Source organism: Actinomycetota bacterium, assembly GCA_004297305.1.
GTDB lineage: Bacteria > Actinomycetota > Actinomycetes > S36-B12 > FW305-bin1 > FW305-bin1.
Genome location: SCTR01000011.1, coordinates 115,343 through 169,502, shown reverse-complemented (window position 1 = coordinate 169,502; position 54,160 = coordinate 115,343). Strand labels below are relative to the sequence as shown.

At 69.4% G+C, this 54,160-nt stretch carries 44 protein-coding genes, 1 tRNA gene and 3 pseudogenes (1 of these 48 only partly in view); 30 read left to right on the top strand and 18 right to left on the bottom strand.

All coding sequences use genetic code 11. The annotated features are described in order from the left end of the window. Window positions 1-519, top strand: a 519-nt coding sequence (locus EPO13_12210; GenBank protein TAK68303.1) for a UDP-glucose/GDP-mannose dehydrogenase family protein, incomplete at its 5' end; no start/stop codon positions are given. A 660-nt stretch (window positions 520-1,179) separates the two neighbouring features. Here EPO13_12210 and EPO13_12205 read toward each other — a convergent pair. The 3 genes and pseudogenes from EPO13_12205 to EPO13_12195 form a co-directional block, all read right to left on the bottom strand. Then, window positions 1,180-1,320 (bottom strand): annotated as a pseudogene (locus EPO13_12205) (low molecular weight phosphatase family protein). A gap of 56 nt (window positions 1,321-1,376) precedes the next feature. Continuing rightward, entirely contained in the window at window positions 1,377-2,759 is a 1,383-nt protein-coding gene (locus EPO13_12200) for a hypothetical protein (protein ID TAK68302.1), read from the bottom strand. Beyond that, window positions 2,756-4,216: a DUF2252 domain-containing protein gene (locus EPO13_12195; protein TAK68301.1), complete on the bottom strand. Its 1,461-nt coding sequence runs from the start codon at window positions 4,214-4,216 to the stop codon at window positions 2,756-2,758. Before EPO13_12195 ends, EPO13_12200 begins: the two co-directional genes overlap by 4 nt. A 128-nt stretch (window positions 4,217-4,344) precedes the next feature. Between EPO13_12195 and EPO13_12190 the strand changes: the two genes are divergently transcribed. The 10 genes from EPO13_12190 (at window position 4,345) to EPO13_12145 (ending at window position 19,379) form a co-directional block, all read left to right on the top strand. After that, window positions 4,345-4,779: a DUF1269 domain-containing protein gene (locus EPO13_12190; protein ID TAK68300.1), complete on the top strand. Its 435-nt coding sequence runs from the start codon at window positions 4,345-4,347 to the stop codon at window positions 4,777-4,779. Window positions 4,780-4,852: 73 nt separating this feature from the next. Next, on the top strand, window positions 4,853-5,164 hold the full coding sequence (locus EPO13_12185) for an SHOCT domain-containing protein (protein TAK68299.1): 312 nt from the start codon (window positions 4,853-4,855) through the stop codon (window positions 5,162-5,164). Between the two features lie 330 nt (window positions 5,165-5,494). Then, window positions 5,495-7,561 carry a hypothetical protein gene (locus tag EPO13_12180; GenBank protein TAK68298.1) on the top strand — a complete coding sequence of 689 codons (2,067 nt, stop codon included), beginning with the start codon at window positions 5,495-5,497 and terminating at the stop codon, window positions 7,559-7,561. 650 nt (window positions 7,562-8,211) lie between these two features. After that, on the top strand, window positions 8,212-10,176 hold the full coding sequence (locus tag EPO13_12175; GenBank protein TAK68297.1) for an SAM-dependent DNA methyltransferase: 1,965 nt from the start codon (window positions 8,212-8,214) through the stop codon (window positions 10,174-10,176). Next, window positions 10,173-11,519 (top strand): restriction endonuclease subunit S, encoded by a 1,347-nt coding sequence (locus tag EPO13_12170; protein ID TAK68296.1) that lies wholly within the window; start codon window positions 10,173-10,175, stop codon window positions 11,517-11,519. The genes EPO13_12175 and EPO13_12170 overlap by 4 nt, the downstream gene beginning before the upstream one ends. A gap of 1 nt (window position 11,520) precedes the next feature. Beyond that, window positions 11,521-14,652 (top strand): type I restriction endonuclease subunit R, encoded by a 3,132-nt coding sequence (locus EPO13_12165; GenBank protein TAK68295.1) that lies wholly within the window; start codon window positions 11,521-11,523, stop codon window positions 14,650-14,652. A 138-nt stretch (window positions 14,653-14,790) separates the two neighbouring features. Further along, a complete protein-coding gene (locus EPO13_12160) occupies window positions 14,791-15,867 on the top strand; it encodes a nucleotidyltransferase (protein ID TAK68294.1) in 1,077 nt (358 codons plus the stop codon). Between the two features lie 7 nt (window positions 15,868-15,874). Next, window positions 15,875-17,440, top strand: coding sequence for a ThiF family adenylyltransferase (locus tag EPO13_12155; GenBank protein TAK68293.1), 1,566 nt, complete (start codon window positions 15,875-15,877; stop codon window positions 17,438-17,440). Next, on the top strand, window positions 17,437-17,943 hold the full coding sequence (locus EPO13_12150; GenBank protein TAK68292.1) for a hypothetical protein: 507 nt from the start codon (window positions 17,437-17,439) through the stop codon (window positions 17,941-17,943). Before EPO13_12155 ends, EPO13_12150 begins: the two co-directional genes overlap by 4 nt. After that, window positions 17,940-19,379 (top strand): SAVED domain-containing protein, encoded by a 1,440-nt coding sequence (locus EPO13_12145; GenBank protein ID TAK68291.1) that lies wholly within the window; start codon window positions 17,940-17,942, stop codon window positions 19,377-19,379. The genes EPO13_12150 and EPO13_12145 overlap by 4 nt, the downstream gene beginning before the upstream one ends. A gap of 256 nt (window positions 19,380-19,635) precedes the next feature. On the opposite strand, the gene EPO13_12140 is transcribed toward EPO13_12145, so the two are convergent. Continuing rightward, window positions 19,636-20,538, bottom strand: a complete 903-nt coding sequence (locus EPO13_12140) for an Fpg/Nei family DNA glycosylase (protein TAK68290.1) — start codon at window positions 20,536-20,538, stop codon at window positions 19,636-19,638. Between the two features lie 119 nt (window positions 20,539-20,657). Between EPO13_12140 and EPO13_12135 the strand changes: the two genes are divergently transcribed. The 6 genes from EPO13_12135 to EPO13_12110 all read left to right on the top strand — a co-directional run bounded on the left by EPO13_12135 (window position 20,658) and on the right by EPO13_12110 (window position 27,705). Beyond that, window positions 20,658-21,041 carry an antibiotic biosynthesis monooxygenase gene (locus tag EPO13_12135; protein TAK68289.1) on the top strand — a complete coding sequence of 128 codons (384 nt, stop codon included), beginning with the start codon at window positions 20,658-20,660 and terminating at the stop codon, window positions 21,039-21,041. A 164-nt stretch (window positions 21,042-21,205) separates the two neighbouring features. Further along, the gene (locus EPO13_12130) at window positions 21,206-22,465 is read left to right on the top strand and encodes a ScyD/ScyE family protein (protein TAK68288.1); all 1,260 of its coding nucleotides are present in this window, start codon (window positions 21,206-21,208) and stop codon (window positions 22,463-22,465) included. Between the two features lie 160 nt (window positions 22,466-22,625). Further along, a complete protein-coding gene (locus tag EPO13_12125; GenBank protein ID TAK68287.1) occupies window positions 22,626-23,183 on the top strand; it encodes a MarR family transcriptional regulator in 558 nt (185 codons plus the stop codon). Then, window positions 23,180-23,992 carry an ATP-binding cassette domain-containing protein gene (locus EPO13_12120; protein ID TAK68286.1) on the top strand — a complete coding sequence of 271 codons (813 nt, stop codon included), beginning with the start codon at window positions 23,180-23,182 and terminating at the stop codon, window positions 23,990-23,992. The genes EPO13_12125 and EPO13_12120 overlap by 4 nt, the downstream gene beginning before the upstream one ends. After that, a complete protein-coding gene (locus tag EPO13_12115) occupies window positions 23,949-24,821 on the top strand; it encodes a multidrug ABC transporter permease (protein ID TAK68285.1) in 873 nt (290 codons plus the stop codon). The genes EPO13_12120 and EPO13_12115 overlap by 44 nt, the downstream gene beginning before the upstream one ends. Before the next feature lie 178 nt (window positions 24,822-24,999). Then, window positions 25,000-27,705, top strand: a complete 2,706-nt coding sequence (locus tag EPO13_12110) for a pyruvate, phosphate dikinase (GenBank protein ID TAK68284.1) — start codon at window positions 25,000-25,002, stop codon at window positions 27,703-27,705. A 72-nt stretch (window positions 27,706-27,777) separates the two neighbouring features. On the opposite strand, the gene EPO13_12105 is transcribed toward EPO13_12110, so the two are convergent. Further along, the gene (locus EPO13_12105) at window positions 27,778-29,085 is read right to left on the bottom strand and encodes a GGDEF domain-containing protein (GenBank protein TAK68283.1); all 1,308 of its coding nucleotides are present in this window, start codon (window positions 29,083-29,085) and stop codon (window positions 27,778-27,780) included. Window positions 29,086-29,301: 216 nt separating this feature from the next. Between EPO13_12105 and EPO13_12100 the strand changes: the two genes are divergently transcribed. The 5 genes from EPO13_12100 to EPO13_12080 all read left to right on the top strand — a co-directional run bounded on the left by EPO13_12100 (window position 29,302) and on the right by EPO13_12080 (window position 34,239). Continuing rightward, a tRNA-Ser gene (locus tag EPO13_12100) sits at window positions 29,302-29,386 on the top strand. A 214-nt stretch (window positions 29,387-29,600) separates the two neighbouring features. Beyond that, entirely contained in the window at window positions 29,601-30,782 is a 1,182-nt protein-coding gene (locus EPO13_12095; GenBank protein ID TAK68282.1) for an ATP-binding protein, read from the top strand. Between the two features lie 1,234 nt (window positions 30,783-32,016). Further along, the gene (locus EPO13_12090; protein TAK68281.1) at window positions 32,017-32,391 is read left to right on the top strand and encodes a hypothetical protein; all 375 of its coding nucleotides are present in this window, start codon (window positions 32,017-32,019) and stop codon (window positions 32,389-32,391) included. Window positions 32,392-32,521: 130 nt separating this feature from the next. Then, window positions 32,522-33,112: a sigma-70 family RNA polymerase sigma factor gene (locus EPO13_12085; protein ID TAK68280.1), complete on the top strand. Its 591-nt coding sequence runs from the start codon at window positions 32,522-32,524 to the stop codon at window positions 33,110-33,112. After that, entirely contained in the window at window positions 33,109-34,239 is a 1,131-nt protein-coding gene (locus EPO13_12080; GenBank protein TAK68279.1) for a hypothetical protein, read from the top strand. The genes EPO13_12085 and EPO13_12080 overlap by 4 nt, the downstream gene beginning before the upstream one ends. Window positions 34,240-34,343: 104 nt before the next feature. On the opposite strand, the gene EPO13_12075 is transcribed toward EPO13_12080, so the two are convergent. From EPO13_12075 to EPO13_12065, 3 genes and pseudogenes are all read right to left on the bottom strand, one after another. After that, entirely contained in the window at window positions 34,344-35,909 is a 1,566-nt protein-coding gene (locus tag EPO13_12075) for an MFS transporter (GenBank protein TAK68278.1), read from the bottom strand. Between the two features lie 59 nt (window positions 35,910-35,968). Then, window positions 35,969-36,439 carry a glyoxalase gene (locus EPO13_12070; protein ID TAK68315.1) on the bottom strand — a complete coding sequence of 157 codons (471 nt, stop codon included), beginning with the start codon at window positions 36,437-36,439 and terminating at the stop codon, window positions 35,969-35,971. Between the two features lie 30 nt (window positions 36,440-36,469). Next, window positions 36,470-36,787, bottom strand: a pseudogene (locus tag EPO13_12065) (LuxR family transcriptional regulator). A 206-nt stretch (window positions 36,788-36,993) separates the two neighbouring features. On the opposite strand from EPO13_12065, the gene EPO13_12060 reads away from it, so the two are divergent. Then, entirely contained in the window at window positions 36,994-37,305 is a 312-nt protein-coding gene (locus tag EPO13_12060) for a hypothetical protein (protein ID TAK68314.1), read from the top strand. A gap of 144 nt (window positions 37,306-37,449) precedes the next feature. On the opposite strand, the gene EPO13_12055 is transcribed toward EPO13_12060, so the two are convergent. From EPO13_12055 to EPO13_12040, 4 genes are all read right to left on the bottom strand, one after another. After that, window positions 37,450-38,880 carry a PepSY domain-containing protein gene (locus tag EPO13_12055; protein ID TAK68277.1) on the bottom strand — a complete coding sequence of 477 codons (1,431 nt, stop codon included), beginning with the start codon at window positions 38,878-38,880 and terminating at the stop codon, window positions 37,450-37,452. 189 nt (window positions 38,881-39,069) lie between these two features. Then, window positions 39,070-39,861: a hypothetical protein gene (locus EPO13_12050; GenBank protein TAK68276.1), complete on the bottom strand. Its 792-nt coding sequence runs from the start codon at window positions 39,859-39,861 to the stop codon at window positions 39,070-39,072. A gap of 17 nt (window positions 39,862-39,878) precedes the next feature. After that, complete coding sequence (locus tag EPO13_12045; protein TAK68275.1) at window positions 39,879-40,436, bottom strand: cysteine hydrolase; 558 nt, start codon at window positions 40,434-40,436, stop codon at window positions 39,879-39,881. 68 nt (window positions 40,437-40,504) lie between these two features. Beyond that, the gene (locus tag EPO13_12040) at window positions 40,505-41,113 is read right to left on the bottom strand and encodes a TetR/AcrR family transcriptional regulator (protein TAK68274.1); all 609 of its coding nucleotides are present in this window, start codon (window positions 41,111-41,113) and stop codon (window positions 40,505-40,507) included. A 91-nt stretch (window positions 41,114-41,204) separates the two neighbouring features. Here EPO13_12040 and EPO13_12035 point away from each other — a divergent pair, with 91 nt between their 5' ends. From EPO13_12035 to EPO13_12025, 3 genes are all read left to right on the top strand, one after another. Next, window positions 41,205-42,767, top strand: coding sequence for a DHA2 family efflux MFS transporter permease subunit (locus tag EPO13_12035; GenBank protein TAK68273.1), 1,563 nt, complete (start codon window positions 41,205-41,207; stop codon window positions 42,765-42,767). A gap of 200 nt (window positions 42,768-42,967) precedes the next feature. Beyond that, a complete protein-coding gene (locus EPO13_12030) occupies window positions 42,968-43,675 on the top strand; it encodes a response regulator transcription factor (protein ID TAK68272.1) in 708 nt (235 codons plus the stop codon). Between the two features lies 1 nt (window position 43,676). Continuing rightward, the gene (locus EPO13_12025; protein ID TAK68271.1) at window positions 43,677-45,107 is read left to right on the top strand and encodes a HAMP domain-containing histidine kinase; all 1,431 of its coding nucleotides are present in this window, start codon (window positions 43,677-43,679) and stop codon (window positions 45,105-45,107) included. On the opposite strand, the gene EPO13_12020 is transcribed toward EPO13_12025, so the two are convergent. Next, on the bottom strand, window positions 45,043-45,744 hold the full coding sequence (locus EPO13_12020) for a transcriptional regulator (protein ID TAK68270.1): 702 nt from the start codon (window positions 45,742-45,744) through the stop codon (window positions 45,043-45,045). The two genes, EPO13_12025 and EPO13_12020, sit on opposite strands and share 65 nt — an antisense overlap. A 158-nt stretch (window positions 45,745-45,902) precedes the next feature. Between EPO13_12020 and EPO13_12015 the strand changes: the two genes are divergently transcribed. Continuing rightward, a complete protein-coding gene (locus EPO13_12015; GenBank protein ID TAK68269.1) occupies window positions 45,903-46,763 on the top strand; it encodes a class I SAM-dependent methyltransferase in 861 nt (286 codons plus the stop codon). Between the two features lie 43 nt (window positions 46,764-46,806). Here EPO13_12015 and EPO13_12010 read toward each other — a convergent pair whose 3' ends face one another. The 3 genes from EPO13_12010 to EPO13_12000 all read right to left on the bottom strand — a co-directional run bounded on the left by EPO13_12010 (window position 46,807) and on the right by EPO13_12000 (window position 50,680). Further along, window positions 46,807-49,188, bottom strand: coding sequence for a flippase-like domain-containing protein (locus tag EPO13_12010; GenBank protein ID TAK68268.1), 2,382 nt, complete (start codon window positions 49,186-49,188; stop codon window positions 46,807-46,809). A gap of 88 nt (window positions 49,189-49,276) precedes the next feature. Continuing rightward, window positions 49,277-49,864 carry a hypothetical protein gene (locus EPO13_12005; protein ID TAK68267.1) on the bottom strand — a complete coding sequence of 196 codons (588 nt, stop codon included), beginning with the start codon at window positions 49,862-49,864 and terminating at the stop codon, window positions 49,277-49,279. A 150-nt stretch (window positions 49,865-50,014) separates the two neighbouring features. After that, window positions 50,015-50,680 carry a DUF2461 domain-containing protein gene (locus EPO13_12000; GenBank protein ID TAK68266.1) on the bottom strand — a complete coding sequence of 222 codons (666 nt, stop codon included), beginning with the start codon at window positions 50,678-50,680 and terminating at the stop codon, window positions 50,015-50,017. A gap of 266 nt (window positions 50,681-50,946) precedes the next feature. On the opposite strand from EPO13_12000, the gene EPO13_11995 reads away from it, so the two are divergent. Then, window positions 50,947-51,243, top strand: a complete 297-nt coding sequence (locus EPO13_11995) for a hypothetical protein (GenBank protein ID TAK68265.1) — start codon at window positions 50,947-50,949, stop codon at window positions 51,241-51,243. Here the strand turns inward: EPO13_11995 and EPO13_11990 are convergent. Then, window positions 51,240-52,619: a chloride channel protein gene (locus tag EPO13_11990; protein ID TAK68264.1), complete on the bottom strand. Its 1,380-nt coding sequence runs from the start codon at window positions 52,617-52,619 to the stop codon at window positions 51,240-51,242. The genes EPO13_11995 and EPO13_11990 overlap by 4 nt on opposite strands. Here EPO13_11990 and EPO13_11985 point away from each other — a divergent pair. After that, window positions 52,536-52,733 (top strand): annotated as a pseudogene (locus EPO13_11985) (hypothetical protein). The gene EPO13_11990 and the pseudogene EPO13_11985 overlap by 84 nt on opposite strands. Window positions 52,734-52,813: 80 nt before the next feature. Here EPO13_11985 and EPO13_11980 read toward each other — a convergent pair. Continuing rightward, window positions 52,814-53,872, bottom strand: coding sequence for a hypothetical protein (locus EPO13_11980; protein TAK68263.1), 1,059 nt, complete (start codon window positions 53,870-53,872; stop codon window positions 52,814-52,816). 64 nt (window positions 53,873-53,936) lie between these two features. Between EPO13_11980 and glsA the strand changes: the two genes are divergently transcribed. Further along, window positions 53,937-54,160, top strand: partial view of a glutaminase A gene (gene glsA / locus EPO13_11975; protein ID TAK68262.1) — the 5' end (the start) only. Its footprint extends 1,201 nt past the window's final position; 224 of the gene's 1,425 nt are visible here — the first part of the coding sequence; it begins with the start codon at window positions 53,937-53,939; the stop codon falls past the right edge of the window.

The following is a 54,160-nucleotide window of genomic DNA, read 5'->3' as shown; positions in this document are numbered from 1 at the left end:
CCCAAAGACATCCGCGCGTTCATGGCCCGCGCCGGCGAACTCGGCGTCGCCCAAGCCCTCACCTTCCTGCGCGAAGTCGACGAGATCAACATGCGGCGGCGCACCCGCACCGTCGAGCTGGCCCGCGACCTGCTCGGCGGGTCCCTGCTCGGCGCCCGCATCGCCTGCCTCGGCGCAGCGTTCAAACCCGACAGCGACGACGTGCGCGACTCCCCCGCCCTCAACGTCGCCGCCGCCCTGCAACTGCACGGCGCCACCGTCACCGTCCACGACCCCCACGCCATGCCCAACGCCGCCCGCCTGTTCCCCACCCTCACCTACAGCCCCACCACCGAAGCCGCCCTCACCGACGCCGACCTGGTCATCCTGCTCACCGAATGGCGCGACTACCGCGACCTGGACCCCACCACCACCGCCACCTGGGTCACCCACCCCCGCATCCTCGACGCCCGCAACGCCCTAGACCCCCACACCTGGCGCACCGCAGGCTGGACCTACAAAGGCATCGGCCGCCCCTAACCCCCACCCCCACAACACCTCCCCCGGACGACCGCGGTTCGGGAACACCACCCCGACGCGGGATCGGGAAACAACCCGACTGGGTCGAGTTGGAGCGGTCGACCCAGCGCCGGCAACGCCGAACCGAATGGGCCGCAGCTACGTGGGTCAGACCCAGGCGAGGATGGCGACGGCCTGCACGACGCGGCGCACACTGTCGTCGATCCGGTCGATCGCGTCGCTGTGGCGGTCGGTGCCGACCACGTGCGGGTCGGGGATGTCGTCGGCGTCCAGGGCGGCCACGCCGCGTTGCCAGCCGGCGACCGGCGCGACCAGGCCGCGGGCGGCGTCGAGTTCCTGGACGAACCATTCGAGGCGGTCCGCCAACTCGGTCCGCGGCGGCAGCGGGGGCGCCCCGTCCGGGACCTTTCCGGACCGCAGCGTCGCGCCCACCGTGCCGGCCAGCGACGCCGCCTGCCGCAAGGTGAACAGCCGTGCCCGCACGTCGGGGGCGCGTTCGATCAGCCAAGCCCGGTGACCCCGGTCTGCGGTCAGGATCATGTCGGCGGACCGGGCGAGGTCCGGCGAGATCGGTTGGCTGCGGTGCTCGTCGTAGGACACCGGGTCGGGTCCGAGCTCGGCGACGAGCTTGCGGGCGACATCGCACGCCGGTTGGTCCGCCACGGCGGCGATACCGGCCGACCGCACCCTGGCGGCACCCGGCGCCACCCGGTCGAGGCCCGCGCCGAGCAGCGCAGCCGTGGCCGGTGAGCGGCAGATGTTCGCCGTACAGACGACCAGGATGCGGAACGGCCGCCCCAGAGGTGGCAGGGAACCCGCGCCGGTCACGGCGCCGATGCTAGGGCCAGCCGCACCGCTCAGCTCCCAGCGTTGCCGGGCGGAACTGCTGGGGGGCCCGCGGCGGCGGGACCGGTCGCGACCGGATCGGCTGCCATCGGCTCCGGGCCGGCCGCGCTGCGGGCGGCACCGGCCAGTACCTGGATCACCGCGAGGACGACCAGCACGGCAACCAAGGTCCACAGCACCTTCGCCACGGTGATCGTGCCGCCGAGCAGCAGCACGAGCACCCCGAGCACGACCACGACGACGGCGGCCGCCGTACGCCGCCGCGCCAGCCAGGCACCGGCGGTGCTCAGCGGTCCTTCGGGCAGCGCAGCGCCGCCACCGGCGAGGGCGCGGCCGATCCACCGGCGTACGGCGATGCCGCCGCGGGTGCCGCCGGCCAGCCAGCCGACGACCGCCAGGATCACGCCCAGCACCGCCAGCACCGCGACGTTGCTGTGCAGGTAGGAGAACAACGTCTCCCAGAACACGGTCGACGCCGGCCCGAACACGGTGCCCTGCAGGGCGTTGCCGAACTGGCTCTCGCCTGCCGAGAGCGCTATCGCGAGGACTGCCGCGGCGACCACCAGGACGACGCCGACGGTGAGCACCATGCGCGCCCGGCGCCGCGCCAGCAGGCACGCCCCGGCGAACAGCAGGACGACGATGGGCAACAGCCAGAACGAGATTGGCTTGGCGAACGTCCAGATCGTGCGTGCCTGCGCCAGCGCCGGTGCGTCGAGCAGGACGACCTGCCGGTCCACCTGCGGGATCGGGACGCGATCCAGAATCGTCAGGCCGGCATCGACGAGCCGCTTCTTCACCTCGTCGATGACCGTCCCGATGTCGAGGACGACCTGATCGCCCTGCAGTTGCACGGCGCCGTTGGTCTCGCCTTCCAGGGCGTCGATAAGAGCTTGTTGGGCAACGGCATTCACCCGCAGCCACAGTTGCTGGAACTGCGGCGATGCCACGACGCGGTGCGCGGTCTGCGACACCAGGTTGTCGACTGCGGTGGACAGCAGCGGGACCAGGGCCTGCAGTCGTGGCCGGTCCGCGATCACCCCGCCGAAGGTGTCCTGGACCAGGGCCTGGACGTCGACCCGCTCCTGGAACGCCTTCACCACCGCATCGGCGACGACCTCCTGCACTTCGGGTTGGGCGGCAAGGGGGCCGACGGTGTCGAGGTAGCGCTGGGCGTCGGTGATCGTGCGTTGACCCCAGAAACCCACGACGGCCGGCACGGTGAGTACGGCGGCCAGCACGAGGCACACTCCGGCGGCGATGCTGCGCCACAGCGCAACCCGGCGACCGTTGTTCCCGGTGCGCAATGCCTCGTTCTCCTGCCGCAGCCGCTCGACCTCACGTGCCAGCTCGTCAGGCTCTTGCGGTCCGCTGGGAACCGTCGCGTCGCTCACAGGCCCGTCACCGCCTCGACCCGGCCGGAGTCCACGGCTGCCCGCAGCGCCGCGTGGTCCCGTTCGTTCTGATCGGCGTACGTGGTGGCGAACTCGCAGAGTGCATCGACGAGCACCGGCTTGGCGCCCAGATACGCCGCGATGGCGACCCGGTCCCCGGTACGGGCGTGGGCTCGGGCCAGCGTCCAGCCGCACAATCGGGTGTAGGCCTGCATCCGGTCGGCCGACATCGTCTCCACGACAACGGATCCCTTCCAGTCACGCAGCTGCCGGACGTAGAAGTCGCGGGGCCTGCCGTCCATGCCCGTGGTGTGGACCCAGCCGAGGAAGATGTCACTGGCCGCCTGCATCAGCCGCTGCCCGGTCACCACCCGTTCGCCGTGGTTGGCGTACTGACTGGGCTGCAGTTCGGCCTCCAGCACCGATGCGGAGGCTTCCTTGGCCTGCAAGAAGAGCGGGTCGCGGTCGTCTGCTCCCTGCAGCAGCAGGATCCAGGCCCGGGTGCCGACGCTGCCCACCCCGACGACTTTCCGTGCGACGTGTACGAGGTCGTAGCCGGACAGCAACCAGCGACGATCGGCCTGCAGCGTCGCGCCGTACTGTTCGACCAGGGCCGCCAGCTGGTCGTAGATGGTCTGGGCCTCACCGGAGGGGACCAGGTCCTCGATCGGCACGATCAGCGGTGGTACGGCGTGGATCCGCGGCCGGCCGTCGACGGTGCCGGCTAGTTTCGCGTAGGCCTGCGCACTGTCGCGGGTCCGGGCCCGGGCCAGGGCCTTGTTCAGGCGGGCGTCGGCCTGCAGATGGGCACCGACGCCGGACAGGATCGAGTCGACGTCCAGAGAGGCGTACCAGACCGCCAGGTGCGGCTGGACGGCGAACTGCTGCATCGCGCTGCGGTACTCCTGCACCGTCCCGGCGACGATCATGCGGCGCTGCTTGGGGGAGTAGCCGTTCTCCCGGGAGGCGATCTCGGCGCTGGCGACGAGCCGCTTCAGGTCCCACTCGAACGGCCCCGGCAGCGTCTCGTCGAAGTCGTTGAGGTCGAACACGAGGCGTCGTTCCGGCGAGCCGAACACACCGAAGTTCGACAGGTGGGCGTCTCCGCACAACTGCACGGTCAGGCCGGTCGTGGGGCTGGTGCTGGCCAGGTCCGCGGTCATGATCGCCGCGGCGCCCCGGTAGAACGCGAACGGTGAGGCGAGCATGCGGCCGTAGCGGATCGGCACGAGTTCCGGGACCCGTTCCACCGCCTGACCTTCCAGCACGGCGATCGGGTCGGCGCGGTCGGCCGGGGCGACCCAGGCCCCGTGCGACTGGCGGGGCGATCGCTTCCGGGCGGCACGCCCAGTGGCGGCGCGCTCCGCGATCGTCGGATTGGACGGCTTGATCGTCGGCGTCTCGTTCGCTGGGTTCGCCACGGTCGCATCACATCGTTTCGATCGGCGCGGGACCATCCCCCGGTCGGGGTGAAGCCGGGCGCGGTGCAGGCTTTCCTCCGATACGGATGATGCGCCGCGCGCCGCGCGGATGCGAGGTTCTTGCGCACGCTGGCGTCGGGTCGGCGCCGCGGAGAGGAGCACCCATGTCCGATGACCTCGAAGTCGGCCCGGTCGACTACCTGGTGGTCGAATTCCCCGGCGACCGGCGTACCGGTGAGGCGTTCCCGATCCTGGTGGACCTCGTCGACCGGGGCATCATCCGCATCCTCGATCTGGTCTTCGTCAAGAAGGACGTCGACGGCACGGTCAGTGTGGTCGCGCTCAGCGACCTCGACGGGGACGGTGAACTCGACCTCGCGGTCTTCGAAGGTGCGTCGTCCGGCCTGCTCGACGACGGCGACATCAACGACGCCGGCACGGTCATCGAGCCTGGCAGTTCGGCCGGGATCGTCGTGTACGAGAACACCTGGGCCGCACCGTTCGTCGGTGCACTGCGCCGATCCGGAGCAGAGTTGGTCGCCAGCGGCCGCATCCCCGCTGCCGCCCTGCTCGCGTCACTCGACGCCGCCGAAGCCTGAGGGCGCCGACGTCCTGCCGCCGAAGCCCTGACAGGGGCCGACGCCCGACCCCGCTGTCCCGAAAGGAATCACGATGCCCGGTCTGCTCCGCGGAGTCGCCCGCACCGCCGTCGTCGCCGGAACCGCTTCGGCGGTTGCCGGCCGCGTGAATCGCCGCCAGCAGCAGCGCTGGGCTGCGCAGGACGACCAAGCCGCCCAGCAGGAGTACGCCCAACAGCAGTACGCCGCACCGGCGCCGCAGTACGCACCACCCCCGGCTGCGCCGGCTCCGGCCGCGGGCCGGGACCCGATCGACGCGCTGAAGGAACTCGCGGCGCTGCACTCGCAGGGCGTCCTGACCGATGCGGAGTTCGCGACGGAGAAGGCGAAGATCCTCGGCTCCTGACGAGCCGTCGCAGGTCGTTTCCCCTCCGGCGGTAGCGCCGGAGACTTTCCGGTACGGGAAGGTCATGCCTTCCTGCCACGTCGTCGTCCGTCATGGCACCATCCCTGCGGGATCTCACGCGCCTGTCCCAGCGCACGACGACGGGATAGCTGGGTGGTTGAGCGCGGAGCCGAGCGGACTGAGCCGGCCGCGACCGGACGGCCGCGTCAGCTCCATCCCCGAGTTCGCCTGGCGGGGCGGCCGCCGGACGACCCGCGGCTGACCGCGCCCCCGCTGCGACAGGGCTTGGTCAGTCGCGACGCGGTGTGCTCCCGGCTCGAGTCGGCCCGCGTGCCGATCGTCAGCGTCGTGGCCGCGCCCGGCTACGGGAAGTCGACGGCGGTGGCCCAATGGGTCGCACGCTTGGACCGCCCGCACGCCTGGGTCACCTTGGTCGCCGACGACGACGATCCGGCGACGCTGTTGTCCTGGGTGGCAGCCGCACTGGCCGGCGAGGCCGCGACGGGTGCGCCCGGCCGGCTCTCGCCGCGCCGGGTGGCCCGGACATTGCGGCAGCTGGATCCGGTGGTGCTCGTCCTCGACGATGCCCACGTCCTGCACGACACGGCCACCCTTGGCGTGCTGGACGTGCTGATCGCCGGGCTGGGTCCGGCGTCCCAGCTGGTACTCGTCGGTCGCAGCGAGGTGCCGTCGCTCGGCCGGCTGCGGCTCCAGCACGGGGTCGCCGACGTCCTGGCCGACGATCTCGCGCTCACCGAGGCCGAGGGCCAGGCCGTGCTGTCGTACGCCGGGGTGACCGCCGGTCCGCAGGACGTGCGAACCCTGCTGGAGCGCACCGAGGGTTGGCCGGCGGCCTTCTATCTGGCGGCGACCGCGGCCCGCCGGGGTGGCGGGTTCTTCGACGCGACCGCCGTCAACGGCGACAACCGGGTGCTGGCGTCGTACCTGCACGCCGAGGTGATGGCGACTTTCGACACGGAACTGGTCGCGTTCCTGCGCCGGTCGTCGGTGCTGCGCCGGATGTCCGGTCCGCTGTGCGACGCGGTCCTGCAGCGATCCGGTTCGGGTGACCTGCTGGAACGGTTGTGTACGGCGAACCTCCTGGTGCTGCCGATGGACGCCGACCGGCAGTGGTACCGGTACCACCCCCTGCTGCGCGGCCTGCTGCTGGCCGAGCTCGAACGGGACGATCCGGCTGCCCTGCCGCAGCTGCGAGCCCGGGCCGCGCGCTGGACCCACGAGCACGGCGATCCGCTGGTCGCGCTCGACTATGCCTGGGAGGCAGGCGAAGACGACGTCGCTGCGGCCCTGGTGCTGGCCCTGGGGCAGCCGCTGTGGGCGGCCGGGAAGGCGGTCACCGCGCAGCGCTGGTTCGACCGGCTGGCCAGTCGCGGTGTGGTCGAACGGCGCCCCGAACTCGCCGCGATGTGGGCGTACCTGCTGACCTTGAACGGCCGCGCGGCCGAGGCCGACCGGTGGGCCGACCGCGCGCTGGCGGCCACCTCCGACCGCGTGCTGCCGGACGGGTCGACGCTGGCGGCGTGGCAGGCGCTGGTCCGGTCGCTGCTGTGCCGGGACGGTCCGGCGGCGATGCTCGACGACGCGCAGGAGGCGCTGCGAAGGCTGGGCGGCACCAGTCCGCTGCAGGCCACCGCGCTCCTGCAAGGCGGCATCGCCGCGCTGCTGGCGGGTGCCGATCAGCAGGCGGCCGAGGCGTTTGCCGACGCCGCGGAGCTCGGCGCCGAGCGGAACGCGGTGGTGGCGCGGCAGGTGGCGATCGCCGAACTGGGCCTATTGGCCGTCGAAGGCCGGGACTGGCCGGCCGCGCGGCAGCATCGCGACCTGGCGGTCGCGCTGACCCGGGAGGGTCGCCTCGAGGCCTACCCGACCTCGGCGTCGGTGCACGCCCTGGACGCGCGGGTCGCCCGCCACGACGGAGACGTCGAGGCGTACCGCGCCGCGGTCGGGGTGCTGGCCGAGCTGCGCCCCCAGTTGACCCACTCGCTGCCGCACTTGTCGGTGCAGGTCCGGCTCGTGGTAGCCGAGGGGATGATCGCTGCCGGAGAACGGATTCCGGCGGCGGTCCTGCTGGACGAGGCCGACGCGGTGCTGCGGCGACGGCCGGACGTCGGCGTCCTCGCCGAGCGGGCGACGGCACTGCGCGTGCAGCTCGCCGACGGCCTGCAGAATCCCGCGCTGACGATGCTGACGGCCGCCGAGGTGCGGCTGCTGCCGTTGTTGCCCACGCACCTGTCGTTCCGCGCGATCGGCGAGCGGCTGTACCTGTCGCCGCACACGATCAAGTCGCAGGCGCTGTCGACGTACCGCAAGCTCGGGGTGTCCTCCCGCTCGGAGGCCGTCGCCCGGGCACGGGAACTGGGCCTGCTGGACCACTAGCGCCGTACGGCGGGCAGCCGTACGGCGTACGCCGTATGCCGGGCAGCCGACGCCGGCCAGCCGTAGCCCCGGGCAGCGCGGCGCTGTGACCTTTCAGTTTGAGTGGACAAAGCGGCTCGCTGTTTGAGCGTGGCATTTCACGTCGAGGCCAGCCCGTTTTTCACTCTGGGTGGACACGCTTGCTGCTGGGTTGCAGTTTGCGTGGACACGACTGATGGATGCGTTTCAGTCTAGGTGGACATGGGTGCGCTCGGCTGCCTGGACGTGAAAGGATCCCGGCCGGAGCGGGCCGGGGTCGTCGGCTCTTTGTCAGACGCGTGTGTCGATGATGGTGGCGTAGCGCTGCGCGAGGGAGGCGACGGTTTCGTGTACGACGGGCGCGGACCGGCGGAAGAGGTCGCTGATGTGCTTGGTGTGACCGTCGGTGCAGAGTCGGCCGTTGACGACGGTCTGGATCATCGGTCCATGCCCTCCGCCTTCGCTCGAACCTCTGACGCCGCGTCGGCCGCTGCCTAGAGTGAAGGCTGTTGACAGTGTGTATGCGCCGCGTCGACCGGCTGACGCCGCTGCCCCCTGCTCGGGTCAAAGGCGTCTGCTGCCGATAACGACATACGGCACTACTTGAACGCAGCAGAAGCGGAGCAGTCTGAATGAGCAACCTCGGTAACTTCGTCTGGTCCATCGCCGACCAGTTGCGAGGCGTCTACCGTCCCAACCAGTACGGCAACGTCATCCTCCCCATGACGATCCTCCGTCGCCTGGACTGCATCCTCGAACCCACCCGCGAACAGGTCCGAGCCCTCGCCGAGACCGAGACGCGGCCCGAGATCCTCGACATCAAGGCCCGCCGCGAGTTCGGGCTCAACTTCTACAACACGTCCGCCTACGACCTGGCGAAGTTGAAGAAGGACCCCGACGGCCTCCGCGACAACCTCATCGACTATCTGAGCAAGTTCTCCGCCAACATCGACGTCTTCGAACGGTTCGGGTTCGAGAACGAGATCGCCAAACTCGACGAGAAGAACCGGCTCTACATCGTCGTCTCCCAGTTCGCCGACGTCGACCTCCACCCCGACGTCGTGTCCAACGCCGAGATGGGTGACCTGTTCGAGGAACTCATCCGCAAGTTCGCCGAAGCATCCAATGAGACCGCCGGTGAGCACTTCACTCCCCGCGACGCCATCCGCTTCGCCGTCGACCTCGTCTTCGCCGAGGACGGCGACGCCCTCACCGAGAAGGGCGTCGTCCGCACCGTCTACGACCCCACGGTAGGCACCGGCGGGTTCCTCTCCGTCGCCGACGAGCACCTCAAGAGCCGTAACCCCGATGCCCGTCTGACCCTGTTCGGCCAAGAGATCAACGACCAGTCCTACGCCATCTGCAAGAGCGACATGATCGCCAAGGGTCAGGACCCCGCCAACATCAAGTTGGGCGACACCCTCGCCGAGGACCTGTTCGCCGGGCGCGCCTTCGACTACTGCCTCTCCAACCCGCCCTACGGCGTCGACTGGAAGGCATCCCAAGAAGACGTCCTCACTGACGTCGAACGCGGCAAGGAGCACACCCGCTTCCCTGGCGGCACCCCGCCCATCTCCGACGGACAGATGCTGTTCCTTCAACACCTCGCCACCAAGATGCGCCCCATCGGCGACGGCGGCGGCCGAGCAGCCATCGTCCTCAACGGCTCACCGCTGTTCTCCGGTGGAGCCGAGTCCGGGCCAAGCGAAATCCGCCGCTGGCTCATCGAGAACGACATGGTCGAAGCCATCGTCGCCCTCCCGACCAACATGTTCTACAACACCGGCATCGCCACCTACATCTGGCTGCTCGACAACACCAAGCAGCCCGAGCGTGTCGGCAAGATCCAGTTGATCGACGCCTCAGAGATGTACGTCAAGATGCGCAAGAGCCTCGGCTCCAAGAACCGCGAACTCCCCGACTCAGCCCGCGAAGCAGTCATGCGTCTCTACGACAACCTCGCAGACAACGACCAGTCCAAGGTCCTCACCAACGACCAATTCGGCTACTGGACCATCACCGTCGAGCGCCCGCTCCGGCTCAACTTCACCTGCGCCCCTGAGCGCATCGAACGAGCACTCGCCGCCAAGCCCCTCAAGACACTCGACCAGGACACGCTCCGCGAGTGCCTCGAAGCCTTCCACACGGGGACCTATATCAACCGCGAAGCCTTCCTCAAGGACCTCAATCCGCACCTCCGCGACCACGGCATCACACTTTCGACGCCACAGCGCAAGGCGCTCTGGCAGGCGCTCGGCGAACACGACGACGAAGCAGACATCTGCTACGACAGGCACGGCGACCCCGAGCCCGACACCAACCTCCGCGACACCGAGAACGTGCCATTCACCTACGGCGGCAACACGCTCGGCGCAGACGGGCGCGACCAAGCCATCCAGGCGTACTTCGAGAACGAGATCCAGCCCCACGTGCCTGACGCTTGGCTCGACCTGACTAGGACCAAGGTCGGCTACGAGATCCCCTTCACGCGGCTCTTCTATCGGTACCAGCCGCCACGCGCTCTCGAAGAAATCGACGCCGACCTCGAAGCCCGCATTGCTCGCGTCCTCAACATGCTGCGGGAAGTCGAAGCATGACGGCTCTACCTGGCTACAAGGATTACGGCGAGGGAGTGAAGTGGGCTCCGTGTCTCCCATCGCACTGGTCCGCTGCTGCACTCAAGTGGCTTGCCCGGATCTATGCCGGAGGGACCCCTGACAGGAGCAACCCCGATTACTGGCAGGGTGGGACAGTCCCGTGGCTGAACTCCGGCTCAGTGAATGACGGCGTGATTACACAGCCGTCGGAACTCATCACCGAGGAGGCTCTCGCCAACAGCAGTGCACGTTGGGTACCAAGCGGCTCCGTAGTGATCGCCCTCGCCGGGCAAGGCAAGACCAAGGGCACCCCCGCGCGTCTGGAAATTCCGTCCACGACGAATCAGTCAATGGCAGCGATTGTGCCGGGCCAAGGAATCGACCACCGCTTCATCTACTACTGGCTCGCTTCCAACTACCAGTCGATTCGCAACCTGGCGGGCGGAGACCTGCGAGATGGATTGAATCTGCAGCACATCGGGTCGATAGAGATGCCGCTGCCCCCGCCAGACGAGCAGCGGGCCATCGCCGACTATCTGGACCGCGAGACTGCCAAGATCGGCACGCTGATCTCAGAGCAGGAGGGACTTGTGCAGGTCCTGCAGGAGCGCCGCATAGCCGTCATCTCCCGAGCGGTCACAACGGGTCTGGATCGAGCAGCACGTCTAGTCGACTCGGGGGCGGACTGGCTAGGGGCCGTTCCTGAGCACTGGGACGTAAAGCGCCTCAAGTTTTCGGTCGCCTCGACCCAGGTCGGTGTGTGGGGAGCCGAGCCGGTGGGAGATGACGACGACGTGCTGTGCGTGAGGGTGGCCGACTTCGATCGACCTCGGTTGCGTGTGTCCGATGAGATTCCGACAGTGCGCTCCGTGAAAGCGTCGGACCGACTTCCTCGCCTCCTTCACCCGAATGACTTGCTGCTGGAAAAGTCTGGTGGCACCGCGATCAACCCGGTGGGCTTCGTCGGGGTCTTTGAGGGCACAGCCCGTCCTGCGGTGTCGTCAAACTTCCTGACTCGGTTGCGTGTCGCTCGTGGACAGCACCCGAGATATTGGCTGTATGCCCACGCAGCGAGTTACTCGACCCGGCTCACGGCACGCTCGGTGAACCAGACGACCGGCATTCAGAACCTCGACCAAGCGGCGTACTTCGACGAACTTTTCCCGTTCCCGCCGTTCGAGGAGCAGCGCGCGATCGCCGATTACCTCGATGACCAGACGAAGAAGATCGACGCTCTGATCGCCGAGGCCGAGGGGATTGTGGCTGTGGCGAAGGAGCGCCGGTCTGCCTTGATCACTGCTGCGGTGACGGGCCAGATCGATGTGCGTGGAGAGGTGGCCTGACGTGGCGCAGGAGCACGAGAAGGCGTTCGAGGACGAACTGTGTGCCTACCTGGCGGCCCACGGTTGGCTGTACTCGGCTACCGACGCTGGGTACGACAAGGACCGCGCGCTGTTCCCCGAGGACGTGTTCGGGTGGCTGGCGGACACGCAGCCGGACGAGTTGGCGAAGGTCCTCAAGCCCGGTGCGAGTGCGGCGGACGAGAAGAAGGCGCGTGAGCAGTTCCTGGACCGGCTGGTGAAGACGCTCGACGCCCCACTCGACGCGGGTGGCGGCACGCTCAACGTGCTCCGCAAGGGGTTCAAGAAGACCCCGGCGAAGTTCCAGATGTGCGAGTTCAAGCCCGCCACCACGCTCAACGAGGCCACGCTGGAGCGATACGGCAAGGTCCGCCTCCGTGTGATGCGGCAGGTCCACTACTCGCGCCAGAAGCCCAGCGACGCCATTGACCTGGTGTTCTTCATCAACGGGCTGCCGGTCGCGACGGTCGAGTTGAAGACCGACACGATGCAGACCGTCGAGGACGCCACGATCCAGTACCGCAAGGACCGGCTCCCGAAGGGCGAGCCGCTGCTGCAGTACGGTTCACGTGCGCTGGTCCACTTCGCTATGAGCAACGACGAGGTCTATATGACCACCAAGTTGGCGGGCGACGGCACGTTCTTCCTGCCGTTCAACATGGGCAACGACGGCGGAGCCGGTAACTCGGTCAACCCCGGCGGCTCCGCGACGTCCTACATGTGGGAGCGCGTCTGGGACCGAGACGCCTGGCTCCACATCGTCGGCAAGTTCCTCCACATCGAGCACCGCGACGACATCGACCCCATCACCGGTGCGAAGACCAAGAAGATGACGCTCCTGTTCCCGCGCTTCCACCAGTGGGAACTCGTCACCAACCTGCTCGACACCGTCAAGGCGGAGGGTGCAGGTCAGCGCTACCTCGGCCAACACTCTGCCGGGTCAGGAAAGACCAACAGCATTTCCTGGCTCGCCCACGGCCTCTCGACGCTGCACGACGAGAACAACGAGAAGGTGTTCGACTCGGTCATCGTCGTCACCGACCGCAACGTCCTCGATGACCAGTTGCAGCAGGCCATCAAGCAGATCGAAGGCACCGCCGGGACCGTCGCCCGCATCAACATCGACGAGGCCCGCAAGGTCGGCCAGACCTCCAAGTCCGGCCTCCTCGCTCAGCAACTCCTGAACGGCAAGTTGATCGTCATCGTGACGATGCAGACCTTCCCGTTCGCGATGGCCGAGATCGCCGCCAACAAGGGCCTCGCGGGCAAGAAGTTCGCCATCATCGCCGACGAGGCCCACTCGTCCCAGACCGGTCGCACTTCCCAGCAGTTGCGAAAGGTGCTGACCGCCGAGGAGCAGGCAGAGGTCGAGGACGGTGGAGAGGTCGCGGTCGAGGACATCCTCGCCGCCGAGATGGAGGAACGAGCCGAGTCGAAGAACCTGTCCTTCTTCGCGTTCACTGCCACGCCCAAGCCGAAGACACTGGGGTTGTTCGGCCGCAAGGACTCCAACGGTGTCCCGCGACCGTTCCACACCTACACGATGCGTCAGGCCATCGAAGAGGGCTTCATCCTCGACGTCCTCAAGAACTACACCACCTACGACACCGCCTTCCGCATCGCCGAGAAGGTCAAGGCCCAAGCCAAGGACGGCAAGGCCAAGTTGTCCGAAGTCAAGATGGTCGACGAGGCCGAAGCGACCAAGGGCCTCATGCGCTGGGTGTCGCTCCACCCGACGAACATCGCGCAGAAGGTGCAGATCATCGTCGAGCACTACCGCGCCAACGTGCGGCACCTCCTCGACGGTCACGCCAAGGCCATGGTTGTTACCGAGTCCCGCGAAGCGGCCGTCCGGTACAAGGAAGCCATCGACGCCTACATCAAGAAGCGCGGCTACAACGACGTCGCCACCCTCGTCGCGTTCTCCGGCTCCATCGACGTACCAGGCGTCGCGTTCCCCGGCGTCACCCCGCCCTACACCGAAAGCACCCTCAATCCGGACCTGCGGGGCCGCTCACTGCCGAGGGCGTTCGCGACTGACCAGTTCCAGATCATGCTTGTCGCCAACAAGTTCCAGACCGGGTTCGATCAGCCGCTGCTGTGCGCCACGTACGTCGACAAGATCCTCCGAGGCGTCTCCACCGTGCAGACCCTCTCGCGGCTCAACCGCACCTATCCGGCAGGCGGCAAGGACACGACCTTCGTCCTCGACTTCCGCAACGACCCCGAGCAGATCCTGGCTGACTTCAAGCAGTATTACGAGACCGCCACCATCGAAGGCGAGACCGACCCCGACCTGGTTCACGACCTCCAAGCCAAGTTGGACGCCGCAGGGATCTACACCCCCGGCGAGGTCGACGCTTTCGCCAACGCGTACGTCGGAGGCAAGGGCAACAGCGCCCTCCAAGCCCCGCTCAAGGCAGCCAAGGACCGGTTCAACAACCGCTACAACGCCGCCGTCGAAGCAGGCGACAAGCCGACCATCGAAGACCTCGACCTGTTCCGCAAGGACGTCGGCTCCTTCATCCGGCTCTACGACTACCTCTCCCAGATCGTGAACTACCAAGACACCGACCTGGAGAAGCGGTCCCTCTACCTGCGGTTCCTCGCCCGCCAGTTGACCAAGCAGCAGCGCAACCAGGAGATCGACTTCTCCACCGTCGAACTCACCCACATCAAGCAGAGCCGCACCAGCGAACAGGCCCTCAACCTCAAGGACGGACAGGCCGACCCGCTCAAGCCCGTGTCCGCAGCCGGGACCGGCGCGAAGCACGACCCCCGAATGGTCCACTTCGAGGAGATCCTCAACAAGGTCAATGACCTGTTCGCAGGCGAAGACTTCACCCCTGCCGAGCAGCGCTCCTGGGTCGAAGGCGTCGTCACCGTCCTCATGGACGACGACACCATCCAGAACCAGGCCGCCACCAACTCCAAGAAGCAGTTCATGGAGTCGCCCGACCTCTCCGACGCCGTCGTCGAAGCCGTCCTCGGCAACCAGACCAGTCACAACAAGATGGCCGACATCTTCTTCACCGACGACAAGGTCAAAATCGCCCTCGTCCACCTCCTCGGCCAACTCGTGCACGAGAACCTCCACGCCGAGGCAACCGCCTGACGCGTACCTAGGGCGGAAGACCGCATCACGGCCAGTCGGTACCGGCAGCCGGGCCTGCGCTCGTCGTCCCGGAACTGTCGGTGCCGAGGCGTACGGTCGGCGGCACCGGGAGCGAGGACAGAACAAGGGATGGGAACCATGGAGACACTCGGCAACGAGTTCGCGCAGGCGGTCCGCAACGTCACGATCAGCGGCGACAAGGAGAAGCGGGCAATCGCGGCGCACACAGAAGTCCGCGAGTTGCTGGAAGCCGATGAGGAACTCTGCGGTTGGGGAATCGACACCATCCTCATCGGTTCCTACGCGCGCCAGACCGCCAGGTACCCCGGCAAGGACGTCGATGTCTTCCTCCGGTTCAAGAACCTCACGGTCCGTCACAGCCCCGAGAAGGTCTACAACGCTGTCGAGCGCGTCCTCGTCGCCAAGTACGGACTCAAAGACGACGGCTCCGGAGGACGCGTCACGCGGCAGGCCCGGTCACTCAAGATCGTCTTCCCGGACCCCGACGACCAGTTCGATGTGTCCTTCTCCATTGACGCCGTTCCGGCCGTCTCTTGGGGCGAGCACTGGGGCATTCCGAACCGCGACCGAGACCTCTGGAACAACGACGAGAAGCGGTGGATCAAGACCAACCCCGTCAAGTTTGCCAACGACACGAAGGCTCTCTCCATCGCGACCTGGAGTCCCACCGTCGGTGGCGTCAACGCCTACCGCCCGGTTGTGAGGCTCCTTCGCCAGATCCGACACGTCCACTTCGGCAAGGAGCGGCCCGGCGGGCTGTTCACCGAGGTCGCCGCCTACTACGTCTGGGGCGACCGGCTCGTCACTGGATCCACCTGGGCAGAACTGCTGATCTCCACGATGGAGCACGTCGCCAAGCGGTTCGAGGACTGCGCCGACAACGGTCTCCCCGACCCGGTGCTCGGCACCCCGATGAAGCCTGCCCTCGACTCGTGGCAGTGGACCACGGCCGCCCAAGGCCTGAACAGGCTCGCCGATCAGGCACGCGAAGCCCTCGACTCCGAGCGATGCCGCGCCGCCAAGATGTGGCGCGAGATCCTCGGCACCAACGAGCGCGGCCGCGTCCTTCCGCTTCCCGAGGGCTGCGACGCGAACGGGTTCCCCGTCGGAGCGGTGACAGCCGTGAGCGCGGTCGGAAGCAACGATCCTCGCGGGTTCGCGGCCCTTCCCTGGCCCGCACGTCGTCACAGGTAATCCTCCGTTGGAGACCTACGACGACGCCGCCTTCGAGCAGTTCTGCGCTGCACTGGTCAACACAGGCTTCTCGCCGGTACCGAGCACCGGGCAGGCCATGTGGACCGGCCCCATCCGGGACAGTCTGAAGCCACTCACTGACGCCACTCGCATGCAGGTCTGGTTCCCCCAGGGCTGGCCGCTCCGGTACGCGCACATCACTGTCGACAGGCTCAAGACCGAACACGCCGCCGACGGCACCATCTGCCTGTGGGCCGACGACGACCCTGCCCAGGTTGCAGCACAAGACCCAGACGTCCTGTGGGCACGGCTCGACGAATGGGCTGAGGTAGCGCAGCGAGGCTTCCGGCTCGAAGACCGGGCTCTCGACGCCTACCTCCTGTTCGAGGAACGCAACAACTACCAGGCAGAACTTCCCTTCGGCGACCTCATCCGGGCCGGAAGCAATGGATACCGCGCACCCCTCAACGGGACCAAACAAGGCAGACGAGCGATTATGCTCAAACCGGCCGCTCTGCCTGAGCAGAAGCCCAACGAGGAGCACCTGCGCGGCGTGGTCTACCTGCGGCGCGACATCGGCAGCCCACCGCGCAACCTCGACGACATCAAGGCCGCGCTCACCAGGAAGCAGAAGGCCGACCTCGAACGGGGGCTCGACGAGAGAGCGCCCACCGCCCTCGCCGAGCCAAGCGGCGGCTACGACTTCATCGTCCTCGCGTGGCCTCGCCACGACCGCGAACACGACGCCGTAGTTGTCGGATTCGAAGGCCAAGGCGACTCGCTCAAAGCATCAGCCATGTCGGCCACACCCAACGAGGCGACCGCCAGGAAGCGCCGCGCAGGACCTGACGTCGAACTCCTCGCCGACAAGACGGTCCTGCTAGCCGGTGCTGGCTCCGTCGGCGGCCACGTCGCCGTCACACTGGCCGCCTCCGGGGTCACGAAAATCCGGCTCCACGACGACGACTACCTCAAGACCGGCAACCTCGTCCGCCACGTCAGCAACCAGTACCTCGTCGGTTATCCAAAGACCCTCGCCCTGTCGATGACGATCGACGACCACGCCCCCTGGACGGACGTCGACAGCCACGGTGCGCTGCCCCACGACCCAGCGGGCCTCACTGCCGCGATCGAAGGCGTCGACCTCGTCATCGACTGCACCGGCATCTACTCCATGTCCGCCGCCCTCGCCGACGTGTGCCACCGCACCGGAACCCCACTCATCACCGGCGCGATCTTCCACCAAGGCGCAATCGCGCGCGTCCAACGCCAAGCAGACGGCGACACCCCCATCGCCGTCCGACCCACCGACGCGAACTACTACCACCTCCCACCGGACGACCCAACCGAGCCCAACAGCGGTTTCCTCGAACTCGGATGCACCGCGCCAATCAACAACGCGCCGCCCACGGCCGTCCTCGGCACCGCCGCAGACATCGCACATGCCGCAATCGACTACCTCACCGGGCGTGACCAGCGACCCGACGAGCGCATCCTCGTATTTCGAGCACGGGAATCTCCCTTCGACCGCACCGGCACGCTCGACCCGCCTGCGCACGGTGGCGTCGCATGAATCGACGCACCCCCACGCCACTGCTCGTCATCTCCGAATCGGCCAAGGCGGCGATGTTCGCAGCAGCCGCCCGTGCTCACCCCAACGAGACCGGCGGCATCCTCGTCGGCGTCCACCTCGACAACCAACCCTGGGTCACTCGCGCCATCGAGATTGCAAGCCCAGATCGAGGACGGCACCACTACAAGATCCCTGCCGGAGCAACGCAGCCCGCTGTCCACGCAGCACGCCGAGAAGACCCGCGCCTCGGCTACCTCGGCGACTGGCACACCCACCCCGCCGACGTCGGCCCAAGCACCACCGACCTCGCAACCCTCGCCGTCTTCTCCATCAAGCACCCCCGCACGCCCAACCCCACCCTCGTCGTCGTGCGCAACACCGATGACGGCTACACGCTGGACACGAGGCGAATCGTCACCGTCAGGCCACGCACCTGCGAGGTACGACTCGCAGGTGACCTGACGCGCCCACAAGCGGGCAATCACACCGAGGAGCCTCAGTGACGAGCAACCAACTGCCGAGCGCAAGCGGCGTCCGAATCGCAGGCGACAACTACCAATGGCTCCACGCCTGGCGATGCTGCATGGAAGCGCTCCACGACGACCTCACCGGAAACAACTCGAACGCCATCATCGCCGTCGGCGTCGAAGAACCCGGAGTCGGAAACGGCGACGACGTCGTCCTCCACCGAGCCCAACCGCCACACACCTACATGCAGGTCAAATACGCCGTCGACCACCGCACGGCCATCAACCTCGACTACCTCGACCAGAGCGGCGTCCTCCGCAAGATGGTCAAGACCTACGCCGACCTGACAAACGCCGGGACGCCAGCGCAAATGCGGCTCGTCACCAACCGAACCATCGACCCCAACGACCTCCTAGTCACGGACCGAGACGCCCGCGACGGACGCCTCCTGCCACGCGCAGCACAGGGCGGACCCAAGTCCGACCGAGGGAAGGCACGAGCCGAATGGGCCGAGAAGGCTGACACCGACGAGGCAGGACTCCTCACTTTCCTCGCCAACTTCCACCTCGACGTCGCCTACGACATTGACCGCCTCCGACGCGAAACCAGCCTCCTCATGACCGCCAACGGCCTCCGATCTGACGATGCCGCCCTAACTCTCGGCGCAGGTTGGATCGAAAGGCAGGTGATCGCAGGCCATCGTCGGATCACGCTCGACGTCATCAAGAACGCGGTCGCCTCACTGGAACTCCAGGCAGGGTCCCCCTGGACAACCGTCTCAGTCGCGACCATCAAGCACGACGAACTCGCCGACCAAGCAGCCGTCAGCATCGACTGGGTCGACCGCATCGACGGCACCACCGACTGGACTCGCGTCGCCCCGTTGCCGCCACACACGTGGGACGACCTCGCCGCCGACATTCGGACCATCACAGGACAACTCAATGGGGACAAGCGCATCCTCATCACCGGCCACCTGCGGCAGGCCACTGGCTTCTTCGTCGGCACAGAACTGCGCCGGGTCCTCGGCTACGAAGTCGGAATCCGCCAAGGCGAACAACTCTGGACCGGCGAAACCCCAACGACAAGCGACGCCATCACCGTCACCGAGCACCACGCCGAAAGCGGCCCCGACACCGCAATTATCGTCAACGTGGCCGCCGACGCCGCCGACGTAGCCGCCGACTGGATCCGCTCAGCGGCACTACCCGTCAACAAGATCCTCACCGTCCAACCCAGCGCAGACACAGGCGCCAAAGCCATACCCACGCCGTCATACGCCAACAGCGTCGCAACCGCGATCCGAGACCTCGCCCGACGACACGTCAAGGGCGACATCCACCTGTTCCTCATCGGACCCCTTGGCCTCGCGGTGCTTCTCGGACACCACTGGAACCGCGTGACCACCACCCACGTGTACGAGCACCTCGGCGGAACGGAATACACGGCGGCCTTCGCCGTCGACGCCTAGAGCAGCCCTCGAACGCCGAAGCGGCCCGTGCGCCTGACACCCGCGCGCTACCCAGTCGCAGGCGTCGACCACAAACGCCGTCAACGCCAGGGTCGAGGAGCCGCCGACGCTTCATCTGTCGGGCGCTAAGTCGTGTCCACGCAGAGTGAAACAGCGCCTCGACTCGTGTCCACGCAAAGTGAAACGGCCACCCGCAAGCGCGAAGTGGCCGTCTGAAGTGAAAAGTGGTCAATCAATCTGAAACTTCACAGGCGCGTTACTTCAGCAGCCGCGACAACCGGCGGTCGGCCAACGGCTTGCCGCCGGTCTGGCAGGTCGGGCAGTACTGCAGCGACGAGTCGGCGAAGGACACCTCGCGAACGGTGTCGCCGCACACCGGGCACGGCAGCCCGGCCCGGCCGTGCACCCGCATGCCGGAGCGCTTCTCCTGTTTCAGCATCCCGGCGCCCTGCCCGACGGAGCGGGACACCGCGTCGCGCAGCGTGGCCTGGACCGCGTCGTACAACGCGGTGACTTCCGGGCCGGTGAGACTGCCGGCGGCCTTGTACGGCGACAGTTTCGCCACGTGCAGGATCTCGTCGCTGTAGGCGTTGCCGACCCCGGCGATGATGCCCTGATCGCGCAGCACTCCCTTGAGCTGCTTGCCTTTTCCGGCGGCCAGGATTGCCGCGAAGACGGCCTCGGTGAACTCCGGGGTGAGCGGATCGGGACCGAGTCGCGCGATGCCGGCGACGTCGAGCGGATTCCGTACGACATACACAGCCAGCCGCTTCTGGGTACCGGCCTCGGTCAGATCGAAACCCCCGCTCAGTTCGCCGTCGACGGTGGCGAACCCGAGCCGCAACGCCAACGGCCCCTTGCCCGGCTTCACTGCGCCCGGTGGCAGCGACTCACGCCAGTGCAGCCAGCCGCCGCGAGCCAGGTGCGTCACGAGACGAAGCGATCCGTCGGGTCCGCCCGGATCGGCGGCAGTGTCGAGGCACAGGAACTTGCCGTAGCGGCGTACGTCGACCAGCAACCGGCCTTCGAGCGCCTGGACGGGCGGGTCGAACGTCTTCAGCGCGCTGATGGCCGCGAGCTCCACTCGGACGATGCGCTGCCCGACGGCTCGCTCGTGCAGGAACGTGGCGAGCGCCTCGACCTCCGGTAGTTCCGGCACGCGCGCCAGGCTAGTCCTGCGTGGGCGGAGCCAGTGGTCGGAGACGCCTGGAAACCGGCCACGGGGAGAACCGGCTGCCGCTGAGGGGTGTCTGAGCGGCCCTGAGGGATGATGGCCGCATGGACGAGGCCGTCGCGGATCGCCCGGTGACCCAGTTGCTGCCGGGCCGCATCGGGATGCTGGTGCGGTTGTCGGCGCACCCCGGCGGTCGTACGGCGTTGCTCGACGCGTTGAACCGCTACGTCGACCACCTCGACGAGGAGCCGGGCACCGAACTGTTCGCGGTCGCGCTGGACCCCGACGACGCGGACGTCGTGTGGTTGCAGGAGTGGTTCCACGACGAGGACGCGCAACGGGCGCACACCGCCTCCGGCCCGTTCCAGCGGCTGGTGCACGACATGCAGGATCTGCTGCTGAGCCCACCGGGCCTGCTGCGCGTGGACCCGCTGCGGGTGAGCCTGCAGCCGGCGCTGCTGCGAGACGAGATCGGCCTGGGGCCCTGATCCGGCGACGTCGGATCTGACGAGGCGGGAAGTCACCGGTCAGCCGTGTTCCGCTGAGCGGACGGCTCGCCGCAGTCCGGTGGTCGGCCTCACCCGGTCGGTCTAGCGTCCGGCGCATCGGGCGAGGCAACGGAGCCTCGCCGCCGAGGGGTGAGGTGTCGCCGATGTCAGAACATCGTGCACGATCGCACCACCGGGCGCGGACACGCACGCTCGCAGGCGGAGCAGCAACCGCCGCCCTGCTCGTCGCCGCGGCGCTGGTCGCGCCGGCCGCGAGCGCCACAGCTGATCATCAGCACAGCAAGGGCGGTACGCCGAAGGGCCCGCTCGTCGTCGCCCGTGGCCTGGACAACCCCCGCCAGCTCAGCGCCGGCCCGGGCGGGACGTTGCTCGTCGCCGAGGCCGGGCACGGCGGGACCGCCTGCACCGGAACCGGAGAGCAGACCCAATGCACCGGGGACACCGCGGTGATCTCGGCGATCACCAACCCGCGGTGGCCGGGGTCGAAGGTCGTGGACCTCATCACGGGGTTGCCGTCGGGCGCGGGGCCTGACGGCACGTTCGCCGGTGGCACCAGCGGTGTCTCGTACGGCCCGGCGACCCGGTGGGGCAAGGAGCGACTGTCGGTCGTGACCAATGGCGCCGCGCCCGACTCCACCGGTCCGGTGCCCAGCACCGTCCCGATGGGTTCGTTGCTGACCTACGGGCGCAACCATTCCGGGGCGATCACCTTGAAGTGGTCGGTGGATCTGTTGCCGTACGAGATCGCCCACAACCCCGACGGCCAGGTGCAGTTGGGTCCTGACGGCCAGCCGCTGGACTCGCTGTCGAACCCGTACGCCGCCCTCACGCTGCCCAAGTGGACGCTGGTGGCCGACGCTGGCGCCAACGACATCCTGGCGGTGTCCCGTGACGGCAAGACGGTCCGCACGCTGACGACGTTGCCGGTCATCACTGCCGGTGCGTGCGCCACCGTCCCGAACAACACCGCCGACGGCTCGCCCGGCTGTGACCCTGTGCCGACCGGGATCACGCTCGGTCCGGACGGTTTCGTCTACGTCAGCGGTCTCGGGTCGGAGGTCCCCGGCGCCGGCCGGGTCTGGAAGATCGACCCGCGTACCGGGGCGATCGTGAAGACCTACGACGGTCTGACCTCCGCCAGCGGCGTTGCGGTGACCAAGGACGGCTCGGTCTGGGTGAGTGAGCTGCTCGTCGGCTCCGACGACCCGACGAAGTCCCCGGCGCAGTGGGGTCAGGTCACGCAGATCAAGCGCGACGGCACTCGCGTCGTGCACGCGGTCCCGCAGCCGGCCGGGATGGCCGTGGTCAAGGGTCACCTGTACGTCTCGGCGTACAGCCTGTTCCCGGCGACCGGCGGGCTGGGCGACCCCGCCCTGTCCGGGCAGGTGTGGCGACTGACGTAGTCCGTCGTACCAGCGCACTCAGGTGATTGCGCCCGTACGCCACTGAAAGGCGAGCCTCGCCCTGGGAGTCGACGGCGTCTGCCGCGCCGGCTTCCGGGGCGAGGCTTCGTCATGTCCGGGCCGTGGCATATCTGTCTCTGACAGAGATAAACTGGCCGACATGAGTTCGCCTGTCGAGGTTGCTTCCCCAGTCGGCACTGCCGACGTCGCCTCTCCCGCCGGTACGTTCACGCCGACCGATCCGCCGGTGGCGGTCGGCCGCGAGGCGGTCGAGGGCGTGGCGCGCGCGCTGATCGCCCAGCTGAACGCGACCACCCGAACCGTGCGCCGCGCCACGCGAGGCAACCTGGTCGGCCTGGTCCCGCTGGCCGCGTCCCAGGCCGAACTGCTCCGGCTCGTCGTCGACCGGCCGGGCATCCGCATCGGGGAGGCCGCCGACGCCTTGGTGCTGGCCCCCAACACGGTGAGCACCGTGGCCAAGGAGCTGCTCGCACTGGGCCTGGTGTCCCGGGAGCGTGACGCCGCGGACCGCCGGGTCGCCCGGCTCCACCCGACCAGCGCGGCGCTGGACCGCGTCGGCCGCTGGCAGGACGCCCGAGCCACCGTCGTCGCCGCGGCGCTGCGGCGACTGGGCGCCGCCGACGTCGAGGCGCTGCTGCAGGCCGCTCCGGCGCTGGCGCGGCTCGCCGACGCGGTCGAGGCCGGTGATGCGGCATGACACCGGTGGCGGTGCGCTGCCGGGACCTCAGCTACCGGTACGGCGACCACTTGGCCGTCGACGGCGTCGACCTCGAGGTCACCGCCGGTGAGGTGCTCGGACTGCTCGGACCCAATGGCGCGGGCAAGACGACCACGTTGCGGATGCTCACCGCGCAGTTGCCGCCGTACCGGGGCACCGCGGAGGTGTTCGGGCACGACGTGGCGCGCGACAGCCTCGCCGTACGCCGCGCCCTGGGCTATGTGCCACAACAGCTCTCGGCGGACTCCGGTCTCACCGGCCGGGAGAACGTCGCGTTGTTCGCCCGGCTGTTCGACGTACCCCGGCGGCAACGGCGGGCGGCGGTCGACGACGCCATCGAGGCGATGGGCCTCGCCGACGCCGCCGACCGGATGGCAGCGACGTACTCCGGCGGCATGGTGCGCCGGCTCGAACTGGCCCAGGCGTTGGTCAACCGGCCGCGGCTGCTGGTGCTCGACGAGCCGACCATCGGGCTGGACCCGCTGGCCCGGGCGGGGGTGTGGGCGCGCGTCGAGGAACTGCGGTCCGCCACCGGCATGACGGTGCTGCTGACCACGCACTACATGGAGGAGGCCGACCAGATGTGTGACCGGGTGGCGCTGATGCACTGGGGCAAGGTGACCACCGTGGGACGCCCGGCTGACCTGAAGGCCGCGCAGGGCGCCGGTGCGTCCCTCGAGGACGTGTACGTCGCCCTGGCCCACCAGCAGGCCGGGACCACCGCTGAGGAAGGGGGCCGGTTCCGTGACGTCAACTCCGCACGCCGTACCGCCAGCCGGCTCGGCTGAGGAGCCGTCCGCCGCACTGCACCCGGCGCAGCAGCCGGTCGTGGCGCTCGGCGACGGCCCGCTGCGCAGCCGCCTGGTGGCGCGCCGGATCGGAGCGTTGTCGCTGCAGGAGCTGCAGAAGATCAACCACGACAAGAGCGAGGTGCTGACCCGCAGCATCCAGCCGGCGCTGTGGTTGTTGATCTTCGGTACGACGGTCTCTCAGCTTCAGGTGATCCCGACCGGCGACCTGTCGTACCTGGACTTCCTCGCCCCGGGGATCCTCGCGCAGTCCGCGCTGTTCGTCGCGATCTTCTACGGCATCCAGATCATCTGGGACCGCGACGCCGGTGTGCTCAGCAAACTCCTGGTGACCCCGACGCCGCGTTCGGCGCTGGTCACCGGTAAGGCGTTCGCGGCCGGTGTGCGCGGTGTCGCGCAGGCGATCGTCGTCATCACCATCGCCGCGTTGCTCGGCGTCGACTTCCGCTGGAACCCGCTGTCGATGGTCGCCGCGCTGATCGTCGTCGTGGTCTCCGCCGGGTTCTTCGCCTGCCTGTCGATCACGATCGCGGGGCTGGTGCGGTCCCGTGACCGGCTCATCGGCGTCGGGCAGGCGATCATGATGCCGTTGTTCTTCGCGTCCAACGCGCTCTATCCGGTCGACGTGATGCCGGCCTGGCTGCAGTGGGTCAGCCGGTTCAACCCGCTGTCGTACGAAGTGGACGCGTTGCGTGGGCTGCTGGTCGGGGCGCCCGCGCACCTGTGGCTGGACGCCGTCGTGCTGCTGGGTTGCCTGGTCGCCGGGGTCTGCAGCGCCGCGGCGCTGCTCGGCCGCCTCACCCGCTGACGCCCCCGGCGGCGCCGCTGGGGCAGGACGGTGGCCGCCACCCGCGGCTGCCGCGAGGTGACAGCGCCCCGGCTGCTCCGCCAGCGGCACAGCGGTGACATCGGGCGACGCGGACGGTGGCCGGTGGCCTACCCTCACAGCCCTAGCTTCAGCGATCCGACGAGGACCGGGAGTGCCCATGGCCACCTTCGTGTACGACTTCGCCGAGGGCGATAAGGACCAGAAGGACCTGCTGGGGGGCAAAGGCGCCAACCTCGCCGAGATGACCCGGCTGGGGCTGCCCGTCCCGCCCGGATTCACCATCACCACCGAGGCCTGCCGCTACTACCTGGCACAAGGCCGCGAGCCTGCGCAGCTGCGCGTGCAGGTGACCTCGGCGATGCGGAAGCTGGAGGACACCATCGGCCGCCGGCTGGGTGACCCGGCCGACCCGCTGCTGGTCTCGGTGCGGTCCGGGGCGAAGTTCTCCATGCCGGGGATGATGGAGACCGTCCTCAACATCGGCCTCAACGACAATTCCGTTCAGGGTCTGGCCAAGGTCGCCGGCGACGAGCGCTTCGCGTGGGACTCGTACCGCCGGCTGATCCAGATGTTCGGCAAGACCGTGCTGGACCTCGACGGAGAGTTGTTCTCCCACGCGCTGGACGCGGCCAAGGCGGCCAAGGGCGTCTCCAGCGACGTCGACCTCGACGCGGAGGATCTGCGCGGCCTGGTCGAGCAGTTCAAGGCCATCGTCGCGGACAACTCCGGCCGGCCGTTCCCGCAGGATCCCCGGGAGCAGCTCGACCTCGCCATTCACGCGGTCTTCGACTCCTGGAACACCGAGCGGGCACGGCTGTACCGCCGGCGTGAGCGCATCCCGCACGATCTCGGCACCGCGGTCAACATCTGCACCATGGTCTTCGGCAACCTCGGTGCCACCTCCGGGACCGGGGTGTGTTTCACCCGCGACCCGGGCACCGGACGGCCGGGCGTGTACGGCGACTACCTGCCCAACGCCCAGGGCGAGGATGTGGTCGCCGGCATCCGTAACACGTTGTCGCTGGAGGATTTCGAACGCCTCGACCCGCAGTCGTCGGCAGAGTTGCGGCGGGTGATGCGCCGACTGGAGACGCACTATCGCGACCTGTGCGACATCGAGTTCACGGTCGAACGCGGCAAACTGTGGATGCTGCAGACCCGGGTGGGCAAGCGCACGGCAGCAGCGGCGTTCCGGATCGCGGTGCAGCTGGTCGACGAATCGCTGATCACCCTGGACGAAGCGCTCGAGCGCGTCACGGGGGCGCAGCTGGCGCAGCTGATGTTCCCGCAGTTCAACGCCAAGGCACCGCGCACCCTGGTCACCCGGGGCATGGCCGCGTCGCCGGGTGCCGCGGTCGGCCGCGTCGTGTTCGATTCGGCGACCGCTGTCGAGTGGGCCGCGCGGGGCGAGCAGGTCGTGCTGCTGCGACGCGAAACCAACCCCGACGACCTCGAAGGCATGATCGCCGCCGACGGCATCCTCACCTCGCGGGGCGGCAAGACCTCGCACGCCGCCGTCGTCGCCCGCGGTATGGGCAAGACGGCCGTCTGCGGCGCGGAGGAACTCGACGTCGACGCTGCGGCCAAGGTGGCCACCGCCGGAAAGACCCGCATCGTCGAGGGCGACACGCTGTCGATCGACGGGTCCACCGGCGAGGTGTTCCTCGGCGAGGTTCCGGTGGTGCCGTCGCCGGTCGCGACGTACCTCGAACAGGGACTGCAGGCGGCGCTGGCCAGCAGCGACGAGGAGACCGCCGACCTGGTGCGCGCGGTAGATCGCCTGCTCACGCACGCCGACGCCGTACGCAGACTCGCGGTGCGCGCCAACGCCGACACCGCCGAGGACGCCCGGCGGGCCAGAGACCTCGGTGCGCAGGGGATCGGCCTGTGCCGGACCGAGCACATGTTCCTCGGCGATCGCCGGGTCCTGATCGAACGGGTGATCCTCGCCGAGTCCGGGGACGAGCGCGACGCTGCGCTGGCGGCACTGCTTCCGATGCAGCGGCAGGACTTCACCGAACTGCTCGAAGCGATGGACGGCCTGCCCACGACGATCCGGCTGCTCGACCCGCCGTTGCACGAGTTCCTGCCCGATCTCACCGAACTGTCGGTGAAGGTGGCGCTGGCCGAGGAGCGCGGGCAGGCGGACCCGAACGACCTGGTGTTGCTCGCAGCGGTACAGCGGCTGCACGAGTCCAACCCGATGCTTGGCCTGCGGGGAGTGCGGCTCGGGCTGGTGGTTCCGGGCCTGTTCGCGCTGCAGGTCTCCGCGATCGCGCAGGCGGCCGCGGCGCGGCTGAAGGCCGGGGGGGATCCGCGAGTCGAGATCATGATCCCGCTGGTCGGTTCGCTGATGGAATTGCACCTGATCCGGGACGAGACCGACGGCATCGTCGCCGAGGTCGCCGCCGAGCAGGGCGTCGAACTGAACGTGCCGATCGGCACGATGATCGAGCTGCCGCGCGCGGCGCTCACGGCGTTCCGGATCGCGGAGGCGGCGGAGTTCTTCTCCTTCGGTACCAACGACTTGACCCAGACGACGTGGGGTTTCTCCCGCGACGACGTCGAGGCGGCGTTCTTCGCGGCGTACCTCGAGAAGGGCGTGTTCACGGTGTCGCCGTTCGAGACCCTCGACGGTGACGGCGTGGGTCGGCTGATCGAGATCGCCGTCGCGGAGGGACGCCGGACCCGGCCGGACCTCAAACTGGGCGTGTGCGGTGAGCACGGCGGTGACCCGGAGTCGGTCCACTTCTTCCACGCCGCCGGGCTCGACTACGTCTCCTGCTCGCCGTTCCGGGTCCCGGTCGCCCGGCTCGAGGCGGGCCGGGCCACGCTGGGAGCCGGCGCGGCGGCCAGCCGCTGAGGCGTCGTTCGTCCGGCCGGACCACCGCCAGCGTCGCGCCGGCGCAGTGTGCCGGCCTGCGCTGGCGCGCGACTACCGGGTGACCGCGCCCGGCAGCGCCACCGGCATGCCGTTGCGGTCGTGCAGCACGATGCGATCCCGGCCGGCAGCCTTCGCGGCGAACAGGGCCGCGTCGGCCCGGGCGAGCATGACGTCGAGATCCTCGTCGGGTCCAGCCTCGACCAGCCCGAAACTCGCGGTGTACGACGGCAGCCCGGCGGCCCGTAGCGTCGCGCCGAGCTGGTCGCGGACGCGTTCGAGGCCGGTCGCTGCGGCGACAGCGTCGTAGCCGGGGAAGAAGATCGCGAACTCCTCGCCGCCGCGGCGGGAGACCAGGTCCTCGGCGCGCAGATTGGACCGCAGCGTGGCGGCGAACAGCCGCAGGGCGCGGTCGCCGGTGTCGTGCCCGTACGTATCGTTGAGATCCTTGAAGTGGTCGAGATCCGCCATCGCAATGGCGGCGACCGCCGAGTCGCTGCGGATGCGGCGGTAGTCGTTCTCGAACGCGCGACGGTTCAGCAGACCGGTCAGGGCGTCGGTCGTGGCCTGCAGTTGCGTCTCGGCGACGATGCGCAGCATGCCCAGGCGCGTGCCGGCCTGGTTGGCGATGCCCTGCAGGTCCTCCAGCACCGTCTCGTCCAGCGGGGTGTGCGCTGCGGCGATGGTGTGGACGACGCCGACCGTGCGGCCCATGATCGAGACCGGGACGCACAACGCCGAACACCGGCCGAGGGCCCGGCCTTCCAGCTTGGGACAGGCGTTGACCTCGTTGCTGTCCGGGAAGTAGTGCGAACGCCCGCGGCGTGCCGCCGGGCACTCCTGCGGGGAGGCGACTCGGCAGCCGGCCGGTTCGCCACCCGGCGCGATGAACGCGGTCCGGCTCAGGTGCGCGTGGCTGTTGTCGGCCAGCAGCAGTTCGACCGCATTGTCCGGGGACACCTGGGTGAACGCTCGCTCGATGATGCGCAGGGCGTCGTTCTCGTTGTCGGCCATGTCCAGCGCGTCGGCCACCTGCGCCTCGAACTCGCGGTGTTCGTGTTCGCGGTCGAGGCGACGCTGCTGCTGCTCGAGGACACGCGCGGACTTGGTTGCGATACGGGCCAGCCGCCGGCGGATCAGGATGGCCGCTGGCGCGGCGAGCACCGCGACGCCGGCCGCAGCGACGGTGGCCTGGGCCAGGCGGTTCAGCGGCAGGTCGACCACGATCCAGGTCGCGATGCCGGCGAGGACGACGAACATCGCGTTGACGACGAACAGGCCGATGCTGGCAGCATGCTCGCGCTGCCGCCGGGCCTCCTCGGCACTGATCAACTCGCTGCGGCGAACGTCGGCATCGGCCACGTCCGTCCCTCCTCGGTCGACGTCGTCCGCCGCGATGCGGACAGAACTCACCGCTGTATCGGCCACCGTCCGGCCGGGCTGAAGTCCCGCGGACGGGCTCGGTCGTGGTCAGCGCCGGCGGTGCGGTCAGCCGAGCCGACGGCTCGCGGTGAGCCAGTCGCCGCTCGGGCCGGCCGAGGCCTGCGAAGATGGCGGCCGCGTGGTACGCCGCGCGCCGGAGGGCTCGCATAGTGGCCGAGTGCGGCGGTCTTGAAAACCGCTGAGCAGCAATGCTCCGAGGGTTCGAATCCCTCGCCCTCCGCTGTCTGATCTGTGGCCTTGCCAGTCGGTGACGGTTGGCACCTGACGTACCAATATCGATTACCGTTTCGTGCTATCTACCAGCTCTGACGAGCCCGATCACCCAGGTGGCGACGAAGAGGCCAGCGCCATCAGCCTCGGGTGTAGGGAAGTATTGAGGTGTGTAACATTTCGCTATACCGCGTTATACATCCCTAGAGATCGGGGCGAGGTCGGTGGATCCGGTGCGTAACCCGTACCAGCCCGGGGCGGGCCTCCGCCCGGCTGCGCTGGTCGGCCGCAACGAGCAGCTGGCCGATTGGGACACCGCCCTGACCCGCATCGAGAACGGTCGCAATGCCCGGCCGGTGGTCCTCTACGGACTGCGCGGGGTCGGCAAGACGGTTCTGCTCAACACCCAGGCCAAGGCCGCCCGCGACCGGGGCTGGATCGTCGCCAAGCTCGAGGCTGCCACCGACAAGCCACTGCGCGCCTCGCTCACCGAGGCACTGCGTGGCCCCCTCACAGACCGCGCCGCCGGACCCTCGCGCCCCGCGCGGCTGCTGCGTGCGATCAAGACCGTTCTCAGCCTCCGGGCCTCGGTAGACACGTCGGGCAACTGGACCTTCGGCCTGGACCTCGACGGCGTCGGCGGCGGCGGAGCCAACACCGGGGCCCTGGAGTTCGACCTGGCCCGATCCCTGTACGACCTTTCCGAGCTAGCCGTCGAGGAGGGCGTCGGGGTCGCAATTCTCATCGACGAGGCTCAGGACCTCACCAAAGACGAACTCGTCGCATTGTGTTCGCTGGCCCATCAGGCAGGGCAAGAGGACTGGCGGGTCCTCATCTCCCTTGCCGGGTTGCCCAGCCTGCCTCGGGTGCTGGCCGAGGCAAAGTCGTACAGCGAGCGCCTATTCGTCTTCCATCACATCTACGCCCTGCCCGCGCGGGACGCGGCACTCGCCCTCACCGAGCCGGCGCGGGCGGAGTCGGTGGCCTGGGACGACGACGCTGCCGAGCACGTCCTGACGGCCGCTACCGGGTTCCCCTACTTTCTGCAGCAGTTCGGAAAGGACTCTTGGGACTGCGCGACGGGATCCGACCGAATCACGCTCATTGACGCCCGTGTCGGCGCGGCGATCGGCCAGGCAGCCTTGGACACCGGGTTCTACCGGGCTCGCTGGGACCGCGCTACGCGCGCGGAGCAGCGCTACTTGGGCGCCATGGCGATCGATGGCGATGACGGGTCCACTGCTGCGGCAGTCGCCGGGCGAATGGGCCGAGCGGTGTCGTCCCTCAGCCCGACACGCGCCAACCTGATCAGCAAGGGCCTCATCTTCGCCCCTGAGCACGGTCGGGTCGCGTTCACTGTCCCAGGAATGGCTGCGTTCATCTCCCGCCAAGCCCGCGAGGAGTAGCGGCCGGGCCTGCCCGTCTCAGCGGTCGGCGGGCGAGCGAGGCGCCGCGTAGGTGCCGACGGTGGCGCACTGAACTCATCCCATCAGCTCTTGACGAAGGGCTTCAGTATCCTGGGGGCCAGGAGGTCCGGCGTATCCACTCTGTGAGAGAACGATTAATGACTGCTCGGCATTAATTCGGTAGCGTCGGGCAGAGCGACTGGGTGCACTCCAAGCCACCTCTAGTGATACCCCTTCGCCTAGCGTCAGCATTCTCGCCGCTGCGTACCAAGGACTTCCGAAGGCGAATACAAATTCCACATCGAGCTCGGCAATGGAATCAAACACGAAACGCTGCAAGAGGTCCAACGGCGGCCTTATCGGACCGGTCACGCGCCTCGAATGGAATGGATAGAGTTCCAGATAGAGCAGGTCTTCGGGTCTGATGGACTCATTCTGGTGGAGTCGTTGCGCAAAGGCGGCTCGGTCCCGATGGTACTTGTTCCTGCCGTTGGCGTTCTCCCATGCGACGCAGGTGTAGGGACCACTTGCGGCCCACTCGGAGTAGCTGGTTCGCGCGATCTGCTGTGTGAAGATCCCGTTGGGCCCCTGAAAGCTAGGGGCCGGAGCGCCCGGGTTCAGGCCGAGCATAACCAGGGCGGGAGCGGCGGAGCGCCTCAGGGGACCGATAAATGGCTCTGGGAAGACATCAAGATCGACTACTCCGTCCGCTCGGCCATTGTAGGAGCGTTGCCACCGCCGCAGTGTTGGAGACAGCACGTGATCGCCGTCAACCCACCGCCGTATCTCACTGTTCCAGAACTCTGCCATGGCAGTCAGGGCCGGACGCATTGGTCTTGATGGCAGATCGCGTTGCTTCATTGCGTTCATGTGGTCCCTCCTCCGACTTTGCACCTTACGGCCCGCCCGACAGAGGTTGTGGCGGGAAGAGTACGTGGACCCAGCTCGGCCCCGTCGCCGACAGGTTGTCACCTTGCCGCGCTGGTCGCAGCTGCGTTGGAACGGCCGTCGCGTCTCGCCTGGCGGCCTCGGCGAAGCCGGCAAGCTTGCGGACGCAGGTCAGTTGTCCCCCGCCAGGTCCACGAGCGCCTCTCAGCTGACCGGTGGATACCGGAATGCTGACCTTCGGCGCGGGCCGGTTCCCGAACGCGGCCGATCGATCCCGCGTAGTAGCGGGCGAGGGCACGTCGGGCCCGACGATCCCGAGCAGCTTGAGCGCAACCTTCGTTCAGTATTGGGCGAGACCTCAGTCGCAAGTGGCGCGGCGCGGCTCCTGGCGATCGCGCCGCTCAGCGCCGCTCAGCGCTCCTCGTTGTTCCTGATCCTCGCCCGGCAGCCGGACGTCACGATCGGAGAGGCGGTGCGGGACAACGCCGGACGGACCGGCACCGCACTGAGTTTCCCTTTCGGGCCGGCCGGCAGCCCGTGGGAGCTGCTGACCCTTATTCTATCCGACGACGGCACTGTGCTCGAAGTAACGGAGAGGGCTGTCAGGGATCAGAAAATCCCGTCGAGCACCGCCCACGCCGAAGCAACGAGAAAGGGCGACGTCATCAGTCGAACGACGTACTTCGAGGTCGGCGGCACGAACGTGACGCCCGGCGCGTAGGCGACCGCGGCGCGGCCTGCTGCGATCCGCCCTCATCGCCACGGCGGGGCTGGGCACGCGAGCATTTTCGCTGACACAGTCCTGTCACGCTCACCGGCTCGGCGGCCATTGGAGAGTGAAGGGGGCACTCATGCAGCCAGACGAGGCGCGGGAAACTCGCTTTCGCGACATGTTCCTCACCCATCAGCACGCTGTTGTCGCCTACGCCGCCCGCCGGACCGATCCGCCCGGGGACCTGACGGCCGCCCAAGATGTCGCCAGCGCTGTGTTCGTGACCGCGTGGAAACGACTGGACGACATCGGATCCGATCCGCTGCCCTGGCTGCTCGTCACGGCCAGGCATGTGCTGTCCGACAGTCGCCGTGAACGCCGACGACGGCGGAGCCGCGAGCGCCGGCACTCCGACGACCGGTCGCTGACACCGGGCGCAGTGCCCGACCTCGCCCAGCAGGTCTCCGACGTCCTCGTCGTGCGCGCAACGCTCGCGGCGCTCGGCGAGCAGGATCGCGAACTGGCGACGCTGCTGGCCTGGGACGACCTGACCCTGGTTCAGGCGGCGCAGGTGCTCGGCATCACGCCCGATGCGGCCAGAACCCGATGGAAGCGCCTGCGAGCCCGGCTTGCGGTCTCGCTCGCCGACTCCGAGGAGGCTGACAGCGGCTCGGCCGGTACTCACCCCGCCCCACAGCTCAGCCACCAGCCACTGGAGGCCCGGCGATGATTGCCGAAGGCGACGTCCTCACCCGCCTCCGCACCGCGGATCCCCTGACCGGCTCGCCGCTGCCCGAACTGCCGATGGACGCGATCTGGGCTGCCGCAACCGTCCTCGACGTCGACAGCCGGCGACGTGTCCGTCGCCATCGCGCGGTGCTCCGGTGTCTCGTTGCAGGCGTCGCTGCCGCGGCTGTGCTGGCGGTGCCTGTCGTCATCCCCCGCAGCACGCCCGCCCCCACCGGCACCCGCCACGCGACGGGATCGTGGCTGCCGAACGCTGCTGCTGCGGAGCTCGACCAGCTCGCGACAAAGGTGACGGCCACACCGCTCGGCGACAGGTACGCCTACTGGCGCGAGGATCAGCTGGCTCTCCTGTCGACATACCCCGTTGCCGACTCGACCCCCGCTCGGTACTGGGACGCGCGTACGATCCAGCGCTGGCAGGGCACCATCTGCAAGGACCGGCAAGTTGAATCGTGGCAGCCGTACCGGTTTCTGACGCCGCAGGACCGCAGTATCTGGTATGGCTGGGCGAACGGCGAAGGCGTCGCGGCTGAGGACAGGACGGCGGCGGCCGGGGGGACCCATGAGTGGGTCGGCTCGCAGCTGTGGGACTCGGCAGCCGAAGGCGAGCCGGCCAACCCCTGCGAGCGCGGCGGCAGCCTGACTGAGCCGACACCGGCCTACACCTCGTCCCTGCCCACCGATCCCCGGGAGCTGCTGGACCGGATCAGCAGCGACCTGGGCACACCGCTGCGGGCACAGGACCCGGACGCGAATGCAGCAGACGCGGTCATCTCTCTGATGACCGTGCCGTGGCTGACCTCAGCGCAGCGCGCCACGCTGATCGAAGCCATAGGACTGCTCCCGCAGTCCTGGACCGTCACCGGCAAGACGACGGTTGCCGGGCATCCCGCTGTCCGGATCGCCCGACAGTCCGAAGGTGTCCGCGACGAACTGGTGGTCGTCGCGGCGGCCCCGGGGATCTGGGAGGAGACGGTGACACTCGTCGACGCCGAGCGAGCCGCCCTGTGGTCTGGTGGCGCATGGGCCGGGCTTCCCGACGGCACCGTCGTCTCACGCAGGCACGTGACGGAATCGGGCATCGTCGCGGACATCAGGAGCACGCCCTAGCGTTTTCGACGCGCGGGCCCGCGAGGTCAGTCATCGGCGGGTCGAGCACCCGGACGCTCATTTGTCGAGCCAGCGACTCCGCGGGACCTGGCGGCGCTGTCCGCCTAGCTGGCTCGGGCGGCTGGCCGGATCAGCAGCAACGGGATGCTGACGGCGAGGCCCAGCCCGCACACGGCCAGCGCGGCCTGATAGCTCCACAACGGAGCTATGGCGGTCACCGACGCCGCGGTGGCGACCGTGACGACGACGCCGGTCCCGGTGGCGCCGACGGTCTGGCCGACCGCGCGCACGATGAAGTTCATCCCGTTCGCGACGCCCCACCGTGAGGGCTCGACGATGCTCACGATGATCGCTGGATAGGACGGCAGGACCAGGCCGTAGCCGCTGATGCCGACAGTGGAACCCACCACCAGTGCCCACGCGCTGTCGTGCCAGCAGATGATGAGCACCAGCCCGGACAGGATGACCAGGTGGCCGACCACGGTCGGGGCGAACGGGCCGGACCGGCGGGCGATGACGCCCACCAATGTCGCGGTGGCACCTTGGGCGAGCATCCCGGGAATGAGCAGGGCGGAACCGGCCAGCAGCCCCAACCCCAGCCCGTAGCCGGCCGTCGCCGGATCGGCGGCGGCAATGGCCAGGACGGCAAGCAGCAGAGCGTAGTTCGTCGCTCCGACGCAGACCCCGGACACGTTCAGCGACGTCATCTGCCGGCTCAGGAAGGCCGGCATGTCCACGAGCGGATCGGGCAGTCGGTACGCCGACACCACCCAACCGGCGATACCCGCGAGGCCCGCCGCCGCGCAGCCCAGGATGGCCGGTGACGACCAGCCCCAGCTACTGCCCTGCGACAAAGTCAGCAGCAGCCCGCCGAGACCGACCATGAGCAGGCCGGCACCGATGAGATCGACTCGCCCACCGGCGATCCCGGGCGAACGCGGCACCTGCCACCAGGCGGCGGCCAACGCCGATGCCGAGACAGCGGTGAGGACCCAGAACAACAAGGACGGGTCGTCGCTGAGCTGGGCGATGGCACCGCCGACGACCAGGCCGCCGACGGCCCCTATCGCCAGGGCGACAGTGATGTACGAGATCGCGAAGCGGAGCTGACGCGGCGGTACCAGATCGGCGACGACAGCCATGCTGACCGGCACGATCGCCAGCCCGGGACCCTGTAACAGCCTGCCCAGCAACAGAACGACGAAGTTGTCAGTAGCGGCTGACAGGACGCAGCCCACGACGACGAGGCTAAGCGAGACCAGGTACACCGGTCGTTTGCCCACGACATCGGCCAGGCGTCCCAGCACCGGAGTCGCCACCGTCCCGGCGAGGATGGTGACCGAGACGACGAGGTTGACCGTCCCGACCGACAGGCCCGTGGTGCGCGGGAGCGTCGTCAGCAGCGGCAGGACGGCCGAGGTCAGCAGGCTGATGCTGAACGGGGCCAGGGAGATGGCCGTGAGAACCCAGACCAGCCGGCCGCGGCTGATGGGAGGGGCGGGGTGCTCGACCGCCTCGCCGGGTCGAGTGTTCGTCCCCACCCGTCGCCTCCCTCGGCCGACTTCCTCAGCCACCACCGTCCGTTTAGTCAGGATTATGGACCAATTATGGAGCGTCCGCTCCGCTTGGGGGAGGCCCTGCCCGACAGGGGTTTGCGCGCATGGGCGCATGACGCGGCCGCGACGATGTCAGTTGAGCTTGACTGTCGGCCAGTTTGTCGGTGACGAACTCACCGCCAGTCGGGCGCGAAGATCGGCTGTCCCAGGGCGGCCGCCGCCTCGGCACGGGTCACCTCGCGCAGCTGGACCGAGAAGGTCCAGCGGTGGCCTTCGAGGTCGACAGCGGCGTACGTGCGAGCGCCGTAGAACTGGTCCTGCGGCTCCATCACGATCACCGCGGACGCCGCGCGAGCCCGCTCGCAGTGCTCGTCGAGTCCGCCGGACAGTTCGACGTGGACCGACTGGGTATTGGTGCCGTCGACGCTGGCCGGGCTGCGATACGGCGCCGACCACTCGGCCCCGATCATGACTCGGCCCCGGCCGGCGCAACTCAGTTCGTAGTGACACATCTGCGGGGCGTCAGGGGGACCCTCGATGGCCATCGTGACATCGAAGCCGAATACCCGCTGCAGCCAGTCGAGCGCGGCGACGGGGTCGCGGTAGTAGACGCTGGAGGTGAAGACCGGGTTCTCTGGGCGCAGCCCGGGTGCCGGTGCCGCCGCAGCGACGGCGACGGTCAGCAGGATCACCGCATCGTCGACCGCGAGCACCGAGTGCCGGTCGGCGGGCAGGACCAGGACGTCGTGCTGCTGTCCGTCCCACTGCTCGGTCGCGGTGGCGAGCCGGACCCTGCCTCGCAGCACGGTCAGCGTCGCCTCACCGGGGCTGTCATGCTCGGCCAGCTCCTGACCGGCGACGAGGGCGAGCACCGTCTGGCGTAGCGCGTGATGGTGGCCGCCGCGGATCGTGTGGGCGGCTCGGCCGCTGTGCGCACGTCGCGCGAGGTCCAGCTGGTCGTCGGCGATGCTGCTGAGGGAGATCGAGTCCACGGCGGCCTCCTGAGATGATCGACACGGGGTACGGCGTACGGCGCTGCCCCCAGCGTGCCAGCAGCCGCGCGGCTCTCCCAGCCGTGGCGGGCAGGGCGGGCCGCACCGGCGCGAGACAGGGGCGAACGACATTGAGTCCGGCCGACGACGCAACTGCCGCCGACGACGCGCTTCGGGCTGTCCTGCGAGCCGACCTCGTCGTCGCGATGAAGGCTCGGCGACCCGACGCGGTGACGGCGCTGCGGACGGCGATCGCCGCCATCGACAACGCCGCGGCGGTCGACCCGACCGTCGAAACCCCAGGCGCGGCAGGCGACCACGTCGCCGGAGCGCGGACCGGCGTGGGTTCGACCGAGGCCGCGCGCCGCCGGCTGGGTAGCGACGAGCTGCACGCCATCCTGCGCGACCAGATCACCGAGCGGCTGTCGGAGGCCGACCGGTACGACAGCCTCGGACGGGTCGAGGATGCGCAGCGGCTTCGCCGCGAGGCGGACGTGTTGTCGGCCTACCTGAGCTGAAACCGATCCACCGCTCGACCGTTCAGGGCGCGACGAGCCACCGTCGACCCCCGAGGGCGCGACGAGCCACCGGCGACCCTCCGAGGGCGCGACGAGCCCACGCTCGGCGAACTGCCGCGTGACGACGCCACGCCCCCGGCGGGATCAGGGCGACACGTTGAACCATCTCCGCAGTGGCGCGATCCGCCGGATGAGGAACCGGTCGACGAGCAGGACGACCAGCAGGGACGCGCCGAACAGCGGCAGGAGGACGGCCAGCGCGACCACGGCTGCTGCGATCCACCACGTCGTGGCGATCGGCAGCCGGCCGCGAGGTGCGGCGAGCCCGGACCGTGCCGGCCGGCGCCGCCACCACATGAGCGGCCCGCTGACGCACAGGAAGATGACCGACAGGCAGAAGGCGAACGTCAGCCAGAAATTCAGAACGCCGAATCGCCTGCCCTCGTGTACGGCGATCCCTTGCGCCACAACCTTGGCCGGCGTCGGGTAGTCGCCGTACCCGTATTCGGAGACCACTTGGCCGCTGTAGCGGTCGACGTGGATCGTCCGTTCCTGTCCGGGGTCGTTGAAGGCATACCCGATCACCGAATAGACCCCCTCGTCCGTGGTGGGCAGCGCGACGGTCATGGGCCCGGTCACGCCGGCACGGACGGCCACGGTCACCGCGGTATCGAGATTGGCCACCGCGCCGTCGGACGTCGCGGCGGAGGTCGGGACCTCGGACTTGCCGGCGCCCCAGGGGATCTCGGCACGATGACTGTGCGGCAACGACTCATCCAGGGTGGACGCCGGGTCGGACAGGGCACCGTGGTCCTCGCTCCACAACGAGGTGCCACGGTCGGTCGCCAACTGCTGCACCCGTTCCCCCCAGATGCCGGTCCAGGGCAGCCCCGTCAGGATCAGCAACAGGATCCCGCCGCCGACGATGGCACCGACCCAGGCGTGTCGGTTGCGCAGCAACGCGGAGCGGACGCGGCGTGCCAGCCGGGTGCGTCGGGCCCGGCGGCCGCGCCAGAACAGCAGGTATCCGGTGACCGTCAGCACGATCGCCCAACAGGCGCCGAGCTCGATGAGATGGTCGCCCCACCGCCCGGCCAGCAGTTCGGAGTGCACCCGGATGGCCAGACCGCTCAGGGTGCTGTCGGGATCCAGGTCGCCGAGCACGCGGCCCGACCACGGGTCGACGAAGACGTCGCGCCCCGCTCCGTCAGGTAGTTCCACCGAGAAGCTGGTACTGCGATCGGGCCCGCCCGGTTCGGTGACCGTACGGATCGTCGCGGTCGGATACGCCGTAGCGACCGCGTCCTGTTGGGCACTCAGCGGCACCGGCCGTGGCATGCCGGCTGGCTGGCTCAACACCATCAGGTCGCGGTGCAGCAGCGGCTCGATCTGGAAGCGCAACAAGTAGATCAGGCCGGTGATCGCCAGCATGCCGAGTATCGGGATCACCAGAACGCTGGCGTAGAAGTGCCAGCGCCAGTAGGCGCCGAACAGGCCGGTGCCGCGCTCGGTACGGGGATTCGGCGCGCTGTCGATGTTCCGGTTCGGTGGCGACACCGGGTCGCGAGTTGTCATCAGTGAGCTCCTTGCGAGGTTTGGGTTACTGACCCCGCGCACACGTCGGGCGGCAGCGGGGAGAGATGGCGCTGCTCGTCGCGGCGTACGTCGTCCTGGCAGCACCACAGACTGGCCGTCGCAGCGACGCGTGGTGCGTCGCGCTCGACCGGTGACAACGCGCAGCCAGCTGACCCCTGGCCGCGCGACCTACCCGAGGGCCGGCGGGCCGCGCCAGACGATCAGCGGCGATTGAAGGTGGACGGAGGCGACCGTCGCCGTACGCCGCGGGCGCCGGATGATCGCCCGCACGCGGCCTCGCAGGCGCTGTAGTGCGGCAGCCATGACGGCTCGGCCGGTGGCGAGCAGCCGGCCGACGAGGGTCCGCACCCGGCCCAGATCGGCGGCCAGTACCATCACGAGCGCGACGATCCTGTTCTGACACAGCAGGAACCAGCAGGCGAGTAGTCCGGCCGCCGCTGCGTGCGCGGCCGCCATGGGCAGATGCGACGGATCGACCAGGTGGGCGATCACGTGTCCGGTGGTGGTGGGCCGGCCGTCCCCGGCCTGCGCCGCGCGAGTGAGCAGTTCCTGCATGCCCAGCGCGTCGGCGAGCGTGCCCGGCTCGACGTGCCGGCCGGTGGCCGCGTCGATGCCGGCTGCCGCGGTTGCACTCGTCGGCGTGGGCATCGCAGCGACGCCACCCGGGACGTCGGTGAGGTGCCCGGCCACCGCCGTGAACGCAGCATGCACGGCGGCTTGGCCGGTCACGACGACGGCCAGGACTCGTAACTTCGCCTGGCCGTGGCCGAGGGTGAGCCGAACCACCACGACGGCGACTGCGGTCAGCGCCGTCAGCGGTACCGCACCCGGAAGCAGTCCGGCCGCGGCGCTGTGAGCTACTGCCGCGGTCCCGACGACGGCCAGCGTGATGACGGTCGCCCGCGTCCACAGCACGCTGTCGCTGACCGCGGCCGGGCCGACTGTGGCGGCGCGGGGCACGCCGGTGATCGTACCGACTACGAGAGTGAGTCGACCCAGGCCGTGACCGATCGGACGGTGGCCTGCCGCGGGAAGACCTTGTCCAGCAGGACCCGATGGACCTCGTCGTCGGGGTCGGCGCAGCCGTCGCGCAGCACCGTCAGATCGAAGTCGAGGTCCGCGGCCTCCCGCAGGGTAGACAGCACGACACCGCTCGTGGCGATTCCGCCCAGGACGAGGGACCGGACGCCGAGCGCCCGCAGCAGAATCGCCAGGTCGCTGCCGGCGAAGGCGCTGATCCGCCGCTTGACGACGGTGAGATCGGACGGTTGCGGCGCGACGCTGTCGTGGACCGCGGTGGCGGGGTCGTTCTCGCCGCCGGACGATCTGGCGAACCGGGCGAAATTCGTGTCCAGCGATCCGACTTCCGGGGCGCCGGGCCGGAAATACGCGCGGACGTAGATCACCGGAACTGCGGCTGCGCGAGCGGCGGTGGTGGCACGGGCCAAGGCCTCGAGCATCGGGCGGCATGCTGCGCCGTAGCGCTCGACGATTCCGTTCTGGATATCCAGGATCAGCAAGGCGGTCGTGGGCATCCGGTCATCATCGTGCAGCAGCTCAGGCGGCGGCGCCGGACGCGGCGAACGGCGTCGTTTCTGTCGGGTCAGCGGTCGGCCGGCTCGACCGCGACTGCCCGGATGATGTAGTCCAGCAGGAGTTCGTACGCGCCGTCGGCGATCGCCGGGTCGATGAAGCCGCGCAGTTCCAACGACAGCGCCCCGTGCACGGTGCACCAGATCCGTAGCGCCACCGCCGAGGGATCCTCCGGCCGGATCTGGCCGGAATCCATCGCGGCCACCACGTGGCTGACCAGCGCGCCGAACGCGTCGGCGGCCTCGACGATGGTCGGGTCCTGATACGAACCCGGCCGCGCCACCCGGTCGAACATGATCGCGTAGTGCTGCGGATGGGTCAGTGCATAGCGGCGGTAGCCGCGTCCGGAATCCCGCAACCGCGCCAGGGCGTCGCTGCCTGAGGCGGCGGCTACGGCGGCACGCAGACCCCGGAACCCGCGCTCCAGCAACGCGTCGGTCAGTCCCTGCTTGCCGCCCAGGTGGTTGTAGACGCCCATGGGGGCGACACCGGCCTCCGTGGCGACGGCTCGAACTGTCACAGCAGCCGGTCCGTCCCGCACCAGCACCCGCTCGGCGGCGTCGACGAGGGCCTGTTCGACGTCGGTGCTCGGCGTACGCCGGCGTGGCTGAGACGGCATGTCGCAGGAATCTCCTGATCGGGTTGACAGCCCACCCTACTTGTAGGACGGTGTGCTACAACTATAGAACGTCGTCCTACAGGGGGTGGTCATGAACCGATCGAGTGAGCGGCGCTGGGTGATCCTCGGCGTGCTGGTGCTGTCCAGCCTGCTGGTCACGATCGACAACACGATCGTCAACGTGGCGTTGCCGACCATGGGCCGCGAGCTCGACGCCGGCATCACGGATCTGCAGTGGGTCGTCGACGCCTACACCCTCGTCTTCGCCGGACTGCTGCTGGTCGGCGGCAACCTCGGCGACCGATTGGGGCGCAAGCGAATCCTGATCCTCGGTCTCGCGCTGTTCGCCGTGACGTCACTGGCCGGTTCGTTGGCGCAGGACACCGGCCAGCTGATCGCCGCCCGAGCGGCGATGGGCGCTGCCGCGGCGCTGGTCTTCCCGGCCACCCTGGCGATCCTGATCCAGGTCTTCACCGTGCCGCGCGAACGGGCGATGGCGATTGGCATCTGGGCCGCGACGGCCGGTGTCGCCGTCGCGCTCGGCCCGGTCACCGGCGGCTTCCTGCTGGAGCACTACTCCTGGGGATCCGTGTTCGTCGTCGGCGTCCCGATCGCCGTCATCGCGGCAGTCGCCGGCTGGTTCCTCGTCCCTGACTCCCGCGATCCCTCGCCGGGGCGGTTCGACGGACTCGGTGCGCTGCTGTCGATCGGGTCGATCGGCCTGCTGGTGTACGCCCTGATCGAGGCACCGCGGCACGGTTGGGCATCGCCGGCCACGGTCGTCGGGCTCGCTGCGGCGTTGTCGGCGCTGACCGCGTTCGTGGTGTGGGAGTCCCGCCGTACCGATCCACTGCTGGAGGTCCGGCTCTTTCGCAATGCCCGATTCTCCGCGGCCAGCGCCGCCATCGCGCTCGCCTTCTTCGGGCTGTTCGGCTTCATCTTCCTGGTGACGCAGTACTTCCAGGTGGTCCAGGGATACGGGACCCTCGAGGCCGGGCTCCGGACGTTGCCGTTCGCCGTGGTCATGGGCGCGCTGTCACCGGTCGCGGTGCTGGCAGTCCGGCTGCTGGGGACCAAGCTCGTCGTCGCCGGCGGGCTGCTGCTCATGTCGGCGGGCTTCGCCGTTGCTGCGACCGTCAGTTCGGCCTCGCAGTACTGGGGTGCGGTCGTGGTCTCGATGGTGCTCATGGCCGCTGGGCTCGCGCTGATCGCCAGCCCGGCCACCGAAGCCATCATGGGCGCGCTGCCGCCGGCGAAGGCAGGCGCCGGCTCCGCGGTCAACGACACCTCGCGCGAAGTCGGTGGCACCTTGGGCGTGGCCGTGCTGGGCTCGGTCATGGTCTCGGTGTACGGCGACCAGGTCGTCGGTGCGCTGCGGTCGCTGGGCCTGCCGACGGGCTTCGTCGAGGCCGCGCAGGACTCCGTTGTCGCCGGCTACCAAGGGATATCCGCCTTGCCCGCTGCGGTCCAACCGGCGGCGACGGCGGCGGTACGCGACGCGTTCCTGGCGGGCTTGAGCGCGGCGTCGTGGGTCGCGGTCGGGGCGACGGCGGTCGCGGCCATCGGCGCCTTGCTGTTCCTGCCGGCCCGCGGCGCCGGTGAGCAGTCGAGGACCGCGCACCCAGCCGAATCCGACGTCGTCGTCGGCGCCTGACGCGGTGGGCAGCGGACGTGCAGCGCACTGCCAGCACACTGCCAGCAATGCCGAGCAGGGTGACCGCCATGAAGGTTCGCCCCTTGTCGCCCACCGGCGTCCTGGCCGAGGACGGAGCGGGCCGGCGGCGCCGCCGGCCCGCCGAGCCGACCGGACGGCGCGGCCGCCGGTGGCACAGGCGTCGGTACGGTTGACCGGCGATGGACGAGTCCGGCCGGGCAGCAAAGCTCCTCGTCGTCGACGACGAGCCGAACATCGCCGACCTCCTGGTCACCGGACTGCGGTTCGTCGGCTTCGAGGTGACCTCGGCAGCATCGGGCACCGAAGCGCTGGCCGAGGCGGCCCGCACCCTCCCCGATCTGCTGCTGCTCGACGTGATGTTGCCGGACATGGACGGCTTCGAGGTCTGCCGTCGGCTGCGGGCCGCGGGCCGCGACGTCGCCGTGGTCTTCCTGACCGCGCGCGACGCCACCGAGGACAAGGTCGCCGGACTGACCCTGGGCGGCGACGACTACGTCACCAAACCCTTCAGTCTCGAAGAGGTCGTGGCGCGGGTCCGCTCGGTGCTGCGCCGTACCCGCCACGGCCCGGCGGGCGCCAGTCCCTCGGTCCTGTGCTTCGCCGACCTCGAGCTCGACGACGATATCCACGAAGTACGACGAGCCGGCCGTGTCGTGGAGCTGTCCCCGACCGAGTTCGCGTTGTTGCGCTATCTCCTGCTCAACGCGGGCCGGGTGGTCTCCAAGACGCAGATACTCGACCACGTGTGGCGGTACGACTTCGGCGGCGACGCCGGTGTCGTGGAGTCGTACATCTCGTATCTGCGCAAGAAGATCGACCGGGTCGACCCACCGCTGATCCACACGTTGCGCGGTGTGGGCTACTCACTGCGGCAACCGCGGCCCTGACATGTCGCGCTGGTCCTTGCACCACCGCGTCGCCCTGGGCGTCGTGGTCCTGGTCGCCTTCGCCCTGCTCGCCAGCGGCATCGTCGCCGTGGTGCTCCTGCGGGCCACGCTGACCGCTCAGATCGACAGCAGCCTGCTCAGTGCCGCTGCACAGCGGGGACTCGGGCCCCCGCCGATCGATCGGCCGGTCGCTGCCACCGGTGACAGGCAGCTGCCCAGTGCCTTCGTCATCACCCGGCTGGACTCCGGCGGCGCCATCCTCTTTCAGGTCGGCGGCACGCTGTTGCAGGACATCCCGGGCCCGGACCTCACTGACTTCACCGCGGCGAAGGTGGCGAGCCTGGACGGTGCCATCGTGACGGTGCCGGGTCTGCGAGGTGGGCCGGCGTACCGCGCCAGGGCACTACCGGCCGGCGACGGTGGCAGCGCGGTGCTGGCGGTGTCGTTGGAGCCGACCGACAGCACCCTGCGAACCTTCGCCTGCTGGCTCCTCGTCATCGGCCTGGTGGTGCTCGGCCTCACCGTGGTGGCGGCCGGGTGGGTCGTCCGGATGGGATTGCGGCCGCTGGAGGTGGTGGAATCCACCGCGGAGGCCATCGCCGCCGGCGACCTGTCGCGCCGGGTTCCCGAAGGTGCGCCTGGAACCGAGGTCGGGCGATTGTCCGCGTCGCTCAACGGGATGCTCGGGCAGATCGAGGAAGCCTTCGCCGAACGGGAGGCCAGTGAGGCACGGCTGCGCCGGTTCGTCGGTGATGCCGGCCACGAACTGCGAACCCCGCTGACGTCGATTCGCGGGTACGCCGAACTGACCCGGACCGGGGCGATGTCCAGTTCGCAGCAGCAGGCGATCGTGCTGTCGCGAATCGAGAACGAGGCCGCGCGAATGGGCGTCCTGGTCGACGAGTTGCTGCTGCTTGCCCGACTGGATCAGCAGCGGCCGTTGGAGCGTCAGCCGACCGACGTCGCCGGTGTCGTCGCCGACGCAGTGGCGGCCGCCAGAGCGCGCCAGCCGGCCAGGCCGCTCGAGTGGGCAGCACCGGCGCACCCGGTCGAGCTGATCGGAGATGCCTTCCGGCTGCATCAGGTGCTCGACAACCTGCTCGACAACTCCCTGACCCACACTCCGCACTCGTCGGCGGTCGTCGTGACGATGTCCTCCGACGACGCCACGGTCACCATCGGCGTCGGTGACGGTGGTCCGGGGATGACCCCGGAGCAACTGGATCGGGCGTTCGACCGGTTCTATCGGGGTGATCCGGCCCGCAGCCGCGGTGGGTCAGGTCTGGGCCTGTCGATCGTCACGGCCGTGGTCGCCGCCCATGGCGGGTCGGTGGCCTGCCAGAGCTCGGTGGCCAGCGGTACGACGGTTACGGTGTCGCTACCGCGTTCCGGAGAGCCGGCCGCGGCACGGCAGCGAAGTTCGACGGCGTGAACCACTGCGGGACAGCGCGTCGCAGCGGTGCAGGTCCCTGGACGTCGAGCGCGCCGGAGCGCAGTGCGGTCGACCAGGTCAGGTCGCCGCGCCAGACGTCGACCATGGTCCGCAGGTTCGAGATCAGGAGTACCGAGACGTCGTAGCCCGGGTCGAGGTCGCAGACGTCGGTCCCCGCGTCGGTGATGACCAACCACCAGTCCCGGTCCTTGCCGCGCTTGTCCTGGAAGGTGAACTGCACGACTGTTCGGCCGTCCGGGACCTGCCCGAAGTCGACGTGCCGGTGCATGTCCCACAGCAGCAGCCGCGGGTCGAGGTCCGCATCGCCGAGCTGGCCCACCCAGCGGGTGCCCCAGATGCCGACGGCGGTGACCACCGGTTCGAGCTCGCGACCGGCCGGGGTCAGCACGTACCGGACGTCACTGCCGTCGGCCTGTCGTCGTACGACGCCGGCCCGGACCAGCTGTGCGAGTCGCTTGGACAGCAGGGTGGGTGACATGGCCGGCAGGCCGCGGCGCAGGTCGTTGAAACGCTCACTGCCCAAGAGCAGCTCACGAACGACGAGCATCGTCCAACGCTCGTCGAGCAGCTCCATCGCCTTCGACACCGGGCAGAACTGACGGTAGGAGGCACCCATGGATCGCAGGCTAGATCCCAGCCGGCCGGGCGGCGGCGGCAATCGGGCACGTGGCGGTACAGATCTCGTACTAGGACGCCGTACGGCGGCTCCCTAGCGTCGTGGCCAGCGGCAGGCCGGGACGACGGCCCGCGACCCGACGAGAGGGATCGATTGCGATGAGTACGACGACGAGCACGGCACCGACCGCCGATACCGGATCCGGCGACCGGGCGCTGAAGGCGAAACACCGCGGCATGTGGGCGATGGGGGACTATCCGGCAGTCGCCCATGACGTGATCGCCGACCTGGGTCCGGCGCTGGTCGCCGCAGCCGGCGTCACGGCGGGACAGCAGGTGTTGGACGTCGCTGCCGGGTCCGGCAATGCGGCGATTCCTGCTGCCGCGCAGGGTGCTCGCGTCATTGCCAGCGACCTGACACCCGAGTTGTTCGCCGCCGGGCAGGCCGACGCGGCCCGTGCCGGGGTGCAGCTCGGCTGGCAGGAAGCCGACGCCGAAGACCTGCCCTGGCCCGCCTCGACGTTCGACGTCGTGCTGTCCTGCGTCGGGGTGATGTTCGCTCCCCACCACCAGGCCGCCGCCGACGAACTCGCGCGGGTCTGCCGGCCCGGCGGGACCATCGCGGTGCTGAGCTGGACCCCGGCGGGGTTCATCGGGCAGATGTTCGCCGCGATGAAGCCGTACGTGCCGGCGCCGCCCCCGGGAACTCAGCCGCCGGTCCTGTGGGGTGACGAGCAGCACGTGCGGCAGTTGCTGGGCGACCGGGTCATCGAGGTCGAGGCCCGCCGGGCGACGCTGCGGGTCGACTGCTTCGCCACGCCCGCGCAGTTCCGTGACTTCTTCAAGCGGTGCTACGGACCCACGATCGCGGCGTACCGCGGCATCGCCGACGACGCTGCCCGGGTGGCGGCGCTGGACGCGGACCTGGTGGAGCTGTCCCGACGCTTCGACACCGGCGACGGCGAGCGGCTGGTCATGGACTGGGAGTATCTGCTGCTGACCGCCCGGCGCGCCGCCTGACGAGTCTGCGGTGAGCTGGCTGCGCCGCGCGCTGTGGCAGCGGCTACAGGTAGTCGTGCCGGCGCAGCCAGATCACCGCGGGATAGCCCCACACCGGCGGCAGATACGCCGTAATCAACCGGTAGGAGAACGTCGCCGGGATCGCCTGTTCCTGCGGTACGCCGGCCGCCAGCAGCCCGGTGATGATCGCGCTCTCCATCACTCCCATCCCGCCCGGGACAGGGGCGAGCCCGCCGAGCAACGACGCAGCGGTGTTCACCAGGATGAGAACCGCGATGGAACTGTTGCCGCCGTACGCATGCAGGCACAGCCCGAGGCAGACGGCGAGCAGCACCTGGGTGGCGACGTTGGCGCCGAACAGCCGCGTCAGCTTGCCGGGCTGGCTGGCGATGTCGCGCAGGTTGTCCCGGACCAAGGTGTACTGCGGCTTGACCTTGTCCCGGACCGCCCGGCGGAAGCGGGGCCGCAACGCGAGGATGCCGACCACCACGCTGATGACCACGAGTCCGGCCAGCAGGAGTACCAGCCAGTCCGGGCCGCCGTCGGTCGATGTCGTACCGTCGCTGCCGGCTCGAACCGACGACAGCGAGAACGCTCCCCACGCGAAACACAGGGCGATCGCCGACAGCACCACCTGATCGGCGAAGCCGGCCAGGCTGTACAGGACGCCGGAGCTCAACGCGATCGATGCTCCCAGTCCCTCCTTCTGGAAGAACCGCACGGCCGCAGCAGTGGTCGCGACGGTGCCGCCGATGAGGCCGAAGAAGCCGTCGGCCAGCCGCAGCATGACCAGCGGCCCGGCCCGCAACCGAGCTGCTACCGCGCCCGAAAGCGCCACGGCCTCAGTCAGATCGGTCGAGATGCCGACGGCGAACGCCACGGCGATCCACCACCAGTTCGCGGTCAGCATCTCCGCGAGGACGTCGGAATAGCCGGTCAGCTCGCCGATGAGCAACCACAGTCCGAGCAGGGTTCCGGCGGCCAGCAGCACGCTGGACAGCTGGACCCGGTGGATCTCGGCCAGCTCGCCGGGTTGCGTCTGCGCGGCCGCGGCCGCCTTCTGCCGCAGGTCGTTCAGGGTGGTGGAACGGCGTGCCGGGCGCAGGCTGCGAGGCAGGGCGGCAGCCTGCAGTACGGGGACGACCGCTGCCAGCCCTGCCGTCCCCAGCGCCTCGTGCGCCGCGGCGACCGCGGCATCCGGGCCGACCACCAGGCTGGTGGCCACCAGGCAGGCCGCGCGGTCCGCGGCGACGGCGCGCGGCGAGGTGATGAGCGAACCGCCGACCAGATCCAGCAGGACGCAGTCGGTGCCCTGGAACGCGATGGTGGATCCGTCAAGGCGACCGTGGGCCATCCCGGCGTCGCCGAGGGCGCGGACGGTCGTCCAGACCGCGGCGATCCGCGCTGCGTCCAGCTCGGCGACCGGCAGGTCGGCGAGGGCCACGGGGTCGCCGTACGACGTGACGACGATGCCGTCCTCGCCGGCACCGGCCAAGCCGACCAGTTCGACGGTGGCGGTGGCGACCCCGTGGGCCGCGGCGTGCTCGACCATCGCGACGTGATGTTCCAGATGCTGCAGCCGAGTGAACGGCGCGGGCAGCCGAGGGCTTCGGTACCAGGCGATCTGGGCCACGCGCGTCACCAGTTGGGCGTCGACGGCGCCGCGGCTGTACACGGTCACCTCGACCGCGCCGTCCGGTGAATGCCCGATGAAACGGTCGCCGATGCGGCTTCCGCCGGCCGGGACCAGCGACGACAGGTCGAGGCCGAGTTCGGCGCAGCCGGCCAGCGCATCGGCGACCGGGACGCGATCGACGTCGCGGCCGAAGGCCAGTCGCCACAGGCAGCCGGCGGCATAGCCGGCGAACGCCCCGGCCAGCAGCGCCGACAGCGACAGGCTCGGCGCGGTCAGGACCAGGACGGCAGCAGCCAGTTCGCCGAGCAGGAGGGTCCGGCGTACCACCGACATCGTGTGCGGCCATACCGCAGTGGCCCCAGCCAGTGTCGCGATCCACGCCGCGGCGTCGGCGCTGAGCCCGTCACGATCCAGCACCAGCGGCAAGGTCGCCGACCCGAGTACGGCGACGGCGGCGGCCGCTGCCAGGGGCCAGCGACCGCTGCGGGCTGCGACCACCGCCACCACGGCGGCGACGCCGGTGAGGCAGAGGAACACCAGGGTCCGCAGTCCGATGGCGACCCATTCCCAGCTCACGCTCCAGCCGGGGCGGCCGAGGGTGTCCGCGACCCACCAGAGCAAGGCCGCTGCGGCGATGGCCACGGCGGCGCGGCCGATGTCGAGGGGAGTGCGGACGGTGGGGCGGCGAGTGGCTCCGCCGACCAGCAGCCGCGCGGTCCACCGGTCGAGCAACGGCGGATGTGCCGTTGTCCTGCCCCCTGCGGTACGCACGCCATGCACGGGGGTCATCCTGGCGGGCCCGAGTTCCGCCCCCGCCACGCCTCGCCGATACCCGAGACGCCGAAACCCTCGCCGCCGGGTGACCGAGTCGGAGTTCTCAGGCCAACCGGGCGGCGCCGAAAGAGACGTCGAACCGGTCGCACCAGATCGTGACGCTGGTCAGTCCGGTCAGATCGGCGCCGGCGGGGACGTCGTAGTTCTGGTTCCCGACATTGCCCTTCAACGGTCCGAGATCCAGCCACCGCCCGTCGTCGAACACGTGCCAGCCGTCGGACGAGTCGATGACCGGGGCGTCGGAGAGCCAGACCTTGAGATCGGGGCCGTTGCTGGTGTCCAGATTCTCGATCCGGAGGACCCGGCGCCCGTCCGGCAGGCTCAGCAGCCGGACGGATCCTGTCGTCTGGTGCTCATGGCTGAGCAACGTTCCGGCCGCCAGCACGGTGGGCGAACCCGGTGACGGGCTGCTGCCGGTAGTGGTCCCCGGCGTCGCCGGTGACGTGGCGACGGCCCCGGGCGTCGCCGGCGGCGTGACGACAGCGGGTATCGAGACGACCGGGGCCGCTTCGTCGACGACCTGGTCGACGAACAGTTTCCAGGGTTGGAACGCCGCCAGCGCGACCACCGCGACGACGGTCAGGACCGTCGCGGCGGCGACGCCGAGGCCGATGCGGGTGGCACGGGACACCGGGCACCTCGCCTTCTGTTGGCCGGCTGTCTTCTGTTGGCCGGCTGTCGCGGCTGCTGAAACTGCTGCTGGTCACCGAAGCACTGTCCGGCTCTGCTTCGGCGGCCGCCGGGTGGTGGATTGGCCGCCTCCTGTGACGGCCGGGACGGCTTACAGCGGCGGGGCCGCCGGGTCGGCGGCCGGTCCGACCTGATCGCCGAGCCATTCGACCAGTGGCCGCACCTGGCGCCAGCGCGTTCGTACCGTCTGCAGCGTCTTGCGGGTCCCCATCCAGGGTTCGACCGGAAACGGGTGCGTCGCGGTGAGGGCCCGCATCCGCATCAGGTCGAGATCGGGGTGATCCGGTGATACGCCTCGGGGCCGGGTCTTCAGCGGGCGGCCGTCGAGCTCCCAGCCCTGCCGGTCGAGGGCAGCCAGCAGGGCACGGACGTGCGCGGCGTGGCCGCTGTCGATCGCCGCACGGAAGCGGGCGACCTGCTGGCCTTGCGGTGAGTACCAGCCGCCGGCCACCAGCAGGCCGGCCCGAGAAACCTGGACGTAGTAGCCGACCGCGTCCTCCACGCCGACGAACGCACCCTGGTGATCCTTCAGCGGGGTCTTGTCGTTGCTGAAGCGGGTGTCCCGGTACGGCCGGAAGACCTGTGCCGCACCGAATTCAGCGGCCAGCTCGGCGAGCAGGGCCGTCAGCGGGTCGCGTACGGCCCGCTCGTACGTCGCCCTGTGGGCCTGCCACCAGCTGCGGGTGTTGTCCGCGACCAGGTCGTCGTAGAACTCGAACGCCTCCGCCGGTATCCCCTCGAACCGGATCACCGCCATCCCTGACTCCCTGCTGTCCGGCGTCCCGCATCGTGTTGTGTCGCGTCGTGCGCTCGCCCGTTGGACGCTACTGGGCCGCCCAAGCTACCCACGCTGTGTCCGAGCCACTGCGCGCTACCGACCCCGCCCCGCCCGACGCACCTGCCGACACCGCCCGGCCTTGACGCAGCAGTGCACCACGGCCGATCGCCACGCCGGGACCCTTGCACCGGCGGCCCCGTCAGGCCACGCTGATCGCGCCGCCGCTGGTCCTATCGGGAGGTCACATGACCCGCTTCGTGCAGGTGATCGAGTGGAAGACGTCGCGCATCGACGAGGTGCGCGCGCTCAATGAGGAATGGCGTGACCGGTTCCCGGCGATGGGTCCCAGTCGCATCATGCTGTGCGCTGACCGGGACAACGCCGGCTCGTATCTGACCATCGTCGAGTTCGGCTCGTACGAAGAAGCCATGAAGAACTCCGCGGACCCGGCGACATCCGAGTTCGCCGGGCGGATGGCGGCGCTGTGCGACGGACCGCCGGTGTTCCACAACCTGGATCTGCTCCAGGTCGAGGATCGTTAGCCGGCCACCCCAGCTGAGGCGGTGCTGGGCCTCGCCGGCCGTAGCCGGCGAGGCAGCACGACCTGGTCGGGCTCCGGCAGCCGGGCGGTCACGACGTACGTCACGACCACCGCCACGATGACCAGCGGCGTGACCGCGAGGCCGTCGTCGGCCAGAAGCAGTGTCGCCAGCAGGGTGGAGGTCAGCGGCAACCGCAGCATCGCAGTCGACATCGCGCCGATCCCGATTGCCAGTCCCGGCACCAGACCCAGCCCGGGCAATGACCCCACCGCGATTCCCAGCGCTGCTCCGATGAACATCGCCGGGAACACCGGGCCGCCGCGGAAGGCGCTGAGCGACAGGCCGTACGCCAGGCTCTTGCAGACGATGAGGACGACCAGCGAGGCGGTCGACCAGGTCGCCGCCTGCCCCACCAGGCCCGGCAGCGCGTCCTGGCCGGAGAACAACACCTCACTGGGATCGCGGTCGGTGATGCTGGCGAACACCACCGCCAGCCCGCCGATCAGCAGGCCGAGCAGTGTCGTGACGATGAGCCGCGAACGATGCACCACCGGGCGCAACGCCAGCCCGATGGCGCGGATCGTCCACCCGAGAAGGGAACACGCGAGCCCCAGCACGAGCGCCCAGCAGAACATCGCGACCGTCGGGGTGGTGAAGTCCGGTACGTCGGGCAGCGCCAGGGAGTAGGTGCCCAGTCCGGTCCAGGCGTCGAGCCCGACGAAGATGAGGGTCCCGATGCCCGCGGCCAGCAGCCCGGGCAACAGCACCAGTCCCAGCATCGGTCCAGCGATGCCGGCGACCTCCATCAGCAGGAAGGCGCCCAGCAGCGGCGAGCCGAGCAGTGTGCTCACGGCGGCGAAACTGCCCGCGGTGGCGATCACGGTGGCGGCCATCGGTGGGGCGTCCCGCTTGGCCAGCCGGACTGCGAGGTAGCCCAGCCCGCCGCCGATCGCGATCAGCGGCGCCTCGGGGCCGAGCACGACGCCGAGGGCCAGGGTGGCGAGCGCGGCGAGGATGATCCCGGGCAGTTCAGCCGGTAGCGGCGGTCCGCCCGTCTTGAAGCCCTCCGCCGGTGAATGCCCGGCGTTGCCGGGCAGCCGCGTGATGGTGAGCGCGACCAGCAGGCCGGCGATCGGCAGCGGCAGCAACGGCCACCAGAGGGGCGGCGAGGTGAATCCGAGCTCGACGGGAAGTTCGTCGAAGATCCAGGTCTGCAGCCGGCTCGTCAGGGCCAGGAAACCATAGGACAGCGCGGATATCGGCACTCCGACGATGGCGGCCAGCACGAGTGCCTGCAGGTAGGCACGCGAGCGCAACAGGCTCGCGGTGTCCGGGACTGCTGCAGGCGGGGCCGCGGCAGCCGTTCCGTCCGACATAGGGCACCCCGTCCGGGTCGTGTGGTCGTGTCGCATCCTTGCAGGCACCGGGCGGTCGTACGACGCGTTGCCCGACGCGCCGCCGCCGTGCCGCTGCCGGGTTTGGCAACCCGGCTCGGGCCGTCGTGGTGGCACCGCCGCGTTGTCGTGGCACTGCGCGTTTGTTGGGGCAGAGCCGCGGACGCGACGGGCGGTCAGCGCTCGCCGGCGGCGGTCAACACCAGGTCACGCACGTACTCGAGTTTGGCCAGGATGGCCGGCGTGACCCGGAAGGGGTAGAGCTCGTTTTGCCCCATGGACCGGCTGATGTGGTTGACCGCCAGGGACAACGGACGCCCGACGGCCAGCAGTTGCGCCGCTGACAGCCGCGTCATCGTGTCCTGCGGTGTGCTCGTCAGCCGTACTCGTTCGTCGTCCGACCAGGGACCGGGCGGCAACGCCGTACCGAGCCCGAACGACGCGGCCGTCTGCAGGGTGTCGTGGATGTGGAGGTAGTGCGCGAACGTCTCGGCGAAGTCCTCCCACGGGTGGCTGGTGGCGTAGTGGGAGAAGTAGCTGTCCTGCCAGCCGTCGGGGGCGCCGAAGCGGTAGTGGACGTCGAGTGCCTGGCCGTAGTCGGCGCGCTCGTCGCCGAACAGTTCCCGGAAGCCCTCGACGCGGCCGGTGTCCCACACCAGGACCTGCCAGTAGTAGTGGCCGATCTCGTGTCGGAAGTGGCCGAGCATCGTGCGGTATGCCTCCTGCAGGCTGGCGCGCAGGGCCTCCCGGTGGGGGTCGCTGGTCTCGGAGATATCGATCGTGATGACGCCGTTGGCGTGGCCGATCATCACTTGCGCGCCGCTCGTCGAGGCGACCAGGTCGAACGCCAGTCCGCCGTCCGGCCGGTCGAGGTGGGAGACGACCGGAAGCCCGATGTCGTGCAGCTGGAACAGCAGCCGACGCGTGGCCTGCCAGGTCCGGGCCAGTTGCTCCCAGCCGACGGTGTCGTCGCGGTCGGGCCGGCGCCGGGTCAGCCGGCACGCCTCGCACTGCCCGGAACCGGCGTCCTCCGGCACCAGCCAGTTGCACCCCCACGATCGGTTGGCGCAGCTGAAGTACGCCGTCCCGCCCACGGCCGCCCGCAGCCGATCACCGGTGAGGCCGACGAGGCCTCGGGCCGACGGGAGGTAGCCGAGCGGCGTGCCACAGCTACCGCAGCCGAGATCGTCGAAGAAGGCGACCGAGCGGCAGGTGTCGCAGGCGAACAGGCGCATGGGCGGAAACTAGCCCGCGGCTTCGGGGTGATCCACCACCGGTCGGGGTGGCTAGGGTCGCGACGTGACCGACCACGGGTTCGATCCCGCCGCTGTGATCGGCGAGGACGGCACCGAGATCTCCTGGCGCCGGCCGGTGACCCGCGCCTTGCATCGCCTGCACGCCGCGGTCCGCGGCGAGGACCGCGGTGAGGTCGCCGGCTACATTCCCGAGCTCGCCCGGGCCGACCCGGCCCACTTCGGTATCGCCTTGGCCAGCGTGACCGGCGCGGTCTACCACGCGGGCGA

What these genes read in the sequence shown, in the direction of transcription:
- EPO13_12125 (TAK68287.1), top strand. Translation starts at nt 22,626, where the DNA reads ATGAGTTCGCCTGTCGAGGTTGCTTCCCCAGTCGGCACTGCCGACGTC.
- EPO13_12080 (TAK68279.1), top strand. Translation starts at nt 33,109, where the DNA reads ATGATTGCCGAAGGCGACGTCCTCACCCGCCTCCGCACCGCGGATCCC.
- EPO13_12170 (TAK68296.1), top strand. Translation starts at nt 10,173, where the DNA reads ATGACGGCTCTACCTGGCTACAAGGATTACGGCGAGGGAGTGAAGTGG.
- EPO13_12000 (TAK68266.1), bottom strand. Translation starts at nt 50,680, where the DNA reads ATGGCGGTGATCCGGTTCGAGGGGATACCGGCGGAGGCGTTCGAGTTC.
- EPO13_12055 (TAK68277.1), bottom strand. Translation starts at nt 38,880, where the DNA reads ATGACAACTCGCGACCCGGTGTCGCCACCGAACCGGAACATCGACAGC.
- EPO13_12035 (TAK68273.1), top strand. Translation starts at nt 41,205, where the DNA reads ATGAACCGATCGAGTGAGCGGCGCTGGGTGATCCTCGGCGTGCTGGTG.
- EPO13_12150 (TAK68292.1), top strand. Translation starts at nt 17,437, where the DNA reads ATGAATCGACGCACCCCCACGCCACTGCTCGTCATCTCCGAATCGGCC.
- EPO13_12010 (TAK68268.1), bottom strand. Translation starts at nt 49,188, where the DNA reads ATGACCCCCGTGCATGGCGTGCGTACCGCAGGGGGCAGGACAACGGCA.
- EPO13_11980 (TAK68263.1), bottom strand. Translation starts at nt 53,872, where the DNA reads ATGCGCCTGTTCGCCTGCGACACCTGCCGCTCGGTCGCCTTCTTCGAC.
- EPO13_12175 (TAK68297.1), top strand. Translation starts at nt 8,212, where the DNA reads ATGAGCAACCTCGGTAACTTCGTCTGGTCCATCGCCGACCAGTTGCGA.
- EPO13_12040 (TAK68274.1), bottom strand. Translation starts at nt 41,113, where the DNA reads ATGCCGTCTCAGCCACGCCGGCGTACGCCGAGCACCGACGTCGAACAG.
- EPO13_12085 (TAK68280.1), top strand. Translation starts at nt 32,522, where the DNA reads ATGCAGCCAGACGAGGCGCGGGAAACTCGCTTTCGCGACATGTTCCTC.
- EPO13_12120 (TAK68286.1), top strand. Translation starts at nt 23,180, where the DNA reads ATGACACCGGTGGCGGTGCGCTGCCGGGACCTCAGCTACCGGTACGGC.
- EPO13_11990 (TAK68264.1), bottom strand. Translation starts at nt 52,619, where the DNA reads ATGTCGGACGGAACGGCTGCCGCGGCCCCGCCTGCAGCAGTCCCGGAC.
- EPO13_12190 (TAK68300.1), top strand. Translation starts at nt 4,345, where the DNA reads ATGTCCGATGACCTCGAAGTCGGCCCGGTCGACTACCTGGTGGTCGAA.
- EPO13_12185 (TAK68299.1), top strand. Translation starts at nt 4,853, where the DNA reads ATGCCCGGTCTGCTCCGCGGAGTCGCCCGCACCGCCGTCGTCGCCGGA.
- EPO13_12135 (TAK68289.1), top strand. Translation starts at nt 20,658, where the DNA reads ATGGACGAGGCCGTCGCGGATCGCCCGGTGACCCAGTTGCTGCCGGGC.
- EPO13_12045 (TAK68275.1), bottom strand. Translation starts at nt 40,436, where the DNA reads ATGCCCACGACCGCCTTGCTGATCCTGGATATCCAGAACGGAATCGTC.
- EPO13_12130 (TAK68288.1), top strand. Translation starts at nt 21,206, where the DNA reads ATGTCAGAACATCGTGCACGATCGCACCACCGGGCGCGGACACGCACG.
- EPO13_12060 (TAK68314.1), top strand. Translation starts at nt 36,994, where the DNA reads ATGAAGGCTCGGCGACCCGACGCGGTGACGGCGCTGCGGACGGCGATC.
- EPO13_12030 (TAK68272.1), top strand. Translation starts at nt 42,968, where the DNA reads ATGGACGAGTCCGGCCGGGCAGCAAAGCTCCTCGTCGTCGACGACGAG.
- EPO13_12015 (TAK68269.1), top strand. Translation starts at nt 45,903, where the DNA reads ATGAGTACGACGACGAGCACGGCACCGACCGCCGATACCGGATCCGGC.
- EPO13_12110 (TAK68284.1), top strand. Translation starts at nt 25,000, where the DNA reads ATGGCCACCTTCGTGTACGACTTCGCCGAGGGCGATAAGGACCAGAAG.
- EPO13_12075 (TAK68278.1), bottom strand. Translation starts at nt 35,909, where the DNA reads ATGCGCCCATGCGCGCAAACCCCTGTCGGGCAGGGCCTCCCCCAAGCG.
- EPO13_12195 (TAK68301.1), bottom strand. Translation starts at nt 4,216, where the DNA reads ATGGTCCCGCGCCGATCGAAACGATGTGATGCGACCGTGGCGAACCCA.
- EPO13_12020 (TAK68270.1), bottom strand. Translation starts at nt 45,744, where the DNA reads ATGGGTGCCTCCTACCGTCAGTTCTGCCCGGTGTCGAAGGCGATGGAG.
- EPO13_12160 (TAK68294.1), top strand. Translation starts at nt 14,791, where the DNA reads ATGGAGACACTCGGCAACGAGTTCGCGCAGGCGGTCCGCAACGTCACG.
- EPO13_11995 (TAK68265.1), top strand. Translation starts at nt 50,947, where the DNA reads ATGACCCGCTTCGTGCAGGTGATCGAGTGGAAGACGTCGCGCATCGAC.
- EPO13_12025 (TAK68271.1), top strand. Translation starts at nt 43,677, where the DNA reads ATGTCGCGCTGGTCCTTGCACCACCGCGTCGCCCTGGGCGTCGTGGTC.